Raw genomic sequence first — 55158 nt, forward strand, 5'->3', positions numbered from 1 at the left:
CTCGCACACCCCGCCGGAGTCGGTCGTGGTGACGACGTTGAGCACGCCCTTCGGCAGCCCGACCTCCTCGAGGAGCTTGGCCAGCGCGAGCATCGTCAGCGGCGTCTCCGACGCAGGCTTCACCACCATCGTGCAACCCGCGGCGATCGCGGGCCCGATCTTGCGGGTGCCCATCGCGAGGGGGAAGTTCCAGGGCGTGATCATCAGGGTCGGGCCGACGGGAGCCTTCATGGTGATCAGCCGGGACGAGCCCGAGGGAGCCGTGGCGTAGCGGCCGTGGATGCGCACCGCCTCCTCGGAGAACCACCGGAAGAACTCCGCGCCGTAGGTGACCTCGCCCGCGGCCTCCTTGAGGGTCTTGCCCATCTCGAGGGTCATCAGGCGGGCGAAGTCGTCGGCGCGCTCGGTGAGCAGCTCGAAGGCGCTGCGCAGGATCTCGCCGCGCGTGCGGGGCTCGGTCGCGCGCCACTCGGCCTGCGCCTCGGCGGCGGCGGCCAGCGCGCGCTCGCCGTCGGCCGGCGTGGCGTCGGCGATCCGGGCGAGCACGCCGTCGTCAGCCGGGTTGTGCACCTCGAAGGTGGCGCCACTGCCGGCGTCGACCCACTCCCCGCCGATCAGCAGCTGGGTGGGGACGGTCGCGAGGAGGGACTGGTTCTGGTCGGTCATCACTCCACCTTGCCAGCCACGGCCGCGTCGAAGGCGGCCTCGAAGACGTCGAGGCCCTCGGCGAGCAGGTCGTCGCCGATGGCGAGCGGCGGCAGGAAGCGGAACACGTTGCCGAAGGTGCCGCAGGTCAACGTCACGAGCCCCTGGGCCGAGCAGGCGCGATGGACGGCCGAGGCGAGCGCGGCGTCGGGCGTACGCCCGGTGCCGTCGCTGACGAGCTCGATCGCCAGCATGGCGCCGCGTCCGCGGATGTCGCCCACCCGGTCGGGGTGGCGCTCGGCCAGCGCGCGCAGCCGCGGCAGGAAGGCGGCCTCGACCTCGCGGGCGCGGGCGGGCAGGTCCTCGGCCTCCATGGTCTCGATCGCGGCCAGCGCGGCGGCGCAGGCGACGGGGTTGCCGCCGTAGGTGCCGCCGAGGCCGCCCACGTGCACGGAGTCCATCACGTCCGCGCGACCCGTCACGGCGGCCAGCGGGAGGCCGCCGGCCATGCCCTTGGCGGTGGTCACCAGGTCGGGCACCACGCCCTCGTGGTCGCACGCGAACCAGTCACCGGTCCGGGCGAAGCCGGTCTGGATCTCGTCGGCGATCAGCAGGATGCCCTGCTCGCGGCACCATGTCGCGACCCGCGCGAGCCACCCGGGCGGCGGGACGATGAAGCCGCCCTCGCCCTGGATCGGCTCGATGAGCACCGCGGCGCAGTTGTCCTCGCCGACCTGGGTGTGCACGGTCGCGACGAGGGCGTCGAACGCCTCCTCGGCGCACGCCTCGGCGCCGCCGGGCCAGCGGTACGGGTAGGCCATCGGCGCGCGGTAGACCTCGCCGGCGAACGGCCCGAAGCGGTGCTTGTAGGGCATGTTCTTCGCGGTCAGCGCCATCGTGAGGTTGGTACGCCCGTGGTACGCGTGGTCGAAGACGACAATCGCGTCCCGGCCGGTGTGGTGGCGCGCGACCTTCACGGCGTTCTCGACCGCCTCGGCACCCGAGTTGAACAGCGCGGACCGCTTGTCGTGGTCACCCGGGGTCAGGTCGGCGAGCTTCTCGCAGACCGCGACGTACTCCTCGTAGGGGGTGACCATGAAGCAGGTGTGGGTGAAGTCGGCCACCTGGCGCTGCACCGCCTCGACCACGCGCGGAGCGGCGTTGCCGACCGTGGTGACGGCGATGCCCGAGCCGAAGTCGATCAGCTGGTTGCCGTCGACGTCGCGCAGGATGCCGCCGCCGGCCTGCTCGACGTAGACCGGCAGCGTCGTACCGACGCCGGCGGAGACGGCCGCCACCTTGCGGGCCTGCAGGGCCTGCGAGCGCGGGCCGGGGATCTCGGTGGCGAGGATCCGTTGCTGGGTCAGGGTCATGTGCGGTCCTCCATCCCCCAGGGAGAGCCGTAGCCCTCCGGCCTGGGTGCGGCGAGCAGGTCGAGGAAGGGCTTCGGCGGGAGCGCCTCGGGGCCGAGGACGCCGCTGCCCTTCCAGGTGCCGTCGGCCAGCAGCTCCAGCGCGACGACGGGGTTGATCGCGGTCTGCCAGACCACGCACTGCGCACCGTAGTCGCGCATCGAGTCGGCGTTGTCGACGACGTGGTAGAGGTACGTCGACCGGGGGGAGCCGTCCTTGCCGGTGCCGGTCACGAGGAGACCGGCGCACGTCTTGCCCTCCATCCGCGGGCCGATCGTCGCGGGGTCGGGCAGGCAGGCCGCCACCACGTCGCGCGGCGAGACCTGCACGCCCTTGACGGACACCGGCTCGGTCGAGTCGAGGCCGAGCGTGTGCAGGGTGCGCAGGATGCCGATCATCTCCTCGCCCAGGCCGTACTTGAAGGTGACCCGGTCGGCCTCGACCCAGCGGGGCATGAGGAGCACCTCCTCGTGCTCGACGTGCACGCACTCCACGGGCCCGATGCCCTCGGGGAAGTCGAAGACCTCGGGCTCGGAGAAGGGCGGCAGGGTGAAGAAGCCCGCCTCGAGGTCGCCCCCGCCCCGCTCGCGCTCCCACACGACGGGCGGGTTGAGGCACTCCTCGATGATGGTCCACATGGAGAAGCCGGGGGCGAAGACCTCGTTGCCGTCGTCGTCGCGGATGACGAGGTTGGCGCCGTCGCGCGTGCCGAGCTCGTCGATGTGGTCGAAGAGCTCGTCGGCGGCGTAGCGGGCGAACACGTCGGACAGCCCGGGCTCCACGCCGATGCCGAGGAGGGCGAGCCGACCGGCCGCCTCCCACTCCGCGGCCCGGGCGAACTGCTCGTCGCCGAGCTTGACGCCGACCTGCTCGTAGGGGGCGTCGGGGTGGCGCACCGACAGGCTCATCGCCATGTCGAGGTAGTCGGCGTCGGCGGCGAGCGCGCCCGTGAAGATCGGCATCACGAACCGCGGGTCGACCGCGTTGAAGACGTGGGTGGCGCGCACCTCGCGGGCGAGCGCCGTGACCGCGTCGGCGTCGGAGGCGTCGACCTGCGCGGCGCTGAGGCGCTCCTCGCCCGGACGACGCGCACGCGCGGCCGCGACCGTGCGCTCGGCGCGTTCGAGGTCGTAGTCGGCGACGACCCAGGCCTCGAAGAAGTCACGCTCCACCGCGATGCGGGCGGCGGCGTCGCCGACACCTCCCGCGCCGACCATCAGGACGCGCATGGGTTCAGGCACTTGGTCACTCCTCGTGGTGAAGGGTCAGCTCTTGTACTTCGAGGCCCGCAGCGAGCTCACGACCTGCGCGCCCACGACGAGGAGGACGGCGATGACGAACATCGAGAAGCCGATGACGTTGGCCTCGGCCGGGATGCCGCGCCGCGAGGCGACGTAGACGAACTTGGGGAACGTCGACTCGTTGCCGGACACGAAGTTGGTGATGATGAAGTCGTCGAAGGACAGCGAGAACGCGAGCATCGCCGCCCCCGCGATGCCGGGCAGGATCAGCGGGAAGGTCACCTTCCAGAACGTCTGCATCGGGCTCGCGTAGAGGTCCTGGGCGGCCTCCTCGATCCGTGGGTCGAGGGACTGGATGCGCGCGCTGACGGTCACCACGACGAAGCTCAGGCAGAACATGATGTGCGAGAAGACGATGGTGCCGAAGCCGAGGTTGATCCCGATGTTGGCGAAGCCCTGCACGAAGATCGTCAGCAGCGCGGCGCCCATCACGATCTCGGGGGTGGCCATCGGCACGAAGATCAGCACGTTGCTCGCCGACCTGCCCCGGAACTTGTAGCGCACCATCGCCAGCGCCATCAGCGTGCCGAGGACGGTGGCCACGACCGTGGAGATCACGCCGACCTCCAGGGAGGTGACCAGCGACTCGCAGACGCCCTGGACGCCGCACGGGTCCTGCCAGTGCTCCCACGTGAAGCCCTGCCACACGATGTTGGTCTTGCCGTGGTCGTTGAACGAGAAGACGAAGGTGTAGGCCACCGGCAGGAAGAGGTAGAGCAGCACCAGGACCGCGGTGATCATCGCGAAGTGGTTGGCCAGCCAGACCTGGGCCCGCTTGCCGGCGGACGGCCGGTAGGCCGGCGTCTCGCTCGTGGTCGCGGGTGGGGTGGTGCGCGTCGTCGTGGTCATCTCACACCAGCTCCTCGGTGCCGAAGCGGCGGATGTAGAGGAAGACGAGGACCAGGATCGCGGCCATGAGCGTGAAGGACAGCGCCGCCGCCACCGGGTAGCCACCGGGCACGGCGAGGAACTGGTCGTTGATGACGTTGCCGATCATCTTGCCCCGCTGGGGGCCGAGCAGCTCCATGTTGACGAAGTCGCCGGCGGCCGGGATGAACGTCAGCAGCGTCCCGGCCAGGACGCCCGGCATCGAGATCGGGAGCGTCACGGTGCGGAAGGTCGTGAAGCCGTTGGCGTAGAGGTCGCCGCCGGCCTCGATGACGCGCGGGTCCGCGCGTTCGAGCGAGGCGTAGATGGGCAGCACCATGAACGGCAGGAAGTTGTAGGTGAGGCCTGCGACCACCGCGATCGGGGTGTTGATGATGTGGCCGTTGGGCAGCAGGTGCAGGAAGTTGAGGACGCCCGCGACCCACCCCTCGTCGGCCAGGATCTGCGACCACGCGAACGTGCGGAGGATGAAAGAGGTGAAGAACGGCGCGATGACGCAGATCATCATCAGGTTGCGCCACCTGCCGGCCTTGAACGCCATGGCGTACGCCAGCGGGTAGGCCACGGCGAACGCCAGGAACGTGGCGAGGCCGGCGTACAGGAACGACCGGGCGAAGTGCGGGGCGTAGTCGGTGAGGGCGCTGGCGTAGTTCGAGAAGTTGAGGTCGCGGTAGTAGTAGCCCGGGAAGCCGGGGTAACGGCTCTGCAGGCTCACCGACGCGAGCTGCACGAGCGGCAGCAGGAAGAAGATCGCGAGCCAGAGCACACCCGGCAGCATCAGCAGGTAGGCCGTCCAGGACCGACGCTTGACCTCGGGTGCGGCGGCCGCGGGCTCCAGTCCCGGATCGCCGGCCACGTGGGCGAGCGCGCTCACCCGAGTGACCCCTCGTCCTCCGTCGGCACGCCGAACGCGTGCCCGGGGTTCCAGGTCAGCCAGACCTCGTCACCGGGCCGCAGGTCGAGCGGCTCGACGTCGAGGTTCTGCTCGTAGCAGCTCCAGGTCGCCCCGCTCGGCATGTCGACGAGGTAGGTGGTCGCGACGCCCAGGAACGACACGTCGCGCACCACGCCCCGCACGTCGTTGCCCACGCCCTCCGGGCGGGTGCGCGACACCGTCACCTTCTCCGGGCGGACGCCGAAGAGCACGTCGCCCTCGTGGACCTGCGAGCGGGACCTGAGGATCTTGACCGGCGTGCCGAGCACGTTGACGACGAGGTGGTCGCCCTCGACGTCCTTGATCGTGCCGACGCCGGTGTTGGCCTGCCCGAGGAAGTTCGCGACGAACCTGGTGCGGGGGAGGTCGTAGAGCTCCTCGGGCGCGCCGAGCTGCTCGATGTGCCCGCGGTTCATCACCGCCACGGTGTCGGCCATGGTCATGGCCTCCTCCTGGTCGTGGGTGACGTGGATGAACGTGAGCCCCACCTCGGTCTGGATGCGCTTGAGCTCGACCTGCATCTCCCGGCGCAGCTTGAGGTCGAGGGCACCGAGCGGCTCGTCGAGCAGCAGCACCTCCGGGTGGTTGACCAGGGCCCGGGCGAGCGCGACGCGCTGCTGCTGCCCTCCGGAGAGCTGCGCCGGCTTGCGTCCGGCGAAGGAAGCCATCTGCACCAGCTGCAGCGCCTCGTCGGCCCGCTCGGACGCGTCGGCGGCCTTGCGGCGCTTGGGGCCGAAGGCGACGTTGTCGCGGATCGTCAGGTGGGGGAACAGCGCGTAGGACTGGAACACCGTGTTGACCGGGCGCTCGTAGGGCCGCGACCCGGTGAGGTCGGTGTCCCCGATCATCACCCGCCCGGCCGTGGGCTGCTCGAGCCCCGCGACCATCCGGAGCGTGGTCGTCTTGCCGCAGCCCGAGGGGCCCAGCAGGGCGAAGAAGGAGCCGCGGGGGACCTCGAGGTCGATGCCGTCGACCGCGGTGAAGTCCCCGAACGTCTTGGTGACGCCCTCGAGCCTGAGGTCGCCCTGGGCTTCGCGGAATCCGGCCATGTCAGTTCCCCATCACCTTCGTGGACCAGAGGTCGGCGTACAGGATGTCCTCGTCCGCGTCGAGCACCCGGAACTGCTGGACGTTGTTGTCGGCGATGAAGTCGACCGTCGGGAAGATCCACGGGCTCTCGGCCAGGTCGGGGTCGATCTTCTCCATCTCGGCCTGCGCGCCCTCCACGGGACAGACGTAGTTGACCCACGCGGCGACCTGGGCCGCGACGGCAGGGTCGTAGTAGTAGTCCATCAGCCGCTGGGCGTTGCGGCGGTGGGTCGAGGTGATGGGGACCATCAGGTTGTCCGACCACAGGGTGCCGCCGGACTCCGGCAGCGTGAAGGTCCAGTTGGGGTCCTCGGTGTCGTAGGCGAGGACGAAGATGTCGCCGCTCCACGTGATGCCGGCGACCGCGTTGCCGCTGGTGAGGTCCTCCATGTAGGAGTTGCCCTTCACCTTGCGGATGTAGCCCTCGTCGATCTTCTGCTCGATGAAGTCGAGCGCCTTCTCGAACTCGGCCTGGCCCCAGTCGCTCTCGATGTCGACGCCCTGGGACTGCATGACCAGTCCGGCGGTGTCGCGGAACTCCGAGAGCACGACGACGCGGCCCTTGAGGTCGTCGGTCCACAGGTCGTCGAGCGACTTCAGCTCGCGTCCGACCTTCTCCTTGTTGTAGCCGATGCCCGCGAAGCCGCTCTGCCAGGTGATCGAGTGCATCCGGCCGGGGTCGAAGGAGGCGTCCTTGAGCGGCTGCAGGAGGTTGCCGACCACGTTGGGCATCTGGATCAGCTCGAGCGGCTGGACCACCTGGTCGCGGATGAGCCGGGCCGCCATCCAGTCGGTCAGCGTGATGATGTCGCGGTCGATGCTCTGCCCGGCGCGCAGCTGCGGGCCCACCTTGGCGTAGTAGGAGTCGTTGTCGTCGACCTCCTCGTAGTAGCCGACCTCGATGCCGGTCTTCTCCATGAAGGCCTCGAGGGTCGGGGACTGCGTCTCCTTGCCGTTCATGTCGAGGTACGCCGTCCAGTTCGCCCACTGGAGCGTCTTCTCCTCGTCGGAGACGTCTGTGGGCAGGTCCAGGGCGGCGACCCCTCCGGCGGCCGGCGGCTCGGGCGGGGCGCACCCCGTGAGCGCGAGGCCGGCGCCGGCGGCGACGCCGGTGCCGAGCAGCGCCCGACGGCTCAGACCACCCGAGGCGGCCGCGGCCAGGGCGGCGGCCGGTGGGTCCAGGGGGCGCCGTCGCCGGCGCGGGATGGGTGTCATCGGTGCATCTCCTCCGGTTGGCCCCCGAGCCGTGCTGGTGTGCTGGTGCTGGTCATCCTGCGCTCGTCGATCAACTCTCGATGTTGGCCATGACGTGCTTGACGCGCGTGTAGTCCTCGAACCCGTACATCGAGAGGTCCTTGCCGTAGCCGGACTTCTTGTAGCCGCCGTGCGGCATCTCGGCGACGAGCGGGATGTGGGTGTTGATCCACACGCAGCCGAAGTCGAGCGCCCTCGACATCCGCATCGCCCGGCCGAAGTCCTTCGTCCACACCGACGAGGCGAGCCCGTAGTCCACGCCGTTGGCCCAGCGGACCGCCTCCTCCTCGTCGGTGAAGCGCTGGACGGTGATGACGGGGCCGAAGATCTCGTTCTGGATCGCCTCGTCGTCCTGGCGCAGCCCCGAGAGCACCGTCGGCTCGAGGAAGTAGCCGTCGCCGAGGTCCGTGCGCCGGTTGCCGCCCGCCGACACGGTCGCGTGGGACGGCAGGTTCTCGATGAACCCGCTCACCCGGGCCAGCTGGGTGGCGTTGTTGACCGGACCGAACAGGGCGTCCTCGTCGTCGGGGAGGCCCACCGGTGCCGAGCTCGCGGCGTAGTCGGCCAGCGCGGCCACGAAGTCGTCGTGGATGCCCGGTGCGGCGAGCACGCGCGTGGCCGCCGTGCAGTCCTGGCCGGCGTTGAAGTAGCCGGCGATCGCGATGCCCTCGACGGCTGCCTCGATGTCGGCGTCGTCGAAGACCACGACCGGCGCCTTGCCACCGAGCTCGAGGTGGACGCGCTTGAGGTTCGGGGCGGCGCTCGCCGCCACCTCGGCGCCGGCGCGGACCGAGCCGGTGATCGCGACCAGGCCGGGCGTCGGGTGCTCGACGAGGAGGCGCCCGGTCTCCCGGTCGCCGGTGACGACGTTGAGCGTCCCGGCCGGGAGGAACTCCGAGGCCAGCTCGGCCAGCCGGAGCGTGCTCTCGGGCGTGGTGTCGCTGGGCTTGAGGACCACGGTGTTGCCGGCCGCGAGGGCCGGGCCGATCTTCCAGATCGCCATCAGCAGGGGGTAGTTCCAGGGCGTGACCTGGCCGACGACGCCGATCGGCTCGCGACGGATCCACGACGTGTGGCCGGCCATGTACTCGCCCGCGGCCTTGCCCTCCAGCACGCGGGCCGCACCGGCGAAGAACCGGAGCTGGTCGACCATCGGCGGGATCTCCTCGCTCGCGGTGAGCGCCTTGATCTTGCCGGTGTTGGCGGACTCGAGGTCGATCAGCTCCTCGGCGTGGCCCTCGATCGCATCGGCGATCTTCAGCAGCGCCTGCTGGCGCTCGCTGGGCGTCGTACGCCCCCACTCGCCGAAGGCCCGGCCGGCCGCCTCGTAGGCCGCGTCGACCTCCTCGGCCCCGCTGACGGGCGCGTGGGCGACGACCTGGCCGGTCGTCGGGTCGACGACGTCGCTGGTCGCGCCGGCGCTGCCGTCGACGTACGTGCCACCGATGAAGTTGCGCAGCGTGCGTGGGCTGGTCACGGAGTTCCTCCCGGTCGGGTGCGGTGAGGGGAGACTAGGACGGGTCCGGTGGCCGTCGCCATACCTGTTGCCGAAGATTGTGCGGGAATCGCAGAATTAACAGCCCGGAAATGCGGATTCCGCGCTCGTCGACTTGCGAACCAGCGATCTCGCGTCCACGATGTCGCCATGAGCGAGCGCCGAGGGCACGGGCATGGGTGAGGCACAGGTACGCCTCGACGCGACCGCCAAGCGCATCATCGAGCTGCTGCAGGAGGACGGACGGATCTCCTACGCCGCGATCGCCAAGGCGGTCGGGCTGTCGGAGGCGGCCGCCCGGGCCCGGGTCCAGAAGCTGCTCGACTCCGAGGTGATGCAGGTCGTCGCGGTCACCGACCCCACCCAGGTCGGGTTCACGCGCCAGGCCATGATCGGCGTCCGCACCGAAGGCGACCCGATGAAGGTGGGCGACCGCCTGGCCGAGGTGCCCGAGGTCGACTACGTGGTCACCACCGCCGGCAGCTTCGACCTCCTCGTCGAGGTGGTGTGCGAGGACGACCCGCACCTCCTCGACGTCATCCGTCAGGTCCGCGAGCTCGAGGGCGTCGTCTCCTCGGAGACGTTCGTCTACCTCAAGCTCAACAAGCAGCACTACAACTGGGGTACCCGATGAGCATCGACGAGAACATGGACTACCAGGCCGCCGGCCGCGACCACCTCTGGTTGCACTTCACCCGGCACTCGACCTACGAGAACGGCGGCGAGATGCCGCTGATCGTGAAGGGCGAGGGCCACAGGATCTGGGACAGCCACGGCCGCGAGTACATCGACGGCCTCGCCGGGCTGTTCGTCGTGCAGGTCGGCCACGGCCGCGAGGAGCTCGCCGAGGCGGCAGCCCGCCAGGCGAAGGAGCTCGCCTTCTTCCCGCTGTGGTCCTTCGCCCACCCGCGCGCCGTCGAGCTCGCCGACCGGATCGCCGCGATGGCGCCCGGCGACCTCAACCGCGTCTTCTTCACCACCGGCGGCGGCGAGGCCGTCGAGTCGGCGTGGAAGCTGGCCAAGCAGTACTACAAGCTCACCGGCAAGCCCAACAAGCACAAGGTCATCTCCCGCGCAGTCGCCTACCACGGCACCCCGCAGGGCGCGCTGTCCATCACCGGCATCCCGCCGCTCAAGGAGATGTTCGAGCCGCTCGTGCCGGGCGCCCACAAGGTGCCCAACACCAACTTCTACCGCCGCCCCGAGTTCGTCGGCGACGACGAGAAGGCCTTCGGCCGCTGGGCCGCGGACCGCATCGCCGAGGCGATCGAGTTCGAAGGTCCCGACACCGTCGCCGCCGTCTTCCTCGAGCCGGTGCAGAACGCCGGCGGCTGCTTTCCGCCGCCGCCCGGCTACTTCGAGCGGGTGCGCGAGATCTGCGACCAGTACGACGTCCTGCTCGTCTCCGACGAGGTCATCTGCGCCTTCGGGCGGGTGGGGGAGATGTTCGGCGCGGCCGAGTTCGGCTACCAGCCCGACATCATCACCTGCGCGAAGGGCATGACCTCGGGCTACTCGCCGATCGGCGCGATGATCGCCAGCGACCGCCTCTTCGAGCCCTTCAAGCAGGGCACGACGGCGTACGCCCACGGGTACACCTTCGGCGGCCACCCGGTCTCCTCGGCGGTGGCGATGGCCAACCTCGACATCTTCGAGCGCGAGGGCCTCACCGACCACGTCCAGCGCAACGCCCCGGCGTTCCGGGCGACCCTGGAGAAGCTCCTCGACATCCCGATCGTCGGTGACGTGCGCGGCCACGGCTACTTCTACGGCATCGAGCTGGTCAAGGACCGCGAGACCAAGGAGACGTTCGACGACGCCGAGTCCGAGCGGCTGCTGCGCGGCTACCTCTCGGGCGCGCTCTGGGAGGCCGGCCTCTACTGCCGCGCCGACGACCGCGGCGACCCGGTCATCCAGCTCGCCCCGCCCCTGATCATCGGCCAGCCCGAGTTCGACGACATCGGGCAGCGGCTGCGCAGCGTGCTGACCGGGGCCCTCGCGCACCTGTAAGTGGGGCACGCCAGGAGCACCCAGATCGCCCCAGGCTCCCGAGCCCACGCGCTCGGCGCCCTCGGGGGCGCCGAGCACGCCCGAGCGGAGCGAGGGCAAGATGGCACCGTGAACGACGTCGTACGCCCCGCCCGCCCGCATCACAAGCTGACCGCGGACGGACGCCGGATGCGCGAGGTGCTCACCTACTCGCGCCGGGGCAGCCGGTTCACGCCGCGCCAGGCGGAGTCGTGGGCCGCCCACCACGCCGACTGGGTGATCCCCGAGGAGGCCGTCGACCGGCCCGGGTTCGCCCTCGAGGAGTGGTTCGGCCGGGAGGCGCCGCTGATCCTCGAGATCGGCCCCGGCATCGGCGAGGCGACGTCGGTGCTCGCGGCTGCGCGCCCCGACCACAACGTGCTGGCCCTCGAGGTGTGGCTGCCCGGCATCGCCGACTCGCTGTGGCGCGTCGCCGAGGCGGGGGCCGACAACGTCCGGTTCTGCTCCGTCGACGCCGTGTGGACCCTGGAGAACCTCCTCGGCCCGGCCAGCCTGGCCGAGCTGTGGACCTTCTTCCCCGACCCGTGGCGCAAGACCAAGCACCGCAAGCGCCGCCTGGTGAACCCGGCCAACGCCGCGCTCGCCTCGTCCCGGCTGGTGCCCGGCGGTGCGTGGCGGCTGGCCACCGACTGGGCGGACTACGCCGACCAGATGCGCGAGGTCCTCGACGCCGAGCCGACCCTCGAGGGCGGCCGGGTGGAGCGGTGGGCCGAGCGGCCCGTGACCCGCTTCGAGCGGAAGGGCCGCGACGTCGGCCGCGACATCGTCGACTTCTGCTACCGCCGGTCCGACCGGGGCTGATCGATCACCAGGCCCGCCTCGCGCAGCAGGTGCTCGAGCCGCAGCCGCTCGGCCTCGCGGTCGGTGCCCTCGCGCAGGTCGGTGACCAGGTCCGTCACGCCGAGCGCCCGGGCCGCCTGCCCCAGCAGGTCGTCGTACGCCGCCATCGTGCCGCGCCGGCGCGCCATCGGGGTGCCCGGCACGGGGGCCAGCACCTCCCGCCGCACCCGGCGCAGGGCCGCCGCGACCTCCTCGATGGCCGGAGCCGACGGAGCGGGCGGGGGAGGGGAGAGGTGGGCACGCACCCGGCGCACCGCCCGGCCGATCTCGGCCTGGCAGAGGGCGAGCCCCACCGCCGCGCCCAGCATGAGGGTGCAGAGGACGAGCACGACCAGACCGGCCATCCTCCGACGGTAGGTCGGCCCCGGGGGTGAGGCAAGGGGCCGTGGCGCGGCAGCTCGAGCTCCTCGCCGACGTGGGGAGCCCCTGCTCCGGAGCCTGGGCCTCGACCGGTCTCGCGATGCTTCCTATCCTCGTGCCGTGCGGATGACGGGGGAGCGCTGCGGGGTGGTGGTGGCCGCGCTGGCCCTGCTCGTCGCGGGGTGCTCCGGCACGGACACGACGACCACGGGCGAGTCGCCGGCCCCCGACCCGACCGCCGCCCTGCGAGAGCGCTGCTCCGCCGCCGTCCCGGCCGACGCGGACCTCGAGGCCCTGACGATGCGGGGTGCGAGTGGTGGCGAGCTGGAGGTGGCCCGCGTCGGTCCGGCGCGGAACGCGACCGTGGCGGTGCTGCTGCCCCAGACCAGCGGCCTGTGCGGGTGGGGGCGGTGGGCCGCGGTCGCGGCCGAGGACGCCGGCGTGACGTCGCTGCTGGTCAACCCGTGCGGCTACGGCGAGTCGGTCTGCACCGCCGAGCAGGACGCCGACCCCCTCACCGAGGTCGCCGCGGCGACGCGGGTGGCGCGCCGGGACGTCGGCGCCCAGCGCGTCGTCCTGCTGGGGACGTCGATGGGCGGGTCGCTCACGGTCATGGCCGTGGCGGCCGGCGCCGACGTCGACGCGTGGGCCGACATCAGCGGACCCTCGTCCTGGGAGGGGGTCGAGCTCGAGCCGCTGGCCGGCGACCTCCCCGCCACCGGCCTCGTCGCCATGGCCGCCAGCGACGGCCCGGCGGAGGTCGCGGACGCCCGCGCGCTGGCCCGGGCCGGCGGGGTGCCGTTCGTCCCACGCAGGTACGGTCACGGGTGGGAGCTCCTGGTGGACCCGGTCAGCGGGTCCCTGACCCGCCTCGGACGCCGCCTGGTGTACCTCGCCGCCGACCCCCGGCAGGGGTGAGGAGCACCGCACCGGCGGGCCTGCCAGCCCGATTTGGCGTGGGCACGTGGAGTCTGTCAAGATGATCCGGTTGCTCCGGCGGGTCGCCGGGGTGCGGCACACACCTTGACTTCTGAATCGCGTCTCCTTGATCGAGCCAGTCGTCTGCGTGCGCCGCACCGGATCACGTGGTGATCGGAGACCCGACCAGATCCGACAACCGTCGGGTGCCACCCAGAGCAGTACCGATCCTCCCGGGGTCGTGTCACGAGGCCCATGTTTTTCAGTGGCCAGCGCGACACGCCCGACCGCGGGGGTCGGAGGGTGGAGGAGAGACAGGCGGCGCTCGCCCACCGGGGGCTGAGAGCCGAAACCAGACCAGGCGTACGAGATCGAAGAGGACAGGGACCTATGGCGGGACAGAAGATCCGCATCAGGCTCAAGGCCTATGACCACGAGGTGATCGACACCTCGGCGCGGAAGATCGTGGACACCGTCACCCGTACGGGTGCGAAGGTCGCCGGCCCTGTGCCGCTGCCGACCGAGAAGAACGTGTACTGCGTCATCCGTTCGCCCCACAAGTACAAGGACTCCCGCGAGCACTTCGAGATGCGCACCCACAAGCGCCTGATCGACATCATCGACCCGACGCCGAAGACCGTCGACTCGCTGATGCGTCTCGACCTGCCTGCCGGTGTCGACATCGAGATCAAGCTCTGAGGCCTGACATGACCAACACTTTCGAGCGCAACGCGAAGGGGCTGCTGGGCACCAAGCTCGGCATGACCCAGCTCTGGGACGAGAACAACAAGGTCGTCCCCGTCACCGTGATCGCGGCCGCGACCAACGTCGTGACCCAGGTCCGCCGGCCCGAGGTGGACGGCTACAACGCCATCCAGGTCGGCTTCGGCGAGATCGAGGCCCGCAAGGTCAACTCGCCCGAGGCCGGTCACTTCTCCAAGGCCGGTGTCACGCCGCGTCGTCACGTCGCGGAGATCCGCACCGCCGACGCCGCCAGCTACACCGTCGGCCAGGAGCTGACCGTCGAGACCTTCGCCGCCGGCGAGGAGATCGACGTCACCGGCACCAGCAAGGGCAAGGGCTTCGCCGGCACGATGAAGCGTCACGGCTTCTCCGGTGTGTCCGCCTCCCACGGTGCCCACCGCAACCACCGCAAGCCCGGCTCCATCGGCGCCTGCGCCACCCCGGGCCGCGTGTTCAAGGGCACCCGCATGTCGGGCCGCATGGGCAACGACACGGTGACCACCCAGAACCTGACGGTGCACGCCGTCGACGCCGACAAGGGCCTGATCCTGATCAAGGGCGCCGTTCCCGGCCCCAAGAACGGTCTCGTGGTCCTTCGCTCGGCCGCCAAGAAGACGCAGGAGGCCTGAGCATGGCTGTCAAGACCGTCAAGGTCGACCTCCCCGCCGAGATCTTCGACGTCGAGGTCAACATCCCCCTGATCCACCAGGTCGTCGTGGCCCAGCAGGCCGCTGCGCGCCAGGGCACGCACGCCACCAAGACCCGCGGCGAGGTCCGCGGCGGTGGCCGCAAGCCCTACAAGCAGAAGGGCACCGGCCGCGCCCGCCAGGGCTCGACCCGCGCCCCGCAGTTCGCCGGCGGTGGCACCGTCCACGGCCCGCAGCCGCGCAGCTACGACCAGCGCACCCCCAAGAAGATGAAGGCCGCCGCCCTCCGCGGTGCCCTCTCCGACCGGGCCCGCAACGACCGCGTCCACGTGGTCGACGCCCTGGTGTCGGGTGACAAGCCCTCCACCAAGGCCGCGCTCGCCGCGCTGACCTCGCTGACCGACCGCGTGGGCTACCTCGTGGTGCTGGAGCGCTCCGACGCGCTGACCTGGCTCTCGCTGCGCAACGCGCCGGAGGTCCACATCGTCGCCGTCGACCAGCTCAACACCTACGACGTGCTCAACGCCGACGACGTGGTCTTCACCAAGGGTGCCTACGACGTCTTCGTGGGTGGCGCCTCCGCGGCCCCCGCCGCGAAGACCGAGTCGGCTGCTGCGCCCGCCACCGAGCAGGCCACCGACGAGCCGGCCCTGCCGGCCGGTGCGAAGGCCCCGCTCAAGAGCGGCAAGAACCCCAAGGGCTACGAGGTCCAGGGCCTGCAGTCCGGCACCTACCTCGTCGAGGGCGACGCCGCCTACGACGTCGCGGGTGGCGACTTCTGGTTCAAGTCCGCCGAGGACGCCGAAGCCGCCGGCCTGACCCGCGCCGACGAGAAGGAGAGCGACAAGTGAGCACCCTGCACAAGGACCACCGCGACGTCCTGATCGCCCCGGTCGTGTCGGAGAAGAGCTACGGCCTGCTCGACGCCAACAAGTACACCTTCATCGTCCACCCGGACGCCAACAAGACCGAGATCAAGATCGCGGTCGAGAAGGTCTTCGACGTCAAGGTCACCTCGGTCAACACGATCAACCGACAGGGCAAGACCCGTCGCACCCGCTACGGCATGGGCAAGCGTCCCAACACCAAGCGCGCGATCGTCAGCCTCGCCGAGGGTCACCGCATCGACATCTTCGGAGGTCCGGTCTCCTGACCGGGCTCCTGACTAGGAACTGATATGGCTATCCGCAAGTACAAGCCGACCACCCCGGGCCGTCGTGGCTCGTCGGTGGCCGACTTCGTCGAGATCACCCGGTCCACGCCCGAGAAGTCGCTGACGCGCCCGCTGCCGAAGAACGGTGGCCGCAACAACCAGGGCCGCATCACCACCCGTCACAAGGGTGGCGGTCACAAGCGCGCCTACCGCATCATCGACTTCCGTCGCTACGACAAGGACGGCGTGCCGGCCAAGGTCGCTCACATCGAGTACGACCCCAACCGCACCGCGCGCATCGCGCTGCTGCACTACGCCGACGGCGAGAAGCGCTACATCGTCGCCCCCAAGGGTCTGACCCAGGGCACCGCGGTGGAGTCCGGCCCGAACGCCGACATCAAGCCCGGCAACAACCTGCCGCTGCGCAACATCCCGGTCGGCACGACCATCCACTGCGTGGAGCTGCGTCCCGGCGGCGGCGCGAAGATCGCCCGCTCGGCCGGCAACTCCGCCCAGCTGGTCGCCCGTGAGGGCAGCCGCGCCACGCTGCGCATGCCCTCGGGCGAGATGCGCTTCGTCGACGTCCGCTGCCGCGCCACGATCGGCGAGGTCGGCAACGCCGAGCAGTCCAACATCAACTGGGGCAAGGCCGGCCGCATGCGGTGGAAGGGCGTCCGCCCGACCGTCCGCGGTGTCGTCATGAACCCGGTGGACCACCCGCACGGTGGTGGTGAGGGCAAGACGTCCGGTGGTCGTCACCCCGTCTCCCCCTGGGGCAAGCCCGAGGGCCGCACGCGCAAGCGCAAGGCCAGCGACTCCCAGATCATCCGTCGTCGCAAGTCCGGCAAGGGTAGGAAGTAACCGACATGCCTCGCAGCCTCAAGAAGGGCCCCTTCGTCGACGACCACCTTCAGAAGAAGGTGGACGCCGAGAACGAGAAGGGCAGCCACAACGTCATCAAGACCTGGTCGCGCCGGTCGATGATCGTGCCCGACATGATCGGCCACACCATCGCCGTGCACGACGGTCGCAAGCACGTCCCGGTCTTCGTGACCGACTCCATGGTCGGCCACAAGCTCGGGGAGTTCGCCCCCACCCGCACCTACCGCGGGCACGTCAAGGAAGACCGGAAGGGACGCCGTCGATGAGCACCACCGAGCGCAGCCGCACCAGTGCGCGCCGCGAGTCGCTGCTCGGCGACCAGCCGGGCGCGTTCGCCAGCGCACGCTACGTGCGGATCACCCCGATGAAGGCCCGCCGTGTCGTCGACATGGTGCGCGGCCTCCAGGTCGACGAGGCCCTGACCCTGCTGCAGTTCGCGCCGCAGGCCGCCTCCGAGACCGTCTACAAGGTGCTGGAGAGCGCGATCGCCAACGCGGAGACCACCGAGGGCCTCAACCGGGCCGACCTCGTGCTCTCCGTCGCCATGGTGGACGAGGGCCCGACGATGAAGCGTTGGCGTCCGCGTGCCCAGGGCCGTGCGACCCGCATCAACAAGCGCACCAGCCACATCACCCTCGCGGTGCAGCCGGCCGACGCGCTGGCCACGAAGACCGGCCGCGCCAACAAGAACGGAAGGGGTGCCTGATGGGCCAGAAGATCAACCCGAACGGCTTCCGCCTGGGCATCTCCACCGACCACAAGAGCCGTTGGTACGCCGACAAGCTCTACAAGTCGTACGTCGGTGAGGACGTCGCCATCCGCAAGCTGCTCTCCAAGGGCATGGAGCGGGCCGGCATCTCCAAGGTCGAGATCGAGCGCACCCGTGACCGCGTGCGGGTGGACATCCACACCGCCCGTCCGGGCATCGTCATCGGCCGCCGCGGCGCCGAGGCGGACCGCATCCGCGGTGAGCTCGAGAAGCTCACCGGCAAGCAGGTCCAGCTCAACATCCTCGAGGTCAAGAACCCCGAGATCGACGCGCAGCTGGTCGCCCAGGGCGTCGCCGAGCAGCTCTCGGGCCGTGTGCAGTTCCGCCGCGCCATGCGCAAGGCGATGCAGACCTCGATGCGCTCCGGAGCCAAGGGCATCCGGATCCAGTGCTCGGGTCGTCTCAACGGCGCCGAGATGTCGCGCACGGAGTTCTACCGCGAGGGCCGCGTGCCCCTGCACACCCTCCGCGCCGACATCGACTACGGCTTCTACGAGGCCCGCACGACCTTCGGTCGGATCGGCGTGAAGGTCTGGATCTACAAGGGCGAGGTCGCCGGCACCCGTGCCGAGCGCCAGGCCCAGCAGGCCGCCCGCGCCGGTGCCCCCGGCCGCGGCGGTCGTCCCAACACCCGTGGCGGTGACCGTCCGAGCCGTGGCTCGCGCGGCGACCGCGCTCCTCGCGCCGAGGCCACCGCCGAGACTGCTGCGGCCCCGGCTGCCGAGGCTGCACCGAGCACCGGACAGGAGGCCTGACCTCATGTTGATGCCCCGTCGCGTCAAGCACCGCAAGCAGCACCACCCCAAGCGTCGTGGCGTCGCCAAGGGCGGCACCTCGCTGGCCTTCGGTGACTTCGGCATCCAGGCGGTCGAGGGTCACTACGTGACCAACCGACAGATCGAGTCGGCCCGTATCGCCATGACCCGCCACATCAAGCGTGGCGGCAAGGTCTGGATCAACATCTACCCGGACCGTCCCCTGACCAAGAAGCCGGCCGAGACCCGCATGGGTTCCGGCAAGGGCTCCCCCGAGTGGTGGGTTGCCAACGTCAAGCCCGGCCGCGTCATGTTCGAACTCTCCGGTGTCGACGAGGTGACTGCTCGTGAGGCCATGCGCCGCGCGATGCACAAGCTCCCGATGAAGTGCCGGTTCATCTCCCGTGAGGCCGGTGAATTCTGATGGCTACCAAGCTGAACGCCCACGAGCTCGACGAGCTCGACGCACCCGCCCTCGAGGCCAAGCTGCGCGAGGCCAAGGAGGAGCTGTTCAACCTCCGGTTCCAGGCCGCCACCGGCCAGCTGGAGAGCAACGGCCGCCTGCGTGTGGTCAAGAAGGACATCGCCCGCATCTACACCGTGGTCCGCGAGCGCGAGCTCGGCATCCGCACCACCCCGGGCACCAACGAAGAGGCGAAGGCATGAGCGAGAACGCAGTTGAGCGCAACCAGCGCAAGGTCCGCGAGGGCCTGGTCGTGAGCGACAAGATGGACAAGACCATCGTCGTCGCCGTCGAGGACCGCGTGAAGCACGCCCTGTACGGCAAGGTCATGCGCAAGACGTCGCGCCTGAAGGCGCACGACGAGACCAACCAGTGCGGCATCGGCGACCGGGTCCTCATCATGGAGACCCGCCCGCTGTCGGCCACCAAGCGCTGGCGCCTCGTCGAGGTGCTGGAGAAGGCCAAGTGACCTGAGGCCCTCGGCCTCGAGCACAAGTTTCCACATATCAGTTCGGCCAGGCTCGTCCCCCGCTGAGAGGGCGAGAACCAGCTCGACAACCAGGAGAAATCAATGATCCAGCAGGAGTCGCGACTCAAGGTCGCCGACAACACCGGTGCGAAGGAGATCCTCTGCATCCGTGTTCTCGGTGGCTCTGGGCGTCGCTACGCCGGCATCGGTGACGTCATCGTCGCCACCGTCAAGGACGCGATCCCCGGTGGCAACGTCAAGAAGGGCGACGTCGTCAAGGCCGTGGTCGTGCGCACCGTCAAGGAGCGTCGCCGCGCCGACGGTTCCTACATCCGCTTCGACGAGAACGCCGCCGTCATCCTCAAGAACGACGGCGAGCCCCGTGGCACGCGCATCTTCGGCCCCGTCGGCCGCGAGCTGCGCGAGAAGCGCTTCATGAAGATCATCTCGCTCGCCCCGGAGGTGCTGTGAGAGATGGGTAAGGACATGAACATCAAGAAGGGTGACACCGTCAAGGTGATCGCCGGCAAGGACAAGGGTGCCCAGGGCAAGGTCATCTCGGTCCTCCGCGAGGAGGACCGCGTGATCGTCGAGGGTGTCAACCTCGTCAAGCGCCACACCAAGTCCGTGCAGCAGACCAACACCACCGGCGGCATCATCACCCGCGAGGCGCCCATCCACGTCTCCAACGTGATGCTCGTCGAGGGTGACGGCGTCACGCGTGTCGGCTTCCGCCGCGACGAGGTCACCAAGCGCCGTCCCGACGGCTCGACCTACGCCGCCAGCCGGTCGGTCCGCGTGTCCCGCAAGTCCGGCAAGGAGATCTGAGATGGCCGAGACCCAGACCACTGAGATTCCCCGTCTCAAGGCGCGCTACCGCGAGGAGATCGTCCCCGCCCTGCGCTCCGAGTTCGACATCGCCAACATCATGCAGGTGCCCGGCCTGACCAAGATCGTGGTCAACATGGGCGTCGGCGAGGCTGCGCGCGACTCGAAGCTCATCGAGGGCGCGATCCGCGACCTCACCGCGATCACCGGCCAGAAGCCGGCCGTGACCAAGGCCCGCAAGTCCATCGCGCAGTTCAAGCTGCGCGAGGGCATGCCGATCGGAGCCCACGTCACCCTGCGCGGCGACCGCATGTGGGAGTTCCTGGACCGCCTGCTGTCCCTGGCCCTGCCCCGCATCCGCGACTTCCGCGGCCTGTCGCCGAAGCAGTTCGACGGTCGTGGCAACTACACCTTCGGTCTCACCGAGCAGGTCATGTTCCACGAGATCAACCAGGACAGGATCGACCGGTCGCGCGGCATGGACATCACCGTCGTGACCACCGCCACCAACGACGACGAGGGCCGTGCACTGCTCAAGCAGCTCGGCTTCCCGTTCAAGGAGAACTGACATGGCGAAGACTGCTCTCAAGGTCAAGGCCGCTCGCAAGCCGAAGTTCGCTGTCCGCGGCTACACCCGCTGCCAGCGCTGCGGTCGCCCGAAGGCCGTCTACCGCAAGTTCGGCCTGTGCCGCATCTGCCTGCGCGAGATGGCCCACCGCGGCGAGCTCCCCGGCGTCACCAAGTCCTCCTGGTAATCACCTCACACACGTTGAAGGTCCTCAGGCCGCGAGCCTGAGGAAACCACGACGAGAAAGAACCACATCATGACGATGACTGACCCGATCGCAGACATGCTCACGCGTCTGCGCAACGCCAACCAGGCGTACCACGACGTGGTGTCGATGCCCTACAGCAAGATGAAGGCCGGCCTCGCGGAGATCCTCAAGCAGGAGGGCTACATCACCTCCTACGACGTCGCCGACAACGTCACCGCCGAGGGCGAGCCCTCGGTCGGCAAGACGCTGACCGTGACGCTCAAGTACGGCCGCAACCGGGAGCGCTCGATCGCGGGTGTCCGCCGCATCAGCAAGCCCGGCCTGCGCGTCTACGCCAAGAGCACCAACCTGCCCAAGGTCCTCGGTGGCCTCGGCGTCGCGATCATCTCGACGTCGCAGGGCCTGCTGACCGACCGCCAGGCGAACCAGAAGGGCGTGGGCGGAGAAGTCCTCGCCTACGTCTGGTGACCCGGACCAACTGAGACCAGGAAGAGAGAGAAGCATGTCGCGCATTGGCAAGCTCCCCATCGCGGTCCCGTCCGGTGTCGACGTCGCGATCGACGACTCGCTGGTGACCGTCAAGGGCCCCAAGGGCACCCTGTCGCACACCATCGCCTCGCCGATCACGGTCGCCAAGGGCGAGGACGGCATCCTCGAGGTGCAGCGCCCCGACGACGAGCGCAACAGCCGCTCGCTGCACGGCCTGACCCGCACGCTCATCAACAACATGGTGGTGGGCGTCACCGAGGGCTACGAGAAGAAGCTCGAGATCGTGGGCGTGGGCTACCGCGTCCTGCCCAAGGGTCCGACGCAGCTCGAGTTCCAGCTCGGCTACTCGCACCCGATCATCTTCGACGCCCCCGAGGGCATCACCTTCACCGTCGAGGGCCCGACCAAGCTCGGCGTCGTCGGCATCGACAAGCAGCTCGTCGGCGAGGTCGCGGCCAAGATCCGCAAGCTCCGCAAGCCCGAGCCCTACAAGGGCAAGGGCGTGCGCTACGCCGGCGAGCACATCCGCCGCAAGGTCGGAAAGGCCGGTAAGTGACATGGCGATCTCGCTGAGCAACAACAAGCACACCGCCAACCGCGTCCGTGCGCGCCTGCGCCGTCAGGCGCGTGGCCGCAAGCGCATCAGCGGTACCGCCGAGCGCCCGCGCCTGGTGGTCACCAAGTCGGCCAAGCACCTCTCGGTGCAGGTCGTCGACGACCTGCAGGGTGCCACGCTGGCCTACGCCTCCACCATGGAGGCCGACGTCCGCGGCACCGAGGGCGACAAGACCGCCAAGGCCAAGCTGGTCGGCGAGCTGGTGGCGTCGCGTGCCAAGGCCGCCGGTATCGAGGACGTCGTCTTCGACCGGGCCGGCAACAAGTACCACGGCCGGATCGCGGCCCTGGCTGACGCCGCCCGTGAGGGCGGCCTCCAGTTCTGATCGCACGACACCCAATGATTCTGATTAAGGAGCAAGTCTCATGAGCGGAGCCCAGCGCGGACAGCGCGGTGGCGAGCGCCAGTCTGGTGACCGTCGCGGACGCGACAACGGTCGCAACCAGGCTGACAAGACCGCCTACATCGAGCGCGTCGTGGCGATCAACCGAGTCGCCAAGGTCGTGAAGGGTGGTCGTCGCTTCAGCTTCACCGCCCTCGTGATCGTCGGCGACGGTGAAGGTCTGGTCGGCGTCGGCTACGGCAAGGCGAAGGAAGTTCCCGCGGCGATCGCCAAGGGTGTCGAGGAGGCCAAGAAGCACTTCTTCAAGGTCCCCCGCATCCAGGGCACCATCCCGCACCCGGTCCAGGGCGAGAAGGCCGCAGGCGTCGTCCTGCTGCGTCCCGCCGCTCCCGGTACCGGCGTCATCGCCGGTGGCCCGGTGCGTGCGGTCCTCGAGTGCGCCGGCATCCACGACGTGCTGAGCAAGTCGCTCGGCTCGTCCAACCAGATCAACATCGTCCACGCGACCGTCGAGGCGCTGCGGATGCTCGAGGAGCCCGAGGCCGTGGCCTCGCGCCGCGGCATGCGCGTCGAGGACGTCACCCCGGCCGCGCTGCTCAAGGCGCGCGCCGAGGGGCAGGCCGAGACCGCGGGGGTGCAGTCCTGATGGCACAGCTCAAGGTCCAGCAGAAGCGTGGACTGGTCGGCCTCAAGGCCAACCAGCGCGAGACGCTGCGTTCGCTCGGTCTCAAGCGGATCGGCGACGTCGTCGTGAAGGAAGACCGCCCGGAGATCCGGGGCATGATCAACACCGTCCGTCACCTGGTGACGTTCGAGGAGGTGGAGTGACATGACGCTCAAGCTGCACCACTTGCGTCCCGCTCCGGGTGCCAAGACCGCCAAGACCCGCGTGGGTCGCGGTGAGGGCTCCAAGGGCAAGACCGCCGGCCGCGGTACCAAGGGCACCAAGGCGCGCTACCAGGTTCCGGCTGCCTTCGAGGGTGGCCAGATGCCGATCCACATGCGCCTGCCCAAGCTGAAGGGCTTCAAGAACCCCTTCCGCGTGGAGTTCCAGGTCGTCAACCTCGACCGCCTCGGCGAGCTGTTCCCCGAGGGCGGCACCGTGACGGTGGACGACCTCGTGGCGAAGGGCGCGGTCCGCAAGAACCAGCCCGTCAAGGTCCTGGGCCAGGGCGACATCTCCGTCGCCGTCCAGGTCAGCGCCGACGCGTTCTCGACCTCCGCCAAGGAGAAGATCGAGGCAGCCGGCGGCACTGCGACCGTGGCCTGAGGCCACGATCTCGCTCATCCGGTGAAGGCCTGGCCGCACAGTGGGAACTGTCGGCCAGGCCTTCGTCGTTCTCTCCTTGATCCTGCGGAGGAAACGGGTCGGACCCCGACTGTTAGGCTTCCCCGGGCCCTCAGCCGTACGACGGTGAGGGTGTCTCGTCCGCCCGCCGATCCTGGCAGGGCACCCATACGAAAGAGGAACCAGTGCTAGGCGCGTTCGCCAACGCTTTCCGGACTCCGGACCTGCGGCGCAAGCTGCTCTTCGTCCTGCTGATCGTCACGATCTTCCGGCTCGGCTCCCAGGTGCCCACCCCCGGTGTGCACGTCGCCAACGTCCAGGCGTGCATCAACCAGCTGGAAGAGGGTGGCCTCTACAGCCTGATCAACCTCTTCTCCGGCGGTGCGCTGCTCCAGCTCACCATCTTCGCGCTGGGGATCATGCCCTACATCACGGCCTCCATCATCCTGCAGCTGCTCGTCGTGGTGATCCCGCGGCTCGAGGCGCTGAAGAAGGAGGGGCAGGCCGGGCAGACGAAGATCACCCAGTACACCCGCTACCTCACCCTCGGCCTCGCCGTGCTCCAGGCGACGGGCATCGTCGCCCTCGCGCGCAACGGCGCCCTGCTGCAGGGCTGTGACCGCGAGCTGCTGCACGACGACGGCACCACGACGTTCCTCGTCATGGTCGTCACCATGACCGCCGGCACGGCGGTCATCATGTGGCTCGGTGAGCTCATCACCGACCGCGGCATCGGCAACGGCATGTCGATCCTGATCTTCACCCAGGTCGTCGCGACCTTCCCGGCGGCGCTGTGGAGCGTCCAGACCTCGCAGGGCTGGGTCACCTTCGCCATCGTGATGGTGATCGGGCTGATGCTCGTCGCCGGCGTCATCTTCATCGAGCAGGCCCAGCGCCGCATCCCGGTGCAGTACGCCCGCCGCATGGTCGGCCGCAAGATGTTCGGCGGCAACTCGACCTACATCCCGCTCAAGGTCAACCAGGCCGGCATCATCCCGGTCATCTTCGCCTCGTCGCTGCTCTACCTGCCGGCGATGGCGGTGCAGTTCAACCCCGAGAGCACCAACCCCGTGCTCGACTTCATCGGGACCTACCTCGTCGGCGGCGACCACCCGCTCTACATGGCGACGTACTTCCTGCTGATCATCTTCTTCACGTACTTCTACGTCTCGATCACCTTCAACCCCGTCGAGGTGGCGGACAACATGAAGAAGTACGGCGGCTTCATCCCCGGGATCCGGGCGGGCAAGCCGACCGAGGACTACCTGTCCTACGTCCTGTCCCGCATCACGTTCCCTGGAGCGCTCTACCTCGGCGCGATCTCGTTGATCCCGCTCATCGCCTTCGCGGTGATCGACGCCAACCAGAACTTCCCCTTCGGCGGCACGTCCATCCTCATCATGGTGGGCGTCGCACTCGACACCGTGAAGCAGATCGAGAGCCAGCTCCAGCAGCGCAACTACGAAGGATTCCTGAAGTAGATGAGACTGATCCTCATGGGCCCGCCGGGGGCGGGCAAGGGCACGCAGGCCCGTTTCGTGGCCGATCACTTCGGCATCCCGGCGATCTCGACCGGTGACATCTTCCGCGCCAACGTCTCCCAGGGCACGCCGCTCGGCGTCGAGGCCAAGCGCTACATGGACGCCGGGGAGTACGTCCCCGACGAGGTCACCAACCTGATGGTTCGCAACCGCATCGACGAGGCCGACGCCGAGCCGGGCTTCCTGCTCGACGGCTACCCCCGCACCCTGGCCCAGGTCACCGAGCTCGACGGGATGATCGGCTTCACCGGTCACCAGCTCGACGCGGTGGTCGTGCTCACGGTCGACCCGGAGGAGCTCGTGCAGCGCCTGCTGCAGCGCGCCCAGACCGACGGCCGCGCCGACGACACCGAGGACGTCATCCGGCGCCGCCAGGAGGTCTACGCCGAGCAGACCGAGCCGCTCATCGGCGTGTACCGCGAGCGGGGCATCCTGGTCGAGGTCGACGGGATGGGCGAGGTCGACGAGGTCACGACCCGCATCTTCGACGCCCTCGACGTCGTCCCGCAGAGCTGACGGCGGGCGCAGGCCCATGGGGTTGCGGGACCGCGGGATCGAGATCAAGACCCCCGAGCAGATCGACCTGATGCGGGTCGCCGGCCTGCTCGTGGGGGAGACCCTCGAGCTGCTGCGCGCCGCGGTGCGGCCGGGGGTGAGCACCCTCGAGCTCGACACGCTGGCGGAGACCCACATCCGCGACCACGGGGGAGTGCCGTCGTTCAAGGGCTACAGCCACCCGCCCTTCCCGGCGACCATCTGTGCGTCGGTCAACGACGAGGTGGTGCACGGCATCCCAGGAGAGCGCACGCTCGCCGAGGGTGACGTCATCTCGATCGACTGCGGTGCCATCGTCGAGGGGTGGCACGGCGACGCCGCGATCACCGTCCCCGTCGGCGAGGTGCGCGACGACGTGTCGGAGCTGCTGCGGGTGACCGAGGAGTCCCTGTGGCGCGGCATGGCGGCCGCTCGCCTCGGGGGCCGCGTCGGCGACATCAGCCACGCCGTGGAGTCCCACGTCCGTTCGCAGGGCCGCTACGGCATCCTCGAGGACTACACCGGGCACGGCATCGGCACCGAGATGCACATGCCGCCCAACGTGCCCAACGTCGGGCGGCGCGGCCGGGGCCCCACGATCGTCGAGGGCCTCGCCCTCGCCGTCGAGCCGATGGTCACGCTCGGCAGCAAGCACACCGACCTGCTCGAGGACGAGTGGACCGTCGCGACCGTCGACGGGTCTTGGGCTGCCCACTTCGAGCACACGTTCACCGTGACCCCGCAGGGCGCGTGGGTGCTCACGGCGGTCGACGGCGGACGGTCACGCCTCGCCGCCCTCGGCGTCCCATTCGGCGGACGCTGACGAGGGGGTTTCACGCCCGCCCCGCGACGCGTGACAGACTGACGCGGTTGGAGGGGAGTATTCCCTGAGCAGTGGTGTCGTCAGTACGGCGTCCGCGCGAGCGGGGCCCGGTGCCACTGGTTCGCCGAGTCAGGGCGAGCGGAAGAGACCTCTGGCGTCCGCGTGCTGCGCGGACACCGATCTCGCCTCATCCCTAGGAGCAACAGCGTGGACGTACCCACCTGGGTCTGGATCGCGACCTTCGCCGTCACGATCGTCATCTTCACCTTCGACCTCGTGATCGTCGGCCGGCGCCCCCACGAGCCGAGCATGAAGGAGTGCGCGACCTACCTCTCGATCTACGTCGGGCTGGCGATCCTCTTCGGCATCGGCGTGTGGGTCACCTGGGACCACCAGCACGGCCTGGAGTTCTTCTCCGGCTGGTTGGTCGAGTACTCCCTGTCGATCGACAACCTCTTCATCTTCATCATCATCATGGCCAAGTTCGCCGTGCCGAAGGAGCTCCAGCAGTACGCCCTGATGATCGGCATCGTGATGGCGCTGGTCATGCGCGCGATCTTCATCGGCGTCGGAGCCGCGGCGATCGAGCAGTTCAGCTGGGTCTTCTACCTCTTCGGCCTGTTCCTGATCTACACCGCGGTCAAGCTCGCCAAGGAGGGTGCCGAGGACGAGGACGACGAGTTCGAGGAGAACAAGCTCGTCGCGTTCGTCGAGCGGCGCTTCCCGGCCACGTCGGAGTGGCACGGCAAGAAGCTGCTGGTGACGGGCGACAACGCCAAGAAGATGATCACGCCGATGTTCATCGTGATCCTCACCCTCGGCACCACCGACCTGCTGTTCGCGCTCGACTCGATCCCGGCGATCTTCGGCATCACCAAGGAGCCCTACCTGGTGCTCACGGCCAACATCTTCGCGCTGATGGGCCTGCGCCAGCTCTACTTCCTCATCGGCGGCCTGCTCCAGCGCCTGATCTACCTCTCCTACGGCCTCGCGTTCCTGCTGGCCTTCATCGGCGTGAAGCTGTTCTTCCACGCGCTGCACGAGAACGAGCTGCCGTTCATCAACGGTGGTGAGCCCCTCGACTACGCGTGGCTGGAGATCCCGATCTGGCTCTCCCTCGTGGTCATCGTCGCCACGCTGGCGATCACCGCGGCGCTCTCGCTGTGGGCCTCGAGCCGGATGTCGTCGGAGCAGCAGGACGCGGCCACCGGCCCGCGCCGCGACTGGGAGGACGGCTGACCGCCGCCTGACGTCGGGACCCGCGGGTCAGGACACGCACTGGCTCGCGCTGGGCGAGTTGTCCGACCCGCGGGTCATCCGCACGTCGAGGCAGACCGGCTCGTCGGTGCGCACGAGCAGGCGCCGTCGGGTCGTGCTGCCGTACTCGTCGGTGTCGTCGCGGTGCCAGCTGAAGGAGTCGCCGGCCTCGGGTGGCACGGGCGGGCGCCACTCGAACAGCACCCCGCGGGCGGTCCGGCTCCCGGTGAGCGACACCGCCTCGGTGAGGACGTCGGGGATCACGTCGCCGGGAGTCTGCGACTCGGTCGGCACGACGACGCCGGGATCCTCCTCGCGGTCGTTGCCGCCGAGCACCAGGAAGCCCACCAGCAGGGCCAGCACGGCGACGCCGACACCGGCCCAGACGAGGCCGGACAACCCGGTCCGCTCCTCCTCGCCCGCGTTCGGGGACGGCGCGGGGCCCTGCGCCGCGATGCGCCGCGGGCCGCTCGCCGAGATCACCGTGACGGGCTTCATCGCCGTGGCGTCCTCGTCCGGCCCCGCCGGGCCGGACGACCCGAACGAGCCGGACGAGGCTGGCGGGCCGGACGAGCCGGGCGTCCCGGGGACGCTGACGGAGGCGTCGGGCCGATCGCCCTCCACCGCCACCGCGGTCCGCGGCCAGCCGGCGGCCGACTCGATGCGCTGGAGCGCGCGGGCGAGCTCGAGCGCGCTGGCGGGCCGGTGCTCCGGGCGCTTGGCCAGGCACTGCTGCAGCAGCCGGTCGAGCGCGGGCGGGACGTCGGGACGCTGGGTGGCCGGGGGAGCGGCGTGCAGGATGCGCGCGCTGAGGGCACGGGTCGAGTTGTCGCCCGACGGGATGGAGAACGGCGACCGGCCCACGAGCAGGTGCCAGATGGTCGCCCCGAGCGAGTAGACGTCGGAGGCCACCGAGCCGTTGGACCGGCCGTCGAGCAGCTCCGGAGGCGACCAGGGGTAGGAGATCCGGACGTCGTGGTCGCCGTCGACATCGGCGATGTGGCCGGCGATGCCGAAGTCGGTCAGCGCCGGCTCGTGGTAGCTGGTGACGAGGACGTTGCTCGGCTTGATGTCGCGGTGCAGGATGCCCGAGCGGTGCGCGGTCTCGATCGCGCTCGCCAGCTTGATGCCGGTGGACACCGCGTCCACCGGTGCCATCGGGTTGGCGCGCACCCGCACGCCGAGGTCCGGCGGCGGGCAGTAGCGCATCACCAGGAACGGCCGGCCGCCCTCCGCCGTGACCCCGGCCGTGATGACGGAGACGATGTAGGGGTGGTCGGCCAGGCGGGCCATGGCGTTGGCCTCGGCGGTGAAGAGGTACTTCTCCCGGTCGGTGAGCGGCACGTCGGGTCGGACGACCTTGACCGCGACGCGCTGGCGCGGCCACTGCTGCTCGTACAGGAAGACGTCGGCGAAGCCGCCGCTGCCGAGGTGCTCGACGAACGCGAACCCCGGGATGACAGGCGCGCTCACCGGGCGACCGCCCCCGAGTCGTAGCGGACGCTGTAGACGTGGGCCATGTCGAGCACGGTGCCGGGATCCAGCACGTAGGCGTCGCCGGGCCGCATGCGCTCCGGCTCGCGGCCCGGGGGCGCGATCGTGGTGCCGCCGCGGCTGTCGAGGTCGCGGGCGACGACGTCCCAGCCGTCGAGCTCGATCTGCAGGTGGCGCCGCGAGACGAAGGAGTGGTCCCTGGGCAGGTGGACGAGGTGGGGCCAGTCGGTGCTGCCCTCGGCCGGAGCCGGCTTGCGGCCCAGGATCACGCCCCGGTCGAGCGGGACGACCTCGCCGGTCGGGAGGCGGAGCCCGCCAAGCGGCGGCCGGTCCACGCGTCGCGGCTCCTGCGGTGCGACCCGCTGGTGGCACACGCGGCACTGGGGGGCGATCGGAGGTGTCAGGTGCCCGAGCGGGCAGCTGACGGCGAGCACGGTCGGTGCGGTGCTCTGGACCAGGTGGGACGGTCGCAGGGACGTCGCTCCGTCGTGGTCGTCGGTCTCGGCCGCGCCGCCGGTCGTGGCCGGGGGCCGGATCGTGGTGTGGGCCCCCTCCTCGATGCGCTGCATCATCAGCGGGTCGGGCTCGGAGGTGTCGACCAGTGCGCCGGTGTCCTCGACCCGGTGGCGCACGCGGGTGCGCGGGGGAGGGCCGTCGGGGCCCTTCGCGGCGAGGATCGCGTCCGGGATGCCGTCGATGAGTGCGGCCGCCGCCGGCGGCGGGCTCTCCTGCGTGCGGTGGACCGGGGCGGTGCGGGCGGAGACGGGCGTCAGCTCCACGCGGTCCGCCGAGACTACCCCGCCGAGGAGGCGCCGGGTGGGGAGGAGGGTGTCGGGGTCTGCCCCGCCGTCGAGGCTCAGCACGCGCGCGGGCCCGGCGAGGCGCACGTGGCCGGCGCCGCGGGACAGCGTGGTGGACGCACCCGACGTGAAGTCGACGAGGGCCAGACCGGGCGGGTCGCCCTCGAACGCCTTCTCGGCGATCGCCAGCACGCGCTCGGCGACGCCGGCCCCCGAGGGGGCCGTCAGGGAGAGCGCGTCCCAGATGTCCTGGACCACGCGCTCGTCACCGGGGTCGGTGAGCAGCACCCAGTGGGCGCCACTGCCCACGAGCACGCCGGCCCCGCTGGCGTACCGCGCTTCCACGTTCAACGTCGGCTCCCCTCGTACACGCCCACGGCGCCATCATCACCCATCACGCCAGTCCGGCGCACACGGTCACGATTTGTCCGAAACTTGTCCCAACCTCCGCGACATACATACGCTCCTCCTCGGGTGACTGCGGCGGGCGTACGTCATCCGTGGGGCCAAGGGGGACTGGCGTGGCACGTGTGACTGCTCTGCGTCGACACCGGGCAGGCATCGCCTCCGGCGTCGCGCTGGCGGTCGCGGCGACCGCGGTCGTCGTCTACGCCGTGTCCGCCGAGGGATACAAGACCCACGAGGCCGAGCTCAACGACGGCGGCGTCTGGGTGGTCAACGGCAAGAAGGGCTGGTCCGGCCGGCTCAACAAGCCGATCAACCAGCTCGACGGCGTGGTGCCCAACGGCACCGGTAAGGCCCGCCTCGACGTGGTCCAGGACGGCGCCGCCGTGGTGACCCTCGACGCCGGCACGAGCCGGGGCCAGGTGATCGAGACCAGCCGTCTCGAGGCCCAGGACGGTGGCTCCGCCGCGATCCCGGTGACCGGTGACGTGGACATGGCCGGTGGGTCCCTCGCGACCGCGGACGCCGAGACCGGCGAGGTCTGGGCCGTGCGGTACGACGACGAGCTCGGCAAGCCGGTGGTGAGCGCCGTCGACCGCCAGGCCGAGCCCCTCGCCGAGGCCGGCGAGGGCGCGGCGCTCACCGTGAGCCAGTCGGGCACCGTCGTGGTGACCTCCACCGAGGAGGGCACGGTCACCACCCTCGCGCCGACCGACGCGGGTTTCCGCGAGCCGCGCACCCGCGACCTGTCGGGGGACGCCGGTCAGGTGTCCGACGTGACCACCGTCGGCGACCGCATCGTCACCCTCGACGCCGACGCCGGCGTCCTGAGCGTCGTCGGCGGCGCCACCGTGTCGGTGACGCCGGGCAGCCGTCTCCAGCAGCCGGGCCCCGCCGACGACGCCGTGCTGGTCGGGGCGCCCGACGGGCTGCTGAGCGTGGACCTGGGGTCCGGCGACGTCACCACCGTGTCCGGCAGGTCCGGCACCTCCGCCGTCGAGCCGGTCCGTCTGGGCCCGTGCGTCTACGGCGCCTGGTCCGGCGGGCTCGGCGCGGTCGCCGTGCAGTGCGGCTCCCAGGAGGTCATGGAGGACGACCTCGGGGGCAACGCCACCAACCTCGCCTTCCGGGTCAACCGCGGCGAGATCGTCCTCAACGACGCCAGCAGCGGCACCGTCTGGGACGTGCAGCAGGACAAGCCGGTCCGCATCGACAACTGGGAAGCCTTCACGTCGAAGAAGAAGAACAAGGACGACGACGAGGAGAACGAGAACCAGAGCGACGCCGACCGTCGTCCGCCCCGGGCGAAGCCCGACTCGTACGGCGTCCGCGCCGGGCGCACGACCGTGCTCCACCCGCTCGACAACGACTCGGCCCCCGACGGTCGCCTGCTGAGCATCGTCGACGTGGACCAGCCGTCCGGCGGGGCGCGCGTCGAGATCAGCCCCGACGGCCAGACGCTGGTCCTGGCGATGCCCGAGGACGGCAGGCCCGCCCGGTTCGACTACTTCATCGACGACGGGCGCAACGGCCTGTCGGCCAACGCTGCCATCGACGTCGAGGTGCGCGGCTCCCAGCAGAACGAGCCCCCGACCACCCGCGAGGGGTGGAAGAAGCCGACCTACAAGGTGCCGCACGGCGGGGAGCTCGCCGTCCCGGTGCTGGGGGACTGGCGCGACGACCGCGACGGCGACACGCTGATCCTCGAGTCGGCGACGGCCGTCGGCGGTGGCGAGACGGGTGCGGCCGCACGCACCACGGCGGACGGCCGGATCCGCTTCACCGCCCCGTCCGGTCCCGCCGAGGGCCCCCAGCTCGTGCGCGTGGAGTTCGCCGTCACCGACGGGCGCTCCGCCGCGGTCACCAGGTCGATGGGCTTCCAGGTCCAGGCGCCCCAGGACCAGAAGTCCTACGCGCCGCAGGCCGAGCCCGACGTCGTACGCGGTGAGGTCGGCAAGCCGATCAAGATCCGCCCGCTGCTCAACGACCTGCCCGGCTCCGACCCCAACGCGCCCGACGCCGAGCTGTCGCTGGGCGGCAAGGTGCCGCAGCAGCCCGGCGCCAAGGTGGTCACCGACCTCGACGCCGGGCAGCTGACCTTCACCGGCGAGCGGGCCGGCACCTACTTCCTCAGCTACGACGCGGCCTTCGGCAACGCACCCCTGGACCAGGGCACCGTCCGCGTCGACGTCAAGGCGAGGCCCAAGCGCGCCGCCGATCCGATCGCGATGCCCGACACGCTCACCGTCTACGGGCAGGCTCCCGGGATCGTCGACGTGCTGGCCAACGACCTGGACCCGGCGGGCGGCCTGCTGGTCGTGCAGCGCGCCGCCGGCGACCGCACGAACCAGCTCGACGTGGCGATCGTCGACGGGCGGTGGCTGCGCATCTCCGCGACCGGCCCCGACCTCGCCCCCGCCACGCAGACCGTCTCCTACACGATCAGCAACGGCACCAGCTCCGCCGTCCGGGGGGAGGTGGTGGTCACCCAGCGCCCGGCACCGGCGGACAACACCCCCATCACGGTCTCCGACAGGGTCGTGGTGCGGGCCGGCGGGTCGGTCGCGGCCCCGGTGCTCGACAACGACGTGTCCCCGGCCGGCGACCGCCTCACGCTGCTCAACGACCTGTCGAGCACCGACACCCCGGGCCAGCTCGCGGTGGTCGCGCCCATCGACGTCACCGGCGACGTCGGCAAGGCCTTCGTCTCCGGACGCGTCGTGCGCTACGTCGCGCCCGAGGAGGTGGAGGAGCGCGACACCTACTCGGTCACGTACGTCGCGCAGAACCTCGAGGGCAAGCGCGCGGACGGCACCCTCAAGGTGACCGTGGTGCCCGCCGACGACCCCAACGACGCTCCCGAGCCGCCGACACTCGAGGGCCGCGTGGTCTCGGGGGACACCGTGAAGGTCCGGATGCCCTCGGTGGGCGTCGACCGCAACGGCGACCCCGTCACGGTCACGGGCATCACGTCCGCCCCGCGGCTCGGCCGGATCGAGGCCGTGGGTGGCAACTTCCTCGAGTACCAGGCCTACCCGCGCACGGTGGGCACCGACGAGTTCACCTACTCGGTCGTCGACTCCCAGGGCGCGTTCGCGACCGGCACCGTCCGGGTGGCCGTCGTCGAGCCGGGCCAGCCCCAGCCGCCGCTCGCGGTCGAGGACCGGCTCACCGTCGAGCCGGGACGGACTGCGACGTTCGACCCGCTCGCCAACGACTTCATCGCCGCCGGCGACTCGGTGGAGGTCGAGATCCTCGACGGCCCGGACGGCGCCCGCCTCGACCCCGACACCAACCTGGTGACGGTGCCGGCGCCCGGCTCCGCCGGAGCCCCGCCGACCGTGCTGGTCTACCGGGTCACCAACGGCATCGACGAGTCGCGCGCGACGATGACGCTGACCACGGCCGAGGACTACGACAACCCCCCGATCGTCTACGACGCCTTCGGCCGGGCCGACGACAGCGGGAGCGTGGTCGTCGACGTCCTCGAGGGCGCCTACGACCCGGACGGCGCCGCCGAGGACCTCGAGGTCGTCGACGTGACCGGTGACCCGTCCGCCCGCGTGGTCGAGGCGTCGCAGGTCCGGGCCGATCGCGGGGAGGCGCCCAAGGTGCTGCCCTTCCAGGTCCGCGACGCCGACGGTGCGACCGCCGCCGCGTCGGTCTACATCCCGCCCACGGGCGACGGCCTGCCCTACGTCCTGCCCGGGTCGCTCATCGAGCTGGACTCGGGCGGCAGCATGAGCGGCAAGGTCTCCGACTACATCGCCGCCCCCGACGGCGGCAAGGTGCGCCTCGCGTCCGGACGCCGGTCGTGGTCCGCCTCACCCACCGACCTCACGGTCGGTCCCGACGGTGACAACGGGTTCACGCTGTCGGCTCCCGCCGGCTTCCGGGGCCCGGGCTCGGTGCTCGTGGAGGTCACGACCGCGACCGACGCCAGCGGCAACGAGGACGCCACGACGACCGAGGACGGCGTGACCGCCATCTTGTCGATCCCGGTGGTGGTCGGCGACGACGTCCCGTCGCTCGAGTGCCCCTCGACCGTCATCCCGATGTCGTCCGGCCAGCGCTACGACCTCGACATCGCGACGTACTGCAAGGTCTTCACCGTCGACCCCCGAGACGCCGCCGACCTCGACTTCACCGCCGAGTGGAGCCAGGCCGTCGACGGCGTCGAGGTCAGCAGTCCCGCGGGCTCCGTCGTGACGGTCACGGCCTCCGACGACGTCACCGAGGGCGGCGAGGCCGTGCTGACGGTGCGCGCCGGCGAGAGCAACGCGCAGGTGGTGCGGTTCCGGCTGGACAAGGCCCCGCCGCCGCGCCTCAACCCGATCCGCGTCGAGACGATGGAGGCCGGGCAGAGCCGGACCTACGACCTCGCCTCCTACCTCGAGGCAGGCGTCGCCAACCCGGACACCACCATCGTGCAGGTGCAGAACACCGGGACGCCCGGGGTGAGGGCCAGCGTGGACGGGAGTCGCCTCACCCTGACGGCCGAGCGCGACACGCGCGGCGCCGAGGCCAGCTTCCGTCTGGTCGTCAGCGACGTGTCCGACGACGACCCACCGCCCTCGCGGACGGCCGAGGGCAGGATCCAGTTCCGCGTGATCGGCACGCCGTCGCCGCCCGGTGAGCCGCGGCCCTACCCCCTGTCCGACGAGGTCGGCACCATCAAGATGGGCTGGGCGCCCCCGGACGACGACGGCGGGGCACCGCTCCTCTACTACGTGGTGCGCGAGGAGAAGACCCGCACCACGCAGCGGTGCGACACCAACGAGTGCGTCTTCCGCAGGCTCAAGACCGGCGGCAACTACAGCTTCCGCGTGCAGGCGTTCAACCGCGTGGGCGGCAGCGACTGGAGCGCGCTCTCCCGGTCGGCCCGCGCCGACACGCAGCCGGGTCGGGTCCAGGACATCCGGATGGCCGGTCGCGACGACGGCCAGATCACGATCGCGTGGGACAAGCCGTCCACCAACACCTCCCGGATCCTCGACTACACGATCAGCTGGCCCGGTGGCCCGTCCGGCGTCAGCGTCCCCGGGACCACCACGACCTACACCGCCGCCGGGCTGGACAACAACCAGCAGTACGCCTTCACGGTCAAGGCCCGGAACGCCGTCGGCTACTCGCTCCCGCGCGAGTCCGGGCCGATGCAGCCCCTCGGCACGCCGCCGGCGCCGGCGGCCCCCACCGTCACCGACCTGGAGTCCGGGGCCACCCAGACGAACATCAGGATCGCGTGGCAGGCGGTGTCGCCCGAGGGCCCGGGGCCGACGGTCTACACCGTCAGCTACGACAACGGCGTGTCCTCGGGCGCGGTCCCCGGCTGCCAGCGGCTCGCGTCGCTGACGTGCACCCACGCGGGCGTGTCCTACGACGGGCTCACCTACACCTACTCCGTCGTCGCGGCCAACCAGCCCGGTGACCAGCCGGGCAAGCGGTCGCAGCCGAGTGTCGGCACGTCGATCGAGGCCGTCGGCCGGCCGGCGCAGTGGGGGTCGTTCGAGCTGGTCGCCACGGGAAACAGCCAAGAGGCACAGGTGCGCTACACCGTCCCGGACTCCCGAGGCTCGGTGAGCAAGGTGGAGATCCTGGTCGGCGGATCGGTGGTCAAGACATTCGGTCAGCAGACCGGGACCAACGTGACCCGCTTCCAGACTCCTGGAAACGAGCAGCCCTACCAGGTGCAACTGCGCGTGTGCAACGAGAAGGCTCCGGCTGGGTGCACGGCGAGCGGAGTGCAGAACGCGCAGACCTACGGCCGCCTCGACGGCATGCTCAACGACATCGCGGCCCCGGCCATCAGCGGCAAGACTGTTACCTGGACCGTCACAGGCTCCAGCAACGGCGACCCCGCCGAACTCGTCTACCGCATCAACGGAGGTGGCGAGCAAGTCCGCACGCTCGCCGGAGTCGGAGCATTCAGTGAGTCGATCCCTGTGACTACCGAGGACTTCGCGCAGGACGTCCGGCTCCAGGTGTGGCTGCGCGACTCCTCGCCGGGTGGGCGCGGCGAAGACTACGCCGAGTCGTCCGCTCGCAGTGACGTGCCGGAGCCCGGAGTCAGCGCGCGCAAGGGCCAGTTCTGCACCGACGGTGACGCCGATCCGAGCAACAACTGTGCGAAGGGCAACGACCCGCCATGCGACGTAGCGAGCTGCGGGTTCGTCGAGGTCACGGTCTCCGGCTTCTACGAGCCGGTCAGGTGCGGTGTCAACAACGACCAGTTCCCCAACAGGTTTGGCAGCGAGATCGACTTCGGGCCCACCTTCAGCGGTTCCGCAACGCAGATGTCGCCGTGGTACTACCCGTCGGGCAACATCACGGTGCGGTGCGTCGGACGGGGCGTCTTCGGAAAGGCTTCGGCCACCACCTTCTCCTGGCCTCCGTGACTTCATGGACGCCCAGGCACTCTCGCATCCGTTTCACTCCACGAAGGAGCACCGTTGACCATCTCCCACGAACAGGCCGAGTGGTTCAAGTCGACCTTCGACCAGCTCACCGACAACATGGAGAAGGCGGTGCTCGGCAAGCGCCACGTCGTCCGGCTCGCGCTGACCTGCCTGCTCTCGGAGGGCCACATCCTCCTCGAGGACTTCCCCGGCACCGGCAAGACGATGCTGGCCCGGGCGCTGGCCAACACCGTGCAGGGCAGCCACGCCCGCATCCAGTTCACGCCCGACCTGCTGCCCTCGGACGTCACCGGTGTCACCGTCTACGACCAGCACAAGGGCACGTTCGAGTTCCACCCCGGCCCGATCTTCCACACCATCGTGCTGGCCGACGAGATCAACCGCGCCTCGCCCAAGACGCAGTCGGCGCTGCTCGAGGTGATGGAGGAGGGGCAGGTCACCGTGGACGGCGTCGCCCACCCCGTCGGCAGGCCGTTCCTCGTGATCGCCACCCAGAACCCCATCGAGCAGGCCGGCACCTACCGGCTGCCGGAGGCCCAGCTCGACCGCTTCCTCATGAAGACCTCGGTCGGCTACCCCGACCGCCAGGCCACGGTCGAGCTGCTCAACAACGCGGCGGTCCGGGACCGGGCAGCCCTCGTCACCCCCGTGATCACCGCCGCCACGATCGCGCAGATGAGCGGCCTGGCCGACGAGGTCTACGTGGACCCGGCCGTGGTCGGCTACGTCGCGGAGCTGGCCGAGGAGTCGCGCCGGCAGCCGCACGTCAAGCTCGGGCTGTCGGCCCGCGGCTGCCTGGCGTTCGTCCGGGTCGCCAAGACGTGGGCCGCCGCCGACGGGCGCGACCACGTCGTGCCCGACGACATCAAGGACCTCGCCGAGCCGGTGCTGTCGCACCGCATGCTGCTCGACGCCGAGGCGCAGTTCAGCGGCGTCGACGTCCAGACGGTCATCTCGCGCCTGCTCGACGCCGTCGCCCCGCCGACCGACCGCGTGGGGGCCTGACGCCGACCATGCGACAGCGGTTGAACGACGCGCTCGAGGTCATCAAGCCGATCGGCTGGCTGGTCCTCGGCCTCGGCCTGGGTGCGCTCCTGGTCGCGGTGGTCGCGCAGTGGCGCGAGCTGGCGGTGCTGGGCACGGGCTGCCTGGTGCTGATGGTGCTCGCGCTGCCGTTCCTGCTCGGCCGGACCTCCGTGTCGGTCGACCTGCGGCTCCAGCCCGAGCGGGTGGCGGCCGGGGAGTCCGTCGCCGCCGGCGTGCTGGTGGTCAACCGCGCGTCGTCACGCCTGGTCCCGACGACGCTCGAGGTGCCGGTCGGGTCGGCCGTGCACCGCTACGGCATCAGCTCGCTCGCCCCCGGCGCGTCCCACGAGGAGTCGTTCACCATCCGCACCGAGCGACGCGGGGTCATCGCCGTCGGACCGGCGATGACCCGCCGCGGGGACCCGGTGGGCATCTTCTCCCGCGACGTGGTCTGGACGCCGGTGCGCGAGGTGCTGGTGCGCCCCCACCTGGTGCCCATGGAGTCCCTCGGCGCCGGGCTGCTGCGCGACCTCGAGGGCGTCTCCACCGACGCCGTCAGCCAGAGCGACCTGGCCTTCCACGCCCTGCGGGAGTACGTCCCCGGTGACGACCTGCGCCACATCCACTGGCGCTCGTCGGCGAAGGTGATGGCCTCGACCGGGGAGTCGGCCCTGCTCGTGCGCGAGTACCTCGACACCCGCCGCAGCCACGCCACCATCGTCGTCGACGACCGGCTCGGCTCGTGGGCGGACCCGGAGGACTTCGAGACGGCGATGGCGGTCGCGGCGTCGATCGCCGTGCGAGCGGTGCTCGACGAGTTCGACGTGTCCTTCGTGTGCGGCACCCACGCGTCGTCGGGCTCCGACGGCCACCTCGCGCTCGACGCGGTCTGCCGTGCCGACTTCGGCGACCGCGGCCTCGTGGACTCCGGTCGGCAGGCCAGCATGCTGGCCCCCGACACCAGCCTCGCGTTCTTCATCGGCGGCAGCGAGTCGCCGTTCACCGACCTGCTGCGCTCCTCCGCGGCCTTCCCGCCCGAGGTGCGCCGCTTCGGCATCGTGGTCGACCCTCACGGCAACAGCCGAGTCACCGAGACCGGCGGCCTGCCCGTCCTCCACCTGGCCGCCAAGGAGGACCTCGGCGGCCTCCTCCGCTGGAGCGTCCGATGAGCACATCGGCGACCGGCACCCGCACCCGCGTACGCCGCCACGCGCTGCTGCCCGACCGCCACTCGTGGGTCGACATCGGCTTCACGCTGGCGCTGTCGGCGGTGGCGCTCACGGCGTTCGGCTCCTCGTTCACCGGGTCCGCGTACCTCGCGGTCGGGCTGCTCGGCACGGTGATCGCGGTCCTGGTGACCCACCTGACCCGCGCCGCCGGCTGGCCGGTGATCTCCGCCGTGGTCATCTGCCTCGTCCTGTTCTTCCTGCTCGGCGGCCCCCTGTGCTTGCGCTCGCTCGGTGACACCTACACGCTCCCCGGCTCCGGGACCCTCGCCCGGGTCGCGGACCAGGCGGTCTTCGGCTGGAAGGACCTGCTCACCACGCTGCCGCCGGTCGACGGTGACGGCCCGCTGCTGGTCCTGCCCTGGCTGTCCGGCATGGTCGCCGGGCTGGTCGGCAGCGTGCTGGCGCACGTCACGGTCCGCCGCGCGTGGCTCGCCGCCCTGCTCCCCGTGGCCGGGATGACCGTCGTCCTCTCCGGGGCGATCCTGCTCGGGGTCCGCCACCCGCAGTCCCTCGTCGTGCAGGGCACGGTCTTCACGGGCCTCGCGCTCGCCTGGCTGGCGATCCGGGCCCGCCGGGCCAGCGCGGCCGTGCACGGCGGCAGCACGTCGTACGCCCGCGTCGTGGGCGCCGTCGTCATGCTCGGCCTCGCTGCCCTCCTCGCCCAACCCGCGAGTGCGCTCCTCGTCGGCGACGACTCGCGGCGCGCGGTGGCCCGCAGCTGGGTCGAGCCGCCCTTCGACATCGGCCGCTACCCCTCGCCGCTGGCCGGCTTCCGCAAGTACGTCGACCTCAAGGGCCAGCCCAGCCCCGCGAACGTCTACGACAAGACCCTGCTCGACATCGAGGGCGTCCCGGCCGAGACCCGGGTCCGGTTCGCGACGATGGACCGCTACGACGGGATGGTCTGGGGCGCCACGGACGACGCGCTGCCCGGCCCCGCCGACGACTCGTTCCAGCGCGTGTCGTCGACCATCGACAACCCGGCCGAGGGGGAGGAGGTCGACGCGACGATCACCCTCGGCGAGGGGTGGAGCGGGGTGTGGCTGCCCACGGTCGGCGCCCTCCGGTCCCTGGACTTCGAGACCGGCGATGCCCGCGCCAAGGCCGAGGTGTTCCGCTACAACCTCGCCACCTCCACCGCCGTCGTCCCCACCGGGATGCAGCCGGGCGACCGCTACTCCTTCACGGCGGTCGAGCCCGACGACGCGCTGACCGAGGAGACCGTCGGGTCCGCCGACCTGACGCCGCTCCCGCCCGGGGCGGCGTTCGTCCAGGGGCCCACCGAGAAGTGGACCGAGGACGCCGGCACCGACCCGATGGACCGCGTGCTCGCCGCCGCGGAGCACCTCCGCTCGGAGGGCAAGTACTCCGACGGCGTCGGCCGCACCGAGCGGATCTACGTCGCCGGCCACAGCGCCTGGCGGCTGTCCGACGAGTTCGTCAACGCCCCCCAGATCGTCGGCAACGACGAGCAGTACGCCGCGACCATGGCGCTGGTCGCCAACGACATCGGCGTCCCGGCCCGCGTCGTGCTGGGCGCCGTCGTGCCCGAGGGCGGACGGGTCACCGGCAAGGACGTGTCGGCCTGGGTGGAGCTCCGTGCCGCCGACGGCACGTGGAAGACGCTGCCGACCGAGGCCTTCATGTCGGACACGCCCCCGGCCGACCAGGTGCCCGAGACCAACACCCCGATGTCCGGGACGGTCATCCCGCCGCCCAACCCGATCCCGCCGCCGTCGGACGCGGGGGAGCAGAGCGACGCCGACCTCAAGGAGCGCAAGGCCACCCGCAAGAAGAAGGCCGAGGAGGACGAGGACAGCATCATCCCGGGCCTGCCGTCGTGGGTCGGCCTCGTCGCGACCTACGTCGGCCTCCCGCTCCTCCTCGCCGCCTTGCTGCTGGCGGCCGTGGTCGGCCTCAAGGCGTGGCGCCGGCACCGCCGCCGCAGCGCTGCGTCGGCGTCCGCCCGCTTCGTGGGCGCCTGGCGCGAGCTCGTCGACCACGCGCGCGACCTCGGCCAGCCGGTGCCGCTGGGGCCGACCGTCACCCGGCGCGAGCAGTCGGCCGGCATCGTGTCCGGCCGGGCCGGCACGCTGGCGCGCCGCGCCGACAGCTTCGTCTTCGGCCCCAGCACGCCCGAGGTGGGCGCGGCCGCGACCTACTGGGAGTCGGTCGACGCCGAGCGGCGGGCCATGTCGCGGGAGGTGGGCCGCTGGCAGCGCTTCCGGGCCGCGACCAGCCTCCGCTCGCTGCGACGTACGACATCCGGGCGACCACGGGCCGTGGACCGGCAGCCCGCCGACGGCGACCCCACGTCCGTGCCGACCCCCGCGCCCGGGCGTGTCCGGGGAGTCGCGCGGCGGCTGCGCGACCTCGCTGATTGGCGTTCTCGACGCACGCCTGACTAAACTGGTGCGTCGGCCCAACGTGGGCTGTGTTTCGTGGCGCCTCGCGGCTGTCCGGAATCTCGTGTGATCGTCCCAGACGCTTGCGCGCGTGCCCGGGAAGAGGTTCCCCGGACCGCCTCACGAGGTCCACCGGCCACCTGCGCCGCAGGTGCCGGGCGGTTCCCGGGCCACGGTAGACAACGAGACAACAGATTGTGGAGGACATGCCGAAGAAAGAAGGCGTGATCGAGATCGAGGGCACCGTCGTGGAGGCCCTTCCCAACGCCATGTTCCGTGTGGAGCTGGCCAACGGGCACAAGGTGCTCGCGCACATCAGCGGCAAGATGCGACAGCACTACATCCGGATCCTCCCCGAGGACCGGGTCGTGGTGGAGCTCTCGCCGTACGACCTCACCCGGGGTCGGATCGTCTACCGCTACAAGTGACACGTCCAGCCGAGTAGCAAGGATTCGTTGACATGAAGGTCAACCCCAGCGTCAAGCCCATCTGTGACAAGTGCAAGGTCATCCGCCGTCACGGCCGGGTCATGGTCATCTGCGAGAACCCGCGCCACAAGCAGCGCCAGGGCTGAGCGATCTCGTCCGGCTTGCCGGACGAGCAGCGCGAGCCTCGCAGCCGCTTGCGGCAAGAGGGCTTGAACCCCAGCAGGACGACCGCAACACAGCACCACCCACAACGTGATCGCTAGGTCCGCCCAGGCGGACTGAAGTCACCTCCGGAGCACTGGCCGGAGCCCACCCGAGGCGGGATGGGACGCGACACGACCAGAAACCACTGCGAGAACAGACAAGGAACCGCCACATGGCACGCCTCGTTGGTGTCGACCTCCCGCGCGACAAGCGCATCGAGATCGCGCTCACCTACATCTACGGCATCGGCCGTACCCGCGCCCAGCAGCTCCTGGCCGCCACCGGCGTCGACCCGAACGCCCGGGTCCACACGCTCGGTGACGAGGAGCTGGTCAAGCTTCGCGACGAGATCGAAGCCAACTTCAAGATCGAGGGTGACCTCCGACGTGAGGTCCAGGCGGACATCCGCCGCAAGATCGAGATCGGCAGCTACCAGGGTCGCCGCCACCGCATGGGCCTCCCGGTCCGCGGTCAGCGCACCAAGACCAACGCGCGCACCCGCAAGGGCCCCAAGCGCACCGTCGCCGGCAAGAAGAAGGCGAAGTGATCGGCGCCCCGCGCTGATCCTCGTCATCGAAGCTTCCAGACCAGACCTCAGGAGTTAGTGAATGCCTCCCAAGAGCCGCGCGACCAAGGTCCGCCGCAAGGAGAAGAAGAACGTCGCCCAGGGCGAAGCCCACATCAAGAGCACGTTCAACAACACCATCGTCACGATCACCGACCCGACCGGTGCGGTGATCTCGTGGGCCTCTGCCGGCACCGTCGGCTTCAAGGGCTCGCGCAAGTCCACCCCCTTCGCCGCCCAGATGGCTGCCGAGGCCGCCGGCCGTCGCGCCATGGACCACGGCATGAAGAAGATCGACGTCTTCGTCAAGGGCCCGGGCTCGGGTCGTGAGACCGCCATCCGGTCGCTGGGTGCCATCGGCCTCGAGGTCGGCACCATCCAGGACGTCACGCCCACCCCGCACAACGGATGCCGGCCGCCCAAGCGCCGCCGCGTCTGACCCGAGACTGAGAAAGAGAGACTGACACATGGCCCGCTACACCGGTCCCATGACCCGCAAGTCGCGCCGTCTCGGTGTCGACCTCGTCGGCGGCGACGCTGCCTTCGAGAAGCGTCCCTACGCCCCCGGCCAGCACGGCCGCGGTCGTATCAAGGAGTCCGAGTACCTGCTGCAGCTCCGTGAGAAGCAGAAGGCCCGCTTCACCTACGGCGTGATGGAGAAGCAGTTCGTCCGCTACTACAAGGAGGCCAGCCGTCGCCAGGGCAAGACCGGCGACAACCTCCTGCAGCTCCTCGAGTGCCGCCTCGACAACGTGGTCTACCGCGCCGGCTTCGCCCGGACGCGCCGCCAGGCCCGCCAGCTCGTCGTGCACGGCCACTTCCTGGTCAACGGCAAGAAGGTCGACATCCCGTCCTTCCAGGTCACCGACCACGACATCATCGACGTGCGCGAGAAGTCGCTCGAGCTCACCCCGCTGATCGTGGCGCGTGAGACCCACGGCGAGCGCGTCACCCCCGCGTGGATGGAGGTCATCCCGTCGCGGATGCGCGTCCTCATCCACCAGGTCCCGGTCCGGGCGCAGATCGACGTCCCGGTCCAGGAGCAGCTGATCGTGGAGTACTACTCCAAGAAGTGACCTTGTCGGTGGCCGCCCGTCCTGCGGGCGGCCACCGATGCCCCTCTTCCACACCACTCCTCACCATGTTCGGATCCGTCAAATAGCGGGTGGATCCGGAAAGGAAAAACTCCGTGCTCATCGCTCAGCGCCCCACCCTCACGGAAGAGACCGTCGACGAGTTCCGCTCGCGGTTCGTCATCGAGCCCCTCGAGCCCGGCTTCGGCTACACGCTCGGCAACTCGCTTCGTCGTACGCTCCTCAGCTCGATCCCGGGTGCCTCGGTCACCAGCATCAAGGTCGACTCCGTCCTCCACGAGTTCTCGACGATCGAGGGCGTCACCGAGGACATGACCGAGATCATCCTCAACCTCAAGGGCATCGTCGTCTCCTCCGAGCACGACGAGCCGGTCGTGATGTACCTGCGCAAGTCCGGTGCCGGTGACGTCACCGCCGCCGACATCACCCCGCCCGCCGGCGTCGAGGTGCACAACCCCGACCTGAAGATCGCCACGCTGTCCGACAAGGGCAAGCTGGAGATGGAGCTGGTCGTCGAGCGCGGGCGCGGCTACGTCTCGTCCGTGCAGAACAAGGGTGCCGACAACGAGATCGGCCGCATGCCGGTCGACTCGATCTACAGCCCGGTGCTGAAGGTGACCTACAAGGTCGAGGCCACCCGTGTCGAGCAGCGCACCGACTTCGACAAGCTCGTCATCGACGTCGAGACCAAGCCGTCGATCCGTCCCCGCGACGCGATCGCCTCGGCCGGCAAGACCCTGGTCGAGCTCTTCGGCCTGGCCCGCGAGCTCAACGTCGAGGCCGAGGGCATCGACATCGGCCCGTCGCCCGTCGACGAGCAGCTCGCCGCCGACCTGGCCCTCCCGGTCGAGGACCTGCAGCTCACCGTCCGCAGCTACAACTGCCTCAAGCGCGAGGGCATCCACACCGTGGGCGAGCTCATCTCGCGCTCGGAGCAGGACCTGCTCGACATCCGCAACTTCGGTGCCAAGTCCATCGACGAGGTCAAGGCCAAGCTGGTCGAGATGGGCCTCTCGCTCAAGGACAGCGCGCCCGGCTTCGACCCGCACGCCGCCCTCGCCGCCTACGGCGACGACGACGACGACGCGTTCATCGAGGACGAGCAGCTCTGACCCCCCCGGCCCCCGCCACGGGGGACGTACCACCGAAACCGACCGGGCCCAGCCAACGACTGGGCCGGTCGTCTACCCGGGTACCTGACACGGCCCGAGAGAAGGAAGGCACCACATGCCCAAGCCCAAGAAGGGTCCCCGCCTCGGCGGCAGCCCGGCCCACCAGCGCCTGATGCTGTCGAACCTGGCCACCGCCCTGTTCGAGCACGGCCGGATCACCACCACCGAGACCCGCGCGCGCCTGCTGCGCCCGGTCGCGGAGAAGCTGATCACCAAGGCCAAGCGCGGCGACCTGCACAACCGTCGTGAGGTCCTCAAGACCATCCGCGACAAGTCGGTCGTGCACACGCTGTTCACCGAGATCGCGCCGACCTTCGCCGAGCGTCCCGGTGGGTACACCCGCATCACCAAGATCGGCCCCCGCAAGGGCGACAACGCCCCCATGGCGGTCATCGAGCTGGTGACCGAGGCCTACAGCCCGAAGGCGCCCTCGACCAAGAAGACCGAGGCCGCTGCCGCGCCGGCTGCTCCCGTCGAGGCCGAGCACACCGAGGTCGTCGAGACCGAGGACACCACCGCCGAGACCGCTGCCGCCGAGCACGAGGCCGCCGCTGCCGAGCACGAGGCCGCTGCCGCTGAGCACGAGGCTGCCGCTGCCGAGCACGAGGCGGCCGCCGAGGCCGCCGAGGCTGCCGAGGAGTCGGACGAGCCCAAGGCCTGATCCCGGGTCCGCCACGCAAGGCCCGTCACCCCACCGGGGTGGCGGGCCTTCGTGCGTCGCCCGGGGGGAGGAGCGGTGGCCCAGCCACGTTCCGGCCGCAGGAAATGTGGCCCGCTCACCGCTCGGGGCTCCCGCGCCGCCGCCCGGCGGTCAGAGGCGAGCGAGGACCTCGCCCGCGTCGAGGCTGCGGGGGGCGCCGCCGGTGGCGGTGAGGAGGCGGGTGGCGGCCACGACGGCGTCGTTCACGGGCGTGGGGACGCCGTGCAGGCGGCCCTGGAGCACGACCTCCCCGGCGAGGTAGTCGATCTCGGAGTCGCCGGTGCCGCGGGTCAGGCTCTGCCAGGTGGAGCCGCCGCGGCGCTCGAGGTCGGTCCGGCGCTGGAGGATCGAGCCGCGCCGCGCGCGGTCCTCGGCGGCCGTGACGACGGTGAGGCCGGCCGCGGCCAGCACCTGCTCGCCCTCCTCCTGCGCGCGCTGGGCGAGCTCGTCGGCCGCCTCGCCCTGGGCGAACGACGCGTCGACCCCGTTGCCGAGGTTCATCACGAGCTTGCGCCGCTTCAGCGCCATGATGTCGTCGCGCTCCTCGGACGCGATGCCCGCCACCCCGAGGTCGGCGGACACGGCCGCGGTGGTCTCGTCGGTGCCGCCGGGGAACCGGCCGATGTCGAGGATCGCCGGGGTCGGGTGGCACGACGCCACCACCACGCCGGGCTCGAGGTGGGTCGCCGGCAGCATGACGCAGACGGCGTACGTCCTCGCGAAGAGCCGCAGCGCGGCCGCCTCCGTGGCGATGCCGTTGGTGGCACACACGACGGGGACGTCGGCGGGGGCGTGGGCGCGGAGGTCGGCGAGCGCGACGGACGCCTGGTGGGACTTGACCGCCAGCAGCACGACCGTGTCGTCGGTCCACCGGACCTCGGCCGCGGTGTCGGTGGCCGGCGTGTCGATGCGGTGGCGGCCGTCGCCGGCATCGAGCACCAGGCCCTCCGCCCGGATGGCCTCGAGGTGGGCGCCCCGCGCGACCAGCGTCACCGCGTGACCGGCGCGCGCGAGCGTGCCGCCGACGACCCCACCGACGGCGCCGGCGCCGTAGACGACGTACCTCATGTCGTCGACCCTACGAGGGGTCAACGACGCACGCGGAACCGGAGGTGGAGCACGCGGTCGCCCTGGATGACGACCTCCGGGTCGTCGAGCAGGTGCTGGGTCCGGATCGAGCCGAAGTAGCGCTTGCCGGTGCCGAAGACCACCGGCACGACGTCCATCGCCACCTCGTCGACGAGGCCGAGGGCGAGGGCCTGCCCGCCGACGTCGCCCGCCGCCACGGCCACCGTCCGGTCGCCGGCCAGCTCACGAGCGGTGGCGACCGCGGCGGTCACGTCGTCGACGAAGTGGTACGACGCCTCCGGGTGCCACCCCTCGGGCCTCGGCCGGTGGGACACCACGACGACGTGGTCGCCTGAGGGGGGACGCCCCTCCCACCCGTTCGTGAGGTCGAACAGGTGGCGGCCGATCACCATGGTGCCGATGGAGTCCCACACGGGGCGGACGTAGTCGTACGACGTCTGCGACACCCGCAGGCCGCCGGGCGCAGGGTCGTCCATGTCCTGGGCGGACAGCGGCCGGTCCCCGTTGAAGTACCAGTCGAACAGGGGGCCCGGGTCGTCGTGGAGGTCGGCGATGAACCCGTCCAGCGACACCACGTTGTTCATCACCACGGTGCTCACGGGGTGCCTCCGACGGCGGGGCGCCAGGCGGGGTCGCGCCCGACGAAGCCCATCAGCCGGTCGACGACGGGGGCGTCGTCGGGCACCGGGACCGCGGGGCCGTACTGCCCGGAGTCGCGCAGCACCTGCTCGATCGGGCGCATCCCCGCCAGCAGCTGGGCGGCGAAGTCCTCGTCGAGCCCGGCGTCCTGGCCCCCGGCACGGGCGAGGTCCCACGAGTGCATGAAGACGTCGGCGGTGTAGAACCGGTCGACGGCGTCGGCGAGCCGGTGGGTGCCGGCGCGCGGATGGGTGAAGGGCTCGTCGCCGCGATGCTCGAGGGCTCGTTGGACGGCGTCCGTGTGGTGCTGCCACGCCGCGAGCGGGTCGTCGTCCACCGACGGGCCCGCGGGCAGCTCGACGCCGCCGCTGGCCAGGAAGGGCGGGAACCAGCCGACGAGGTGGCCGACGACGTCGCGTGCGGTCCAGCCGTCGACCGGGGCCGGGGCGGACCAGTCGGGGGTCTGCGCCACCAGCCGGCCGAAGCCCCTGGCGACCGCGGCGTGGCGCTCGGCCGGGGCGTCGGGGAGCGCCATCAGAGGGCGCCGTCGGCGAGGAGGCGGTCGATCGCGGCGTAGCCGTCGTTGACGCCGACCTCCATGCCGCTGCGCAGCCAGGCGTCGCGGTCCTCGAAGGAGTCGCAGAGGCTCACGGCGTGGAGGCGGGTGCGGCCGTCGCCGAGGTCCTCGAAGGTCACCGTCTCCAGCGAGACGCCGTCGGGCATGCCCTCCCAGGTGAACGTCTGAACGATGCGGTCCTCGCGCACGGTGTGGAAGCACCCGCGGAACGCGGTCTCGAACTCCTCCCGACCGTCGCTGCCCCGCGCGGTGTAGCTCCAGCTGCCGCCGTCGCGGGCGTCCCAGTGGGTGATGTCGGCGCCGACGCCGTCGGGCCCGACCCACTGCGCGAAGAGCTCGGGGTCGGTGTGAGCCCGGAAGAGCTGGGCGGGGGTGGCCGCGAAGTCGCGGCGGACGTGGATGGCGGGCACGTCGCTGTCGGCCTCGATGGCGGCCTCGGGGTAGCGCGTGGCGGCGTCGCCGGTCTGCACGGTGGTCATGATGCGGTTCCTTCCTTCTCTGTGTAGCTCGGGTTGTCGTCGTCCTGCATCCGCGCGAGCACGGCGTCGAGGCGCGCGAAGCGCTCCTCGGCCTGCTGGCGGTAGCGCTCGATCCACTTCGTCATGAGGTCGAACACCTCGGCTTCCAGGTGCACGGGACGTCGCTGCGCCTCCCGCGTCCGCGTCACCAGGCCGGCGTCCTCGAGCACCTTGAGGTGCTTGGAGACGGCCTGCAGGCTCACGTCGTACGGCGCGGCCAGGTCGTTGACCGTGTGGTCGCCCTCGCTGAGGCGGGCCACCATGTCCCGTCGGGTCGGGTCGGCCAGGGCAGCGAAGACGCGGGAGAGCTGGTCGGTCACGGAGCACCTTCTTCAACTGATTGGTTGAATAGACCGTACGGCGACGAGGCTCGCGTTGTCAACCATCTGGTTGAACAACCTCGGGCGAGCGTGGCCGGTCGGCGACGGCGCCCTAGGATCGCTGCGTGCGCCTGCGGATCGACTGTGCCTACGACGGCGCCGACTTCTCCGGCTGGGCCGCCCAGCCCGGGCGTCGTACGGTCCAGGGAAGCCTCGAGGGAGCGCTGGCCACCGCGCTGCGGGTGCCCGAGGTGCGGGTCACCGTGGCCGGCCGCACCGACGCCGGCGTCCACGCACGCGGCCAGGTCGCGCACGTCGACGTCGCCCCCGAGGTCGTCGCCGCCTCCGCCGGGCGCTCGTCCGACCCGCCGCTCCACGCCCTCGCCCGCCGCGTGGACGGCATCCTGCCGCCCGATCTCCGCGTCCGTCGCGTGGTCGAGGCACCCCCGGGCTTCGACGCCCGCTTCTCGGCGGTCTGGCGGCGCTACGCCTACCGGATCGCCGACGCGCAGGAGCTCGCCGACCCGCTCGTGCGCGGGTACGTGCTGACGTGGGGGCGGCGGCTGGACCTCGACGCCATGAACGAGGCGTCCGCGCCGCTGGTCGGCCTGCGTGACTTCGCCTCCTTCTGCAAGCAGCGGGAGGGGGCGACCACCGTCCGCACCCTGCTCGACCTCGACTGGCGCCGTGACGACGCCGGCCTCGTCGTGGGCTCGGTGCGCGCCGACGCCTTCTGCCACAACATGGTGCGCGCCCTGGTCGGCTGCCTGGTCGCGGTGGGCGAGGGCCGGCAGCCGGTCGGCTGGCCGGCGGAGGTGATGGCCGGCCGACGGCGCGACCAGGGGGTGCGGGTGGTGCACGCCCACGGCCTCACGCTGGAGGAGGTCGGCTACCCCGACGACGACGAGCTCGCCGCCCAGGCCGAGCGTGCCCGAGCCCGACGAGAGGCGATCCATGACTGAGCACTACTTCTCCGCCGACCCCGGCGTGCCCTTCGAGCGGGAGAGCTTCACCGCCGAGCTGTGGGGCCACCCGCTGACCCTGAACACGGGCTCGGGGGTGTTCAGCCGCGGCCACCTCGACCACGCGACGGCGGTGCTGTTCAGGGAGCTCGAGCCGCCGGTGCAGGGCCAGTTCCTCGACCTCGGCTGCGGCTACGGCGTCATCGGCCTGGCGATCGCGAGGGCGGTGCCGCTGGCCAACGTGACCGGCGTCGACGTCAACGAGCGGGCACTGCTGCTCGCCAACGACAACGCCCGCGCCGCCGGCCTCGACTCGCGCTTCGTCGCCTGCCTGCCCGAGCAGGTGCCCGGCAACCAGGTCTTCGACGAGATCTGGTCCAACCCGCCCATCCGGATCGGCAAGGAGGCGCTGCACGAGCTGCTGCTGGCGTGGCTGCCGCGCCTCGCGCCCGGCGGCCGGATGGTCATGGTCGTGGGCAAGAACCTCGGTGCCGACTCGCTGCAGCGGTGGCTCACCGAGCAGGGCTGGCCGACGGAGCGCCTGGCCAGCAGCAAGGGCTTCCGCGTGCTGGAGACGCGCCGGGGCTGAGGCCCCGGGCTAGGGCCGGCCGTCGAGGAACATCCGCAGCCGGGTGTGCGTCTGGCCCGGGTCCTGGGGCAGGGCGCCGTTGATCGCGCGGCACACCCAGCCCAGGCGCATCGCGAGACGCGCGGCCTCGCGCAACTCGGCGTCGGTGAGCGGGTAGCGCTCGGCATAGGGGCGGAGGTACGCCGCCAGGTGCGGCTCGAGGTCCTCGGACCCCTCCTCGTCGTCGACGCCCCACGCGATGACGCCCTCCAACGTCACGGCGAGGGTGAAGAAGGGGTGGGAGACGCACGCGTCACCCCAGTCGAGCACCTGGTGCACGCCCGCACCGAGGAAGACCTGCCCGTCGTGCAGGTCGTCGTGCTGGACGGTCTCGCGGATGCCGAAGGTGGCCAGCCGGTCGCACAGGTCGGCGATCGCGTCGGCGTCCGGCAGCCGCGGGTCGAGGTCGTCGAGCTGCGCGAGGAGGGCGTCGTACGCCCCGGGCAGCGTCGGCAGGCGACGGTCGGGCAGCCCGGCGGCCAGCAGGGCGTCGACCTGGTCCTCGCACGCGACCTGGATGCGTGCGTACGCCTCGAGCACGTCGTACCAGCGCTCCAGGCTGCGCTCCTCGGGGATCACGTCGCGCAGCCGCGCCCCGGCGTCGGCGAGCAGAAGCCAGCCGGTGCGCGGGTCGCTGGCGAGCGGCGTCGGCACCCGCCCGTCCGAGAGCGGCGCGACCAGGGCGGTCACGGCCGCCTCGTGACGCATCGTCTCGTCGTTGGCCTTGAACCAGACGACCCCGCCGTCCGTGGGCACCCGCATGACGGTCGACCAGTCGGTCACGTGCGGCTGCTCGACCGCGCCGACGACCGAGCGGCCCTGCTCGGCGAGCCGCGCGGAGATCCATGCGTGGGCCTCGTCGAGGAACCCGGGGTCGCGCCACCGGTCGCTGGGCTGGCTCATGGCGCGCAGTCCACAGGGTCGGGGAGGGCCGGGGCAACGGGGTTTCGTCAGGCCGGGCGGGTCGCGACGAGGACCCCGACCTTGTCGATGCGGTGCTCGGGGTTGTCGAACTCGTCGGACCAGTAGTTGCCGTTGGCGTGGTCCTCGAGGGTCGCGCAGGTGGAGAGGGTGATCATCGGCTGCGTGGCCGTCTCGCCCGGGCGGCCCGGCACCTCGGCCCGCTGGGCGCGGAGCGAGGCGGGCCGCCGGAACGACGTCCAGCGGGTGCGACGCACCTCGTAGACGAAGACCGTGTCGCCCGTGCGCACCTGGATGCGATCGCCCCTCACCAGCGACGGCGAGTAGCGCAGGGGAGCCGTCCCGGTGAGCCGGTGGCCCGTGACGATGTAGTTGCCGACCTCGCCGGGCCCGGTGCCGCCACGGGGGCCGCGCGGCGAGGCCATCTCGCCGGCGTTCTGCAGCGCGGTGCCGGGGGCGTCGTCGGAGGTGCCGCGATAGCGCACGACGGGGAAGTCGCGCAGCCCGATCGCCGGGATGGTCACGAAGGAGCGGCGCGGCTCGGGAGCCGCCTCCGGCTCGTCGGTGGGCTCGTCGGTGGGCTCGTCGGTGGGCTCGACGGTGGGCTCGTCGGCAGGCGTCGTGCTGGACGGGCCGGTGGGTGGGCCGGTGGGCGTCTGGGCGGGCGTGCTCGTCGTACGACGCTCGCGCGGCGCCTGCGTCGAGGGCTCACCCGAGCAGCCGGAGACCACCGCGACGGCGGCCGCGGCGAGGAGGGCCACGAGTCGTCCTGCCACCCGCCCCACGGTACGCAGCGGGTGGTGGCCTCAGCCGAGCCGGACGGGCAGCGCCTCCACCCCGTGGACGATGGCGAGCTCGGTGAACCGCAGGTCGGCGGGGTCGCAGGCGAGCGCGAGGTCGGGGAAGCGGCGGGCGAGCGAGACGAGGGCGGTGCGCAGCTCCATGCGTGCCAGCTCCGCGCCGACGCAGCGGTGCATCCCGTGGCCGAACGCGAGGGTGCCCGCGACGGCGGAGGTCGGGTCGAACTGCTCGGGGTCGACGCGGTGCTCCGGGTCGCGCTCGGCGCCGGTCAACGAGACCAGCACGATGTCGCCCTGCTGGACGACCTGGTCGCCGACCTCGACCTGGTGGCGCGCGATCCGGGGGAACGCCATCTGCACGGGGCACACGAAGCGCAGCAGCTCCTCGACGACGCGGTCGACCTCGGCGGGCTCGCCCCGCTGGAGGGTCGCCCACGCCGCGGGGTGCTGGAGCAGGACCCAGGTGCCGAGCGAGAGCATGCTGGCGCTGGTCTCGTAGCCGCCGAGGAAGACCCCGTCGGCCAGGCCGCCGAGCTCGACGTCGTCGAAGTCGGCGCCGTGGTCGGCGACCATCCGGGCGACCAGCCCGTCCGGCAGGTGCGGGGAGCGGCGCTCGGAGGCGACCAGGTCGATGAGGAACTGCCGGGTGCCGGCGGCGGTGTCGAAGATGCCGCCGCCCGCGTCGCGCAGGTCGAACCGCGCGGCGCCGCGCCGTCGGAACTCCGCGCGGTCGACCTCGGGCATGCCGAGCAGGTCGCACATCACCTCGAACGGGACCTGGAAGCCGAACCGCTCGACCAGGTCGACCACCGGGCCGTGGGCGGCCATGTCGTCCAGTGCGGCATCGACGACGCGGTCGATGTCGACCTGGAGGTCGGCCAGCCGACGGCGGGTGAACCAGGGCGTGAGCACGCCGCGCAAGCGGGAGTGGTCGGGCTGGTCGGTCATGCCGAGCCCCCCGATCCGCTCGGCCGGGGCCCGGTCCTGGCGGCCGATGATGTCGCGCACGTCGTTGGCGAAGGACGTCGAGTCGGCCAACACGGCCCGGGCGGCGTCGTACCCCGTGACCAGCCAGACGCGGGTGCCCAGCAGCCGGGCCAGGCGCACCACCTCGCCGCGCTCGCGCGTCGCCGCCAGGCGGGCGACCGGGTCGACCCCGTCGCGCTCGAGGGGGAACCGGATGCCGGCCGGGACCCGGCGCACGTACGGCACCCGCCGTGCGGTCGACAGCGCGAGCTTGAAGGCGGTGCCGCGCATCGAGGAGGTCATGTGTCCAGTACACCCCGCTGCGCCGCTCGGGACCATCAGGTATCACCCCGGTCCAGCCCGGGCACGGCCCTACCCCGGACCGGGCAGGATGTGCGGCATGCCCTACGACGCAGCCCCCGACAGGTACGACGACAGCACCGGGATGCACTACCGGCGCACGGGCCGCAGTGGCCTGAGGCTGCCGGCGCTCTCGCTCGGCCTGTGGCAGAACTTCGGCACCGACCGGCCCGAGGAGACCCAGCGCGCGATCCTGCGGCGGGCGTTCGACCGCGGTGTCACCCACTTCGACCTGGCCAACAACTACGGCCCGCCCTACGGCCGCGCGGAGGAGAACGTCGGCCGCTACCTCGCCGACGACTTCGCCGCCCACCGCGACGAGCTGGTGATCTCCACCAAGGCGGGCTACGACATGTGGCCGGGGCCCTACGGCCAGGGCGGCGGCTCGCGGAAGTACGTGCTGGCCTCGCTCGACCAGTCGCTGGCGCGGATGGGGCTCGACTACGTCGACATCTTCTACAGCCACCGCTTCGACCCCGAGACGCCCGTCGAGGAGACGATGATGGCGCTCGACACCGCGGTGCGCTCGGGCCGCGCGCTCTACGCCGGCATCTCCTCCTACTCCCCGGAGCGGACGCGGGAGGCGGCGACGATCGCGCGCGAGCTCGGCACACCGCTGCTGATCCACCAGCCGTCGTACTCGATGCTCAACCGCTGGATCGAGGGCGGCCTGCTCGACGAGCTCGAGGAGCAGGGGATGGGCTGCATCGTCTTCACCGCGCTCGCGCAGGGGCTGCTGACCGACCGCTACCTCGACGGCGTCCCGGCGGACTCGCGTGCGGCACGTGACGGTTCGACGATCACGGGGCTCGACGACGAGACCCTCGAGCGCGTGCGGTCGCTCCACGCCATCGCGGAGGGACGCGGCCAGAGGCTGGCGCAGCTGGCGCTCCAGTGGGTGCTCCGTGACGAGCGGGTGACGAGCGCGGTGATCGGCGCCTCCAGCGTCGAGCAGCTCGACACCAACCTCGACGCGCTCGAGGCGCCACCGCTGACCGAGGCCGAGCTCGTCGAGATCGACCGCTTCGCCGTCGACTCGGGCGTGAACCTCTGGGCGAAGCAGACCGAGGAATGACGGGACCGCGCCGCGTCGTCGTCGTGGGCGCGGACGCCGTCGGCATGGGGGCGGCCCACCAGGCGCTCCGCACGGCCGCGAAGCGCGGCGAGTCGCTGGCCGTGACGGCGCTCGAGGCGAGCAGCCACACGTCCTACAGCGCCTGCGGCATCCCGTACTGGATGGCGGGCGACGTGGACAGCGGTGACGACCTCGTGGCCCGCACGGCCGCCGAGCACCGCGATGCCGGGATCGACCTGCGGCTCGGCACCGAGGTCGTCGCGGCCGACCTCGCTGCGCGGACGGTGACGACGGCAGCGGGCGACGTGCTGGAGTACGACGACCTGGTGGTCGCGACGGGCGCCCCCGCGGTCGTGCCCGACTGGGCGCGGCGCCCCGACGGCAGGACGTACGACGGTGTCGGCGTGGTCAAGACGCTGGACGACGGGGCCGCGTGGGTCAGCAGCTTCGCGGAGGCGGGACCGGGTGCGCACGTCGTGGTCGTGGGTGCGGGCTACGTCGGCGTCGAGGTGGCCGAGGCGGCACTGGAGCGGGGCTTCGGGGTCACCGTCCTCACGCGCACGCGGGGGATGGCGATGCTGGAGGACGAGATGTCCGACCTGGTGAACACCGGGCTCGTCGACGCCGGGGTCGAGCTCGTGCTCGGCGCCGAGGTCACCGGCCTCGAGGTCGACGGCGACCGGGTCACCGGCGTGCGCTGGGACGGCGGCACGCGGGAGGCCGACCTCGTGGTGGTGGCCGTCGGCGTCAAGCCGGCCACGGCCTTCCTCGAGAACGCCGGCCTCGACGGCAGCGGCCTGGAG

General features: G+C 71.0%; 63 protein-coding genes (2 of these 63 only partly in view). 44 read left to right on the forward strand and 19 right to left on the reverse strand.

Annotation, left to right across the window (positions count from 1 at the left end):
* From NYO98_RS02185 to NYO98_RS02220, 8 genes are all read right to left on the reverse strand, one after another.
* Positions 1-666, reverse strand: partial view of an NAD-dependent succinate-semialdehyde dehydrogenase gene (locus NYO98_RS02185; protein WP_268109885.1) — the 5' end (the start) only. It extends 795 nt beyond the left edge of the window; the window shows 666 of its 1461 coding nt (coding positions 1-666); it begins with the start codon at positions 664-666; its stop codon lies beyond the left edge, outside the window.
* Positions 666-2018 (reverse strand): 4-aminobutyrate--2-oxoglutarate transaminase, encoded by a 1353-nt coding sequence (gene gabT, locus NYO98_RS02190; RefSeq protein ID WP_268109886.1) that lies wholly within the window; start codon positions 2016-2018, stop codon positions 666-668. Before gabT ends, NYO98_RS02185 begins: the two co-directional genes overlap by 1 nt.
* Positions 2015-3298 (reverse strand): saccharopine dehydrogenase family protein, encoded by a 1284-nt coding sequence (locus NYO98_RS02195; protein WP_268109887.1) that lies wholly within the window; start codon positions 3296-3298, stop codon positions 2015-2017. The genes gabT and NYO98_RS02195 overlap by 4 nt, the downstream gene beginning before the upstream one ends.
* 24 nt (positions 3299-3322) lie before the next feature.
* Positions 3323-4207, reverse strand: a complete 885-nt coding sequence (locus NYO98_RS02200; RefSeq protein WP_268109888.1) for an ABC transporter permease — start codon at positions 4205-4207, stop codon at positions 3323-3325.
* Position 4208: 1 nt separating this feature from the next.
* On the reverse strand, positions 4209-5120 hold the full coding sequence (locus NYO98_RS02205; protein WP_268109889.1) for an ABC transporter permease: 912 nt from the start codon (positions 5118-5120) through the stop codon (positions 4209-4211).
* Entirely contained in the window at positions 5117-6229 is a 1113-nt protein-coding gene (locus tag NYO98_RS02210; RefSeq protein WP_268109890.1) for an ABC transporter ATP-binding protein, read from the reverse strand. Before NYO98_RS02210 ends, NYO98_RS02205 begins: the two co-directional genes overlap by 4 nt.
* Before the next feature lies 1 nt (position 6230).
* A complete protein-coding gene (locus NYO98_RS02215; protein ID WP_268109892.1) occupies positions 6231-7484 on the reverse strand; it encodes an ABC transporter substrate-binding protein in 1254 nt (417 codons plus the stop codon).
* A 70-nt stretch (positions 7485-7554) separates the two neighbouring features.
* Positions 7555-9000: a gamma-aminobutyraldehyde dehydrogenase gene (locus NYO98_RS02220; RefSeq protein WP_268109893.1), complete on the reverse strand. Its 1446-nt coding sequence runs from the start codon at positions 8998-9000 to the stop codon at positions 7555-7557.
* Positions 9001-9193: 193 nt separating this feature from the next.
* Between NYO98_RS02220 and NYO98_RS02225 the strand changes: the two genes are divergently transcribed.
* The 3 genes from NYO98_RS02225 (at position 9194) to trmB (ending at position 11868) form a co-directional block, all read left to right on the forward strand.
* The gene (locus tag NYO98_RS02225) at positions 9194-9652 is read left to right on the forward strand and encodes an Lrp/AsnC family transcriptional regulator (protein ID WP_268109894.1); all 459 of its coding nucleotides are present in this window, start codon (positions 9194-9196) and stop codon (positions 9650-9652) included.
* Positions 9649-11028 carry an aspartate aminotransferase family protein gene (locus tag NYO98_RS02230; protein ID WP_268109895.1) on the forward strand — a complete coding sequence of 460 codons (1380 nt, stop codon included), beginning with the start codon at positions 9649-9651 and terminating at the stop codon, positions 11026-11028. The genes NYO98_RS02225 and NYO98_RS02230 overlap by 4 nt, the downstream gene beginning before the upstream one ends.
* Before the next feature lie 108 nt (positions 11029-11136).
* Positions 11137-11868 carry a tRNA (guanine(46)-N(7))-methyltransferase TrmB gene (gene trmB, locus NYO98_RS02235; RefSeq protein ID WP_268109896.1) on the forward strand — a complete coding sequence of 244 codons (732 nt, stop codon included), beginning with the start codon at positions 11137-11139 and terminating at the stop codon, positions 11866-11868.
* Here trmB and NYO98_RS02240 read toward each other — a convergent pair.
* Positions 11844-12251, reverse strand: coding sequence for a hypothetical protein (locus NYO98_RS02240; protein WP_268109897.1), 408 nt, complete (start codon positions 12249-12251; stop codon positions 11844-11846). The genes trmB and NYO98_RS02240 overlap by 25 nt on opposite strands.
* A gap of 136 nt (positions 12252-12387) precedes the next feature.
* Between NYO98_RS02240 and NYO98_RS02245 the strand changes: the two genes are divergently transcribed.
* From NYO98_RS02245 to NYO98_RS02370, 26 genes are all read left to right on the forward strand, one after another.
* Positions 12388-13185 (forward strand): alpha/beta hydrolase, encoded by a 798-nt coding sequence (locus NYO98_RS02245; RefSeq protein WP_268109898.1) that lies wholly within the window; start codon positions 12388-12390, stop codon positions 13183-13185.
* A 390-nt stretch (positions 13186-13575) separates the two neighbouring features.
* Complete coding sequence (gene rpsJ / locus NYO98_RS02250) at positions 13576-13884, forward strand: 30S ribosomal protein S10 (RefSeq protein WP_008360994.1); 309 nt, start codon at positions 13576-13578, stop codon at positions 13882-13884.
* A gap of 8 nt (positions 13885-13892) precedes the next feature.
* Positions 13893-14558: a 50S ribosomal protein L3 gene (rplC, locus tag NYO98_RS02255; protein WP_268109900.1), complete on the forward strand. Its 666-nt coding sequence runs from the start codon at positions 13893-13895 to the stop codon at positions 14556-14558.
* Positions 14559-14560: 2 nt separating this feature from the next.
* Complete coding sequence (rplD, locus tag NYO98_RS02260; RefSeq protein ID WP_268109901.1) at positions 14561-15427, forward strand: 50S ribosomal protein L4, sunset domain variant; 867 nt, start codon at positions 14561-14563, stop codon at positions 15425-15427.
* On the forward strand, positions 15424-15729 hold the full coding sequence (gene rplW / locus NYO98_RS02265) for a 50S ribosomal protein L23 (RefSeq protein WP_056599661.1): 306 nt from the start codon (positions 15424-15426) through the stop codon (positions 15727-15729). The genes rplD and rplW overlap by 4 nt, the downstream gene beginning before the upstream one ends.
* 24 nt (positions 15730-15753) lie before the next feature.
* Complete coding sequence (gene rplB, locus NYO98_RS02270) at positions 15754-16590, forward strand: 50S ribosomal protein L2 (RefSeq protein WP_129453376.1); 837 nt, start codon at positions 15754-15756, stop codon at positions 16588-16590.
* 5 nt (positions 16591-16595) lie between these two features.
* A complete protein-coding gene (rpsS, locus tag NYO98_RS02275; RefSeq protein WP_090969263.1) occupies positions 16596-16877 on the forward strand; it encodes a 30S ribosomal protein S19 in 282 nt (93 codons plus the stop codon).
* Entirely contained in the window at positions 16874-17317 is a 444-nt protein-coding gene (rplV, locus tag NYO98_RS02280; RefSeq protein ID WP_268109902.1) for a 50S ribosomal protein L22, read from the forward strand. The genes rpsS and rplV overlap by 4 nt, the downstream gene beginning before the upstream one ends.
* Positions 17317-18135, forward strand: a complete 819-nt coding sequence (gene rpsC / locus NYO98_RS02285; RefSeq protein ID WP_268109903.1) for a 30S ribosomal protein S3 — start codon at positions 17317-17319, stop codon at positions 18133-18135. Before rplV ends, rpsC begins: the two co-directional genes overlap by 1 nt.
* A gap of 4 nt (positions 18136-18139) precedes the next feature.
* Positions 18140-18559: a 50S ribosomal protein L16 gene (rplP, locus tag NYO98_RS02290; protein ID WP_135838849.1), complete on the forward strand. Its 420-nt coding sequence runs from the start codon at positions 18140-18142 to the stop codon at positions 18557-18559.
* Complete coding sequence (gene rpmC, locus NYO98_RS02295; RefSeq protein WP_204811325.1) at positions 18559-18801, forward strand: 50S ribosomal protein L29; 243 nt, start codon at positions 18559-18561, stop codon at positions 18799-18801. The genes rplP and rpmC overlap by 1 nt, the downstream gene beginning before the upstream one ends.
* The gene (gene rpsQ, locus NYO98_RS02300) at positions 18798-19067 is read left to right on the forward strand and encodes a 30S ribosomal protein S17 (protein WP_268109905.1); all 270 of its coding nucleotides are present in this window, start codon (positions 18798-18800) and stop codon (positions 19065-19067) included. Before rpmC ends, rpsQ begins: the two co-directional genes overlap by 4 nt.
* A 102-nt stretch (positions 19068-19169) precedes the next feature.
* Entirely contained in the window at positions 19170-19538 is a 369-nt protein-coding gene (gene rplN, locus NYO98_RS02305; RefSeq protein ID WP_056599693.1) for a 50S ribosomal protein L14, read from the forward strand.
* A gap of 3 nt (positions 19539-19541) precedes the next feature.
* The gene (gene rplX / locus NYO98_RS02310; protein ID WP_268109906.1) at positions 19542-19895 is read left to right on the forward strand and encodes a 50S ribosomal protein L24; all 354 of its coding nucleotides are present in this window, start codon (positions 19542-19544) and stop codon (positions 19893-19895) included.
* Position 19896: 1 nt separating this feature from the next.
* Entirely contained in the window at positions 19897-20463 is a 567-nt protein-coding gene (rplE, locus tag NYO98_RS02315) for a 50S ribosomal protein L5 (protein ID WP_210439929.1), read from the forward strand.
* Position 20464: 1 nt separating this feature from the next.
* Complete coding sequence (locus NYO98_RS02320) at positions 20465-20650, forward strand: type Z 30S ribosomal protein S14 (protein WP_011757321.1); 186 nt, start codon at positions 20465-20467, stop codon at positions 20648-20650.
* A 69-nt stretch (positions 20651-20719) separates the two neighbouring features.
* Positions 20720-21139: a 30S ribosomal protein S8 gene (rpsH, locus tag NYO98_RS02325; RefSeq protein WP_172262165.1), complete on the forward strand. Its 420-nt coding sequence runs from the start codon at positions 20720-20722 to the stop codon at positions 21137-21139.
* 34 nt (positions 21140-21173) lie between these two features.
* A complete protein-coding gene (gene rplF / locus NYO98_RS02330; RefSeq protein WP_268109907.1) occupies positions 21174-21716 on the forward strand; it encodes a 50S ribosomal protein L6 in 543 nt (180 codons plus the stop codon).
* Position 21717: 1 nt separating this feature from the next.
* Complete coding sequence (rplR, locus tag NYO98_RS02335; protein ID WP_268109908.1) at positions 21718-22101, forward strand: 50S ribosomal protein L18; 384 nt, start codon at positions 21718-21720, stop codon at positions 22099-22101.
* A 40-nt stretch (positions 22102-22141) separates the two neighbouring features.
* Positions 22142-22765 carry a 30S ribosomal protein S5 gene (rpsE, locus tag NYO98_RS02340; RefSeq protein WP_268109909.1) on the forward strand — a complete coding sequence of 208 codons (624 nt, stop codon included), beginning with the start codon at positions 22142-22144 and terminating at the stop codon, positions 22763-22765.
* Positions 22765-22947: a 50S ribosomal protein L30 gene (rpmD, locus tag NYO98_RS02345; protein WP_056599717.1), complete on the forward strand. Its 183-nt coding sequence runs from the start codon at positions 22765-22767 to the stop codon at positions 22945-22947. The genes rpsE and rpmD overlap by 1 nt, the downstream gene beginning before the upstream one ends.
* A 1-nt stretch (position 22948) precedes the next feature.
* A complete protein-coding gene (rplO, locus tag NYO98_RS02350) occupies positions 22949-23389 on the forward strand; it encodes a 50S ribosomal protein L15 (protein ID WP_254182545.1) in 441 nt (146 codons plus the stop codon).
* Positions 23390-23592: 203 nt separating this feature from the next.
* Entirely contained in the window at positions 23593-24888 is a 1296-nt protein-coding gene (gene secY / locus NYO98_RS02355) for a preprotein translocase subunit SecY (RefSeq protein WP_268109910.1), read from the forward strand.
* Positions 24889-25464, forward strand: coding sequence for an adenylate kinase (locus tag NYO98_RS02360; RefSeq protein WP_268109911.1), 576 nt, complete (start codon positions 24889-24891; stop codon positions 25462-25464).
* A 16-nt stretch (positions 25465-25480) separates the two neighbouring features.
* Entirely contained in the window at positions 25481-26305 is an 825-nt protein-coding gene (gene map / locus NYO98_RS02365) for a type I methionyl aminopeptidase (protein WP_268109912.1), read from the forward strand.
* Between the two features lie 207 nt (positions 26306-26512).
* Positions 26513-27544 (forward strand): TerC family protein, encoded by a 1032-nt coding sequence (locus NYO98_RS02370; RefSeq protein WP_268109913.1) that lies wholly within the window; start codon positions 26513-26515, stop codon positions 27542-27544.
* A 27-nt stretch (positions 27545-27571) separates the two neighbouring features.
* Here the strand turns inward: NYO98_RS02370 and NYO98_RS02375 are convergent, their stop codons facing one another.
* On the reverse strand, positions 27572-29035 hold the full coding sequence (locus tag NYO98_RS02375; protein ID WP_268109914.1) for a serine/threonine-protein kinase: 1464 nt from the start codon (positions 29033-29035) through the stop codon (positions 27572-27574).
* A complete protein-coding gene (locus tag NYO98_RS02380; protein WP_268109915.1) occupies positions 29032-30201 on the reverse strand; it encodes an FHA domain-containing protein in 1170 nt (389 codons plus the stop codon). The genes NYO98_RS02375 and NYO98_RS02380 overlap by 4 nt, the downstream gene beginning before the upstream one ends.
* A 176-nt stretch (positions 30202-30377) precedes the next feature.
* On the opposite strand from NYO98_RS02380, the gene NYO98_RS02385 reads away from it, so the two are divergent.
* The 11 genes from NYO98_RS02385 to rplQ all read left to right on the forward strand — a co-directional run bounded on the left by NYO98_RS02385 (position 30378) and on the right by rplQ (position 45461).
* Positions 30378-36656 carry an Ig-like domain-containing protein gene (locus NYO98_RS02385; RefSeq protein ID WP_268109916.1) on the forward strand — a complete coding sequence of 2093 codons (6279 nt, stop codon included), beginning with the start codon at positions 30378-30380 and terminating at the stop codon, positions 36654-36656.
* 54 nt (positions 36657-36710) lie between these two features.
* Positions 36711-37682, forward strand: a complete 972-nt coding sequence (locus NYO98_RS02390; protein WP_268109917.1) for an AAA family ATPase — start codon at positions 36711-36713, stop codon at positions 37680-37682.
* An 8-nt stretch (positions 37683-37690) separates the two neighbouring features.
* A complete protein-coding gene (locus NYO98_RS02395) occupies positions 37691-38872 on the forward strand; it encodes a DUF58 domain-containing protein (protein ID WP_268109918.1) in 1182 nt (393 codons plus the stop codon).
* Positions 38869-41340, forward strand: coding sequence for a DUF3488 and transglutaminase-like domain-containing protein (locus NYO98_RS02400; RefSeq protein WP_268109919.1), 2472 nt, complete (start codon positions 38869-38871; stop codon positions 41338-41340). Before NYO98_RS02395 ends, NYO98_RS02400 begins: the two co-directional genes overlap by 4 nt.
* A gap of 203 nt (positions 41341-41543) precedes the next feature.
* Positions 41544-41765, forward strand: a complete 222-nt coding sequence (gene infA, locus NYO98_RS02405) for a translation initiation factor IF-1 (RefSeq protein ID WP_056599768.1) — start codon at positions 41544-41546, stop codon at positions 41763-41765.
* Positions 41766-41797: 32 nt separating this feature from the next.
* Complete coding sequence (gene rpmJ, locus NYO98_RS02410) at positions 41798-41911, forward strand: 50S ribosomal protein L36 (RefSeq protein WP_004008316.1); 114 nt, start codon at positions 41798-41800, stop codon at positions 41909-41911.
* Between the two features lie 230 nt (positions 41912-42141).
* The gene (gene rpsM / locus NYO98_RS02415) at positions 42142-42516 is read left to right on the forward strand and encodes a 30S ribosomal protein S13 (protein WP_056599771.1); all 375 of its coding nucleotides are present in this window, start codon (positions 42142-42144) and stop codon (positions 42514-42516) included.
* A 61-nt stretch (positions 42517-42577) separates the two neighbouring features.
* Positions 42578-42973, forward strand: coding sequence for a 30S ribosomal protein S11 (gene rpsK, locus NYO98_RS02420; protein WP_056906616.1), 396 nt, complete (start codon positions 42578-42580; stop codon positions 42971-42973).
* Between the two features lie 28 nt (positions 42974-43001).
* Positions 43002-43610: a 30S ribosomal protein S4 gene (gene rpsD / locus NYO98_RS02425; RefSeq protein WP_201938281.1), complete on the forward strand. Its 609-nt coding sequence runs from the start codon at positions 43002-43004 to the stop codon at positions 43608-43610.
* A gap of 113 nt (positions 43611-43723) precedes the next feature.
* Positions 43724-44740 (forward strand): DNA-directed RNA polymerase subunit alpha, encoded by a 1017-nt coding sequence (locus tag NYO98_RS02430; RefSeq protein ID WP_179619758.1) that lies wholly within the window; start codon positions 43724-43726, stop codon positions 44738-44740.
* Between the two features lie 115 nt (positions 44741-44855).
* Positions 44856-45461, forward strand: a complete 606-nt coding sequence (rplQ, locus tag NYO98_RS02435) for a 50S ribosomal protein L17 (RefSeq protein WP_268109923.1) — start codon at positions 44856-44858, stop codon at positions 45459-45461.
* Between the two features lie 150 nt (positions 45462-45611).
* Here the strand turns inward: rplQ and NYO98_RS02440 are convergent, their stop codons facing one another.
* From NYO98_RS02440 to NYO98_RS02460, 5 genes are read right to left on the reverse strand one after another with little or no spacing between them, the layout of a single operon-like run.
* The gene (locus NYO98_RS02440) at positions 45612-46568 is read right to left on the reverse strand and encodes a ketopantoate reductase family protein (protein ID WP_268109925.1); all 957 of its coding nucleotides are present in this window, start codon (positions 46566-46568) and stop codon (positions 45612-45614) included.
* Between the two features lie 20 nt (positions 46569-46588).
* On the reverse strand, positions 46589-47188 hold the full coding sequence (locus NYO98_RS02445) for a dihydrofolate reductase family protein (protein WP_268109927.1): 600 nt from the start codon (positions 47186-47188) through the stop codon (positions 46589-46591).
* Positions 47185-47763, reverse strand: coding sequence for a TIGR03086 family metal-binding protein (locus tag NYO98_RS02450; RefSeq protein ID WP_268109928.1), 579 nt, complete (start codon positions 47761-47763; stop codon positions 47185-47187). Before NYO98_RS02450 ends, NYO98_RS02445 begins: the two co-directional genes overlap by 4 nt.
* Positions 47763-48284 (reverse strand): SRPBCC family protein, encoded by a 522-nt coding sequence (locus NYO98_RS02455; RefSeq protein ID WP_268109929.1) that lies wholly within the window; start codon positions 48282-48284, stop codon positions 47763-47765. The genes NYO98_RS02450 and NYO98_RS02455 overlap by 1 nt, the downstream gene beginning before the upstream one ends.
* Positions 48281-48643 (reverse strand): ArsR/SmtB family transcription factor, encoded by a 363-nt coding sequence (locus NYO98_RS02460; RefSeq protein ID WP_268109930.1) that lies wholly within the window; start codon positions 48641-48643, stop codon positions 48281-48283. Before NYO98_RS02460 ends, NYO98_RS02455 begins: the two co-directional genes overlap by 4 nt.
* 125 nt (positions 48644-48768) lie before the next feature.
* Between NYO98_RS02460 and truA the strand changes: the two genes are divergently transcribed.
* A complete protein-coding gene (gene truA, locus NYO98_RS02465) occupies positions 48769-49605 on the forward strand; it encodes a tRNA pseudouridine(38-40) synthase TruA (protein WP_268109932.1) in 837 nt (278 codons plus the stop codon).
* Positions 49598-50194, forward strand: a complete 597-nt coding sequence (locus tag NYO98_RS02470) for a class I SAM-dependent methyltransferase (protein WP_268109933.1) — start codon at positions 49598-49600, stop codon at positions 50192-50194. The genes truA and NYO98_RS02470 overlap by 8 nt, the downstream gene beginning before the upstream one ends.
* A gap of 9 nt (positions 50195-50203) precedes the next feature.
* On the opposite strand, the gene NYO98_RS02475 is transcribed toward NYO98_RS02470, so the two are convergent.
* Genes NYO98_RS02475 through NYO98_RS02485 form a run of 3 tightly spaced genes read right to left on the reverse strand, consistent with a single transcriptional unit; the run spans position 50204 to position 53223 of the window.
* A complete protein-coding gene (locus NYO98_RS02475; protein ID WP_268109934.1) occupies positions 50204-51136 on the reverse strand; it encodes an aminoglycoside phosphotransferase family protein in 933 nt (310 codons plus the stop codon).
* Positions 51137-51183: 47 nt separating this feature from the next.
* Positions 51184-51930 carry a sortase domain-containing protein gene (locus NYO98_RS02480; protein WP_268109935.1) on the reverse strand — a complete coding sequence of 249 codons (747 nt, stop codon included), beginning with the start codon at positions 51928-51930 and terminating at the stop codon, positions 51184-51186.
* A gap of 30 nt (positions 51931-51960) precedes the next feature.
* Positions 51961-53223: a cytochrome P450 gene (locus NYO98_RS02485; RefSeq protein WP_268109936.1), complete on the reverse strand. Its 1263-nt coding sequence runs from the start codon at positions 53221-53223 to the stop codon at positions 51961-51963.
* A gap of 97 nt (positions 53224-53320) precedes the next feature.
* On the opposite strand from NYO98_RS02485, the gene mgrA reads away from it, so the two are divergent.
* Positions 53321-54355: an L-glyceraldehyde 3-phosphate reductase gene (gene mgrA, locus NYO98_RS02490; protein WP_268109937.1), complete on the forward strand. Its 1035-nt coding sequence runs from the start codon at positions 53321-53323 to the stop codon at positions 54353-54355.
* Positions 54352-55158: the 5' portion of an FAD-dependent oxidoreductase gene (locus NYO98_RS02495; RefSeq protein WP_268109938.1), read on the forward strand. Its footprint extends 582 nt past the window's final position; only the first 807 of its 1389 coding nucleotides appear in the window; it begins with the start codon at positions 54352-54354; the stop codon falls past the right edge of the window. Before mgrA ends, NYO98_RS02495 begins: the two co-directional genes overlap by 4 nt.

It is taken from the genome of Nocardioides pini (assembly GCF_026712185.1).
GTDB lineage: Bacteria > Actinomycetota > Actinomycetes > Propionibacteriales > Nocardioidaceae > Nocardioides > Nocardioides pini.

Excerpts from the sequence above, each read along its gene's own strand:
- rpmD (WP_056599717.1), top strand. The coding sequence starts at position 22,765 with ATGGCACAGCTCAAGGTCCAGCAGAAGCGTGGACTGGTCGGCCTCAAG.
- NYO98_RS02450 (WP_268109928.1), bottom strand. The coding sequence starts at position 47,763 with ATGGCGCTCCCCGACGCCCCGGCCGAGCGCCACGCCGCGGTCGCCAGG.
- mgrA (WP_268109937.1), top strand. The coding sequence starts at position 53,321 with ATGCCCTACGACGCAGCCCCCGACAGGTACGACGACAGCACCGGGATG.
- NYO98_RS02470 (WP_268109933.1), top strand. The coding sequence starts at position 49,598 with ATGACTGAGCACTACTTCTCCGCCGACCCCGGCGTGCCCTTCGAGCGG.
- rpsM (WP_056599771.1), top strand. The coding sequence starts at position 42,142 with ATGGCACGCCTCGTTGGTGTCGACCTCCCGCGCGACAAGCGCATCGAG.
- rplE (WP_210439929.1), top strand. The coding sequence starts at position 19,897 with ATGGCCGAGACCCAGACCACTGAGATTCCCCGTCTCAAGGCGCGCTAC.
- NYO98_RS02400 (WP_268109919.1), top strand. The coding sequence starts at position 38,869 with ATGAGCACATCGGCGACCGGCACCCGCACCCGCGTACGCCGCCACGCG.
- NYO98_RS02240 (WP_268109897.1), bottom strand. The coding sequence starts at position 12,251 with ATGGCCGGTCTGGTCGTGCTCGTCCTCTGCACCCTCATGCTGGGCGCG.
- rplB (WP_129453376.1), top strand. The coding sequence starts at position 15,754 with ATGGCTATCCGCAAGTACAAGCCGACCACCCCGGGCCGTCGTGGCTCG.
- NYO98_RS02320 (WP_011757321.1), top strand. The coding sequence starts at position 20,465 with ATGGCGAAGACTGCTCTCAAGGTCAAGGCCGCTCGCAAGCCGAAGTTC.
- rplD (WP_268109901.1), top strand. The coding sequence starts at position 14,561 with ATGGCTGTCAAGACCGTCAAGGTCGACCTCCCCGCCGAGATCTTCGAC.
- rplC (WP_268109900.1), top strand. The coding sequence starts at position 13,893 with ATGACCAACACTTTCGAGCGCAACGCGAAGGGGCTGCTGGGCACCAAG.
- rpsC (WP_268109903.1), top strand. The coding sequence starts at position 17,317 with ATGGGCCAGAAGATCAACCCGAACGGCTTCCGCCTGGGCATCTCCACC.
- rplO (WP_254182545.1), top strand. The coding sequence starts at position 22,949 with ATGACGCTCAAGCTGCACCACTTGCGTCCCGCTCCGGGTGCCAAGACC.
- rpmJ (WP_004008316.1), top strand. The coding sequence starts at position 41,798 with ATGAAGGTCAACCCCAGCGTCAAGCCCATCTGTGACAAGTGCAAGGTC.
- rplP (WP_135838849.1), top strand. The coding sequence starts at position 18,140 with ATGTTGATGCCCCGTCGCGTCAAGCACCGCAAGCAGCACCACCCCAAG.
- NYO98_RS02485 (WP_268109936.1), bottom strand. The coding sequence starts at position 53,223 with ATGACCTCCTCGATGCGCGGCACCGCCTTCAAGCTCGCGCTGTCGACC.
- NYO98_RS02210 (WP_268109890.1), bottom strand. The coding sequence starts at position 6,229 with ATGGCCGGATTCCGCGAAGCCCAGGGCGACCTCAGGCTCGAGGGCGTC.
- rplQ (WP_268109923.1), top strand. The coding sequence starts at position 44,856 with ATGCCCAAGCCCAAGAAGGGTCCCCGCCTCGGCGGCAGCCCGGCCCAC.
- NYO98_RS02395 (WP_268109918.1), top strand. The coding sequence starts at position 37,691 with ATGCGACAGCGGTTGAACGACGCGCTCGAGGTCATCAAGCCGATCGGC.
- rpsK (WP_056906616.1), top strand. The coding sequence starts at position 42,578 with ATGCCTCCCAAGAGCCGCGCGACCAAGGTCCGCCGCAAGGAGAAGAAG.
- rpsE (WP_268109909.1), top strand. The coding sequence starts at position 22,142 with ATGAGCGGAGCCCAGCGCGGACAGCGCGGTGGCGAGCGCCAGTCTGGT.
- map (WP_268109912.1), top strand. The coding sequence starts at position 25,481 with ATGGGGTTGCGGGACCGCGGGATCGAGATCAAGACCCCCGAGCAGATC.
- rpmC (WP_204811325.1), top strand. The coding sequence starts at position 18,559 with ATGGCTACCAAGCTGAACGCCCACGAGCTCGACGAGCTCGACGCACCC.
- rpsS (WP_090969263.1), top strand. The coding sequence starts at position 16,596 with ATGCCTCGCAGCCTCAAGAAGGGCCCCTTCGTCGACGACCACCTTCAG.
- rpsH (WP_172262165.1), top strand. The coding sequence starts at position 20,720 with ATGACGATGACTGACCCGATCGCAGACATGCTCACGCGTCTGCGCAAC.
- NYO98_RS02230 (WP_268109895.1), top strand. The coding sequence starts at position 9,649 with ATGAGCATCGACGAGAACATGGACTACCAGGCCGCCGGCCGCGACCAC.
- NYO98_RS02200 (WP_268109888.1), bottom strand. The coding sequence starts at position 4,207 with ATGACCACGACGACGCGCACCACCCCACCCGCGACCACGAGCGAGACG.
- NYO98_RS02455 (WP_268109929.1), bottom strand. The coding sequence starts at position 48,284 with ATGACCACCGTGCAGACCGGCGACGCCGCCACGCGCTACCCCGAGGCC.
- NYO98_RS02360 (WP_268109911.1), top strand. The coding sequence starts at position 24,889 with ATGAGACTGATCCTCATGGGCCCGCCGGGGGCGGGCAAGGGCACGCAG.
- rplX (WP_268109906.1), top strand. The coding sequence starts at position 19,542 with ATGGGTAAGGACATGAACATCAAGAAGGGTGACACCGTCAAGGTGATC.
- NYO98_RS02215 (WP_268109892.1), bottom strand. The coding sequence starts at position 7,484 with ATGACACCCATCCCGCGCCGGCGACGGCGCCCCCTGGACCCACCGGCC.
- rplF (WP_268109907.1), top strand. The coding sequence starts at position 21,174 with ATGTCGCGCATTGGCAAGCTCCCCATCGCGGTCCCGTCCGGTGTCGAC.
- rplN (WP_056599693.1), top strand. The coding sequence starts at position 19,170 with ATGATCCAGCAGGAGTCGCGACTCAAGGTCGCCGACAACACCGGTGCG.
- rplV (WP_268109902.1), top strand. The coding sequence starts at position 16,874 with ATGAGCACCACCGAGCGCAGCCGCACCAGTGCGCGCCGCGAGTCGCTG.
- rpsQ (WP_268109905.1), top strand. The coding sequence starts at position 18,798 with ATGAGCGAGAACGCAGTTGAGCGCAACCAGCGCAAGGTCCGCGAGGGC.
- gabT (WP_268109886.1), bottom strand. The coding sequence starts at position 2,018 with ATGACCCTGACCCAGCAACGGATCCTCGCCACCGAGATCCCCGGCCCG.
- rpsJ (WP_008360994.1), top strand. The coding sequence starts at position 13,576 with ATGGCGGGACAGAAGATCCGCATCAGGCTCAAGGCCTATGACCACGAG.
- rpsD (WP_201938281.1), top strand. The coding sequence starts at position 43,002 with ATGGCCCGCTACACCGGTCCCATGACCCGCAAGTCGCGCCGTCTCGGT.
- infA (WP_056599768.1), top strand. The coding sequence starts at position 41,544 with ATGCCGAAGAAAGAAGGCGTGATCGAGATCGAGGGCACCGTCGTGGAG.
- NYO98_RS02475 (WP_268109934.1), bottom strand. The coding sequence starts at position 51,136 with ATGAGCCAGCCCAGCGACCGGTGGCGCGACCCCGGGTTCCTCGACGAG.
- rplR (WP_268109908.1), top strand. The coding sequence starts at position 21,718 with ATGGCGATCTCGCTGAGCAACAACAAGCACACCGCCAACCGCGTCCGT.
- NYO98_RS02225 (WP_268109894.1), top strand. The coding sequence starts at position 9,194 with ATGGGTGAGGCACAGGTACGCCTCGACGCGACCGCCAAGCGCATCATC.
- NYO98_RS02440 (WP_268109925.1), bottom strand. The coding sequence starts at position 46,568 with ATGAGGTACGTCGTCTACGGCGCCGGCGCCGTCGGTGGGGTCGTCGGC.